The sequence below is a fragment of the Ruegeria sp. BG8 genome (genome assembly GCF_056538325.1).
In genome coordinates this window covers 1-57,671 of record NZ_JBQFSZ010000007.1, presented here as the reverse complement: position 1 = coordinate 57,671, position 57,671 = coordinate 1, and the positions used below count along the sequence as shown (strand labels likewise).

Sequence of the window (57,671 nt, the reverse complement as noted above, 5' to 3'; positions counted from 1 at the left end):
GCGCGTTGAGGGGAGGATACAATGTCGAAAATGCACGTCAAACTCACCGTGAACGGCAAAGAGGTCGAAGGTCTGGCCGAGCCGCGCACCCTGCTGATCCACTTCTTGCGGGAAGATCTGAAAATCACCGGCCCTCATATCGGTTGTGAAACCAGCCATTGTGGTGCCTGCACCGTGGATATTGATGGTAAATCCGTCAAATCCTGCACCACCTTTGTGGCGCAGGTGAACGGGGCGGATATCACCACTGTCGAAGGGCTGACCAACGACGATGGCAGCCTTGGTGTGTTGCAGGAGATGTTCCGCGAACATCACGGCCTGCAATGCGGCTTCTGCACGCCTGGGATGATTACTCGCGCACACCGCTTGTTGCAGGAAAACCCGAACCCGACCGAAGAGGAAATTCGCTTTGGCATGGCCGGGAACCTCTGCCGTTGCACCGGCTATCAAAACATCGTCAAGGCGATCTCGGCCTCGGCTGACATGCTGAACGCTCAGAAGGAGGCCGCGGAATGAACGACCAGACACTGACCCCCGAAGAACGCGCAGCCAATCTCAAAGGGATGGGCAGCTCGCGCAAACGCGTCGAGGATGTGCGATTTACCCAAGGCAAGGGCAACTATGTCGATGACATCAAGCTGGACGGGATGCTGTTCGGCGACTTTGTGCGCTCCCCCTACGCACATGCCCGTGTTGTCAGCGTGAACAAAGAGGCAGCTCTGGCGATGCCCGGTGTGATCGCTGTTCTGACCGCCGAGGATCTGGCCCCGCTGGGCTTGCATTGGATGCCAACGCTGGCCGGTGACAAACAGATGGTGCTGGCCGATGGCAAAGTGCTGTTCCAAGGCCAGGAGGTCGCCTTTGTCGTCGCCGAAGACCGCTATATCGCCGCCGATGCAGTCGAACTGATCGATGTCGAATACGAAGAACTACCCGTTCTGACTGATCCGTTCGAGGCGTTGAAATCCGATGTGGTGCTACGTGAGGACCTTGAAGGTCAGACCGAAGGTGCGCACGGCCCCCGCAAGCATCACAATCACATCTTCACCTGGGAACAGGGTGACAAGGACGCGACCGAGGCCATTTTGGCCGAGGCCGATGTTGTGGCGGAAGAGATGGTTTACTACCACCGCACCCATCCCTGCCCTTTGGAGACCTGTGGCTCGGTGGCCAGCATGGACAAAGTGACGGGCAAGCTGACGCTTTACGGCACGTTTCAAGCCCCGCATGCGATCCGGACGGTTGTGTCGCTGATCTCGGGCATTGCCGAGCACAATATCCGCGTCATCAGCCCCGATATCGGTGGCGGTTTTGGCAATAAGGTTGGTGCCTACGCGGGCTATGTCTGCTCGGTTGTGGCCTCGATTGTCACCGGCAAGCCAGTGAAATGGGTCGAGGACCGGATGGAGAACCTGATGTCCACCGCCTTTGCCCGCGACTACTGGATGCAGGGCAAGATCGCAGCCACCAAGGACGGCAAGATCACCGGGCTGTGGTGCCACACCACGGCAGATCACGGTGGCTTTGACGCCTGTGCGGACCCGACCAAGTTCCCGGCAGGGTTCATGAACATCTGCACCGGGTCCTATGACATCCCTACCGCTTATCTGGCCGTGGATGGGGTCTATACCAACAAGGCTCCGGGCGGGGTGGCCTATCGCTGTTCCTTCCGCGTGACCGAAGCGGCCTATTTCATCGAGCGCATGATCGAGGTTCTGGCCATCAAGCTGAACATGGACGCGGCCGAGCTGCGTCGGATCAACTTCATCAAGGCTGACCAGTTCCCGTATCAGTCGGCGCTTGGGTGGGAGTATGACTCGGGTGATTATCACACCGCTTGGGACAAAGCGCTGAAGGCGGTCGACTACGAGGGTCTGCGGGCGGAGCAGGCGCAGCGTGTCGAAGACTTCAAGGCGGGCAAAACTCGCAAACTGCTGGGCATTGGTCTGACGCATTTCACAGAAATCGTGGGGGCGGGTCCGGTGAAGAATTGCGATATTCTCGGGCTTGGCATGTTCGACAGTTGCGAAATCCGCATCCACCCAACGGGCTCTGCCATCGCACGGCTGGGGACGATCTCTCAGGGTCAGGGTCACGCAACGACCTTTGCACAGATCATCGCCAGTGAGATTGGGTTGCCTGCCGATGACATCACGCTGGAGGAAGGCGACACCGACACCGCACCTTACGGTCTTGGGACTTACGGGTCTCGATCCACGCCTGTGGCGGGTGCGGCGACGGCAATGGCCGCGCGCAAAATCCGTGCCAAGGCGCAGATGATTGCGGCCTATCTGCTTGAGGTCCATGACGACGACGTCGAGTGGGACGTGGATCGGTTTGCGGTCAAAGGTGCGCCCGAGCGGTTCAAGACCATGAAGGAAATCGCCTTTGCTGCCTATAATCAGGCGATCCCTGGCTTGGAGCCAGGTCTTGAGGCTGTGAGCTACTATGACCCGCCGAATATGACCTACCCGTTCGGGGCCTATATCTGCGTCATGGAGATCGACGTCGACACCGGCGAGTGGGACGTTCGCAAGTTCTATGCGCTGGACGATTGCGGCACGCGGATCAACCCGATGATCATCGACGGGCAGGTTCATGGCGGCGTGACCGAGGCGTTGGCCATCGCGATGGGGCAGGAGATTGCCTACGACGAGATGGGCAATGTGAAGACCGGCACGCTGATGGACTTCTTCCTGCCGACCGCGTGGGAGACGCCGAACTATATCACCGACTATACGGTGACGCCGTCCCCGCATCATCCGATTGGTGCGAAGGGTGTGGGTGAGAGCCCAAATGTCGGCGGCGTGCCCTGTTTCTCGAATGCGGTGCATGATGCGTTTCGGCCCTTTGGGTTGGTTCAGAGCCATATGCCGCATGACCATTGGCGGATCTGGAAGATCGCCAATGGGTTGGGGATGCATGGGTGATTGGGTTCGGACCGGCTTGGGCCGGTCCGACCTAAGCAAGGGGGCTCTGCCCCCTTGAACCCCCGGGATATTTTTAGCCAGATGAAGAATGGATCCTGGTTTTGACTTTAAGTGACGTGCAAAACGGGTTGGCCGCACAAGGCTATGTCGCTGATGATCGGTTGGCGATGGCGTTGCATCTGGCGCAGGCGCTGGGGCGGCCCTTGTTGCTGGAAGGTCCAGCTGGAGTTGGCAAGACCGAGGTTGCCAAAGCGATGGCGGCGTGGCGTGAGGCGCGTTTGATCCGGTTGCAGTGCTATGAAGGGTTGGACGCGAGCCATGCGATCTATGAGTGGAATTACCAGCGTCAGTTGTTGGCAATCCGGGCGTCCGAAGCGCAAGGCGGCTTAACAGAATCGAAGTTGTTTTCGGATGAATTTCTGCTCAAACGCCCTTTGTTAGAGGCTATAACCGAAGATAGACCTCCGGTTTTGCTAATTGACGAGATTGATCGAGCCGATGAAGAGTTCGAAGCTTATTTGTTGGAGATCCTATCCGACTTTCAGATCACGATCCCAGAACTTGGGACCGTTGAAGCCAAGACCCGCCCTATTGTGATCCTAACCGCAAATGGGACGCGCGACTTATCTGATGCCCTGCGACGGCGGTGCTTGTACAGCTTTCTGGACTATCCGTCGAAAGATACCGAGATGGCCATTTTGCGGGCGCGCATGCCTGCGATTGAGGGGCTATTGGCACGGCAGATTATCGGAGTCGTTCAGGCGCTGCGCAAGGAAGACCTCGAGAAAACTCCGGGTATTGCCGAGATGCTGGATTGGGCGGCTGCCCTGTCCGGTTTGGGGGTCAACGATCTGGCACAGTCGCGAGAAGAAATTCAGGCCACGCTGGTGTGTCTGCTGAAGACTGCCGCAGATTACGACGCTGCGCCGCCTGAAGTCATGGACCGCCTGATCGGGAAGGTTGCGTGATGCAGGTGACGCGGTTCCCATCGCGGGCTGCGGGCCTTGCCGACCGGATGTCTGGCTTTATGGCCCATCTGCGCATGAACGGGTTGCGTGTGGGCCCGAAGGAAACCGGAGAAGCGCTTGCCGCCTTGTCAGAGGTTGAGGCAACGGATGTTGATCAGGCCAGACAGGCGCTGTGCGCGCTACTGGCCGGAGACGCCGAGGAGTGGCGTCGGTTTGACGAGTTGTTCGATGCCTATTGGTTAAATACGGGCAAACAACGGTCAGGTCAGGCCCAAAGCGCACATGTGCGGGTGCAATCCGCAAAGCCAATGATCTGGCAGAGCCAGAGCAAAGCAGAGGAAGAACAATCAACCGATTCAGATCAGGCAGCCGCCACTCCTGATCCGGGCGACGGGGAGGCCGAGGGGATGGACGGGAAGCTGATCGCGACCCGCACGGCCAACCTGTCGCGCCGGGACCTTCGGGAGGTGATGGATGAACAGGCTCTAAAACAGGCGGAAAAAGCGGCGTTGACGCTTGCCCGTGCGATCCGCGACCGTCGATCACGCCGTCGGAAACGCGCATCGCGAGGCCCCGCCCTGGATATGCGGCGGATTCAACGTGCCAGCCTTGCACGAGGCGGAGAGCCGATTGACCTGTTCCGACGCGCGCGGCCACCGCGCCCCATGCGGATTGTTGCCTTGTGCGATGTCAGCGGGTCGATGACCGTGTACTCTCGTGTCTTTCTGGCATTTCTGAAAGGTCTTATCGGCAGCGGTACCCAAGCGGATGCCTACCTGTTCCACACGCGCCTGATGCGTGTCACCGACGCGCTGCGTGATCATGACTCGATCCGGGCTGCAGGCCGCTTATCCTTGATGGCCGAAGGGTTTGGCGGCGGTACTGATATCTCAGGCAGTCTTGAGAGCTTTCTGAACGGCTATGGCGCGCGTGCCCTGAATGGCCGTACTATCGTACTAATCCTATCGGACGGCTATTGCAGTTCGGACCCGCAGGCGCTGGGCGCGGTTCTGGCACGTATTCGCCGAAAAGCGCGGCGGATTGTCTGGCTGAACCCTTTGAAAGGGTGGCAAAACTACGAGCCTATCGCAGCCGCAATGCAAGCGGCCGAGCCTCATCTGGACGCGCATCTGCCAGCGAACACCCTTGACGCTTTGGCTGCGCTTGAGCCGCAGTTCCGCAAGTTGTGAAAGGAGCCGAGAATGGCAAATTTCGATATCTTTGACACGATTGAGACCCTGCGTCAGACCGGTGATCCCTTTTGCGTCGCCACGGTACTGCGAACGGCGGATGCCACCTCGGCCAAGGCCGGGGGCAAGGCGGCGATCACGCGGGACGGGCGGATACTGGGTCATCTGGGTGGCGCGTGCGTTCAGCGTGCGGTGCGCAGTTCGGCGCAAGAGGCCCTGACCAGCGGCGAGCCACAGATGATCCGCGTCAAACCCTCGGACAAGGTGGTTAGCATGACGGACCCGGACGGTGTTCAAACGTTCAAAAGCGGTTGCCCCTCGGGCGGTACGGTGGATCTGTTGGTCGAGCCCTATCAACACGCGCCTCGACTGGTCATCTTTGGGGATTCCCTGATCGCCAAAGCCTTGTCCGAGCATGCCAATCTGGCTGGCTTTCGCGTTCACGCAGGCGATCCGGCAACAGTGCACGAGCTGGGTATCGAGCCACGCGATTTCGTTGTCGTTGCATCGCAGGGCCAAGGCGATGGAATTGCGCTGGAGGCCGCGCTGAGAACACCCGCCGCGCGGGTTTCTATGGTGGCCAGCCGTCGCAAAGCCGACACTTTGACGGAAAAGCTGATCGCCAAGGGGCTCGACGCCGCCAGCGCGGCACGCCTCAAATCGCCAGCGGGCCTGAATATCCACGCAATAGACCCACATGAGATCGCGCTGTCCATACTGGCCGAGATCGTGATGTGGCGGAACACGGACAAATCAAAAGAGGTGCCTCAGGATGAAAAACTTGCTTAAACGGCTCAAATCCCTTTGGCCCAAACGCCCCGAACAAACACCCCAAGAGGCGGCTGAGACCGCACTGCGGGTCTTTCCCAAGTGTTGTTGAACAAAGGAAACACCAATGGAACTGAGTGACGAAATCCGCATCGCAGCACCGCGCGACGTGGTATACAAAGCACTGAACAACCCCGAGATTTTGCAGGAGTGCATTCCCGGCTGCGAAGAGTTGATACAAAACTCGCCCGAAGACCTGGAGGCGAAAGTTGTTCTCAAGATCGGCCCGGTCAAAGCCAAGTTTGCAGGGCAGGTCACATTGGACAACACAAATGCGCCAAATGGCTTCTCGCTGACGGGCGAGGGCAAAGGCGGTGCTGCCGGGTTCGCCAAGGGCGGCGCTGATGTCACCCTGACCGCAGATGGGGGGGAAACGGTTCTTACCTATACGGCAAAGGTGGATGTGGGCGGCAAGATCGCCCAGCTTGGCAGTCGTTTGATTGCGGGGACAGCCAAAAAACTGTCTGGTAAGTTCTTCACACGGTTCGGAGAGATCGTGGCGGAACAGGCTGTGTCCTGATCTTTAGGCTCGGGCCGGTTCTTGCGCTGGCCCGAGCGGTTGTTTTGTCGACCGATGTTTCATTTAGTGCATTAATTGTTGCGGGCCGAATGCGGGTCGTTACATCATCATCATGTTTCTGTGCATAGTTCTTTGTTTTGGTGGTGAAGATGATTGATGAAAATAACCCTTCGGGACGGGATTCTCATGTCTGGATTTCGACGACATGGAACGACGCGGTTGGCGTAACTCCGATGACGCGGAGGGAATATGAGCGGCATTGGCGCGCGGGTCAACCAAAAGAAATCGGTGAAAAATACAGCGAATTGCTCCAGCGGACTTATAAGAAAGTTCCTATGGGTGAGGTACTGACGGCAGAAGAAATCGGCGACGTCTGGTACTACGGCTCACAGGACGGCAATCCTGCACCGAGTTTCATGAACGGGGGCGGTCTGCCGGTGCTGTCAGACTCGGCCAAAACGGTTCTGGAACAGTTCGATCTGGGTGAGATCTATTTCCATTCGATCAGATTGCAGACCCCGGCGGGTCATGCGAGCACGGACGAGCCCTATTACATCCTGAACGTGTGCAACAAACGGTCGATGGGGAATTACGAAGCCTTGGGGCCCGAGGGCGATTTTGCAGCGCCATTGAACAATCTTGCCGGCAAGATTTTCAGTCCAAGGTCGGGGTGGGAGCACAAACTGGTCGTTGTCCCCGAAGCACTAGGCGGCCCTGACCTCTGGATTGATCAAAAAACGCCCCGAATCCTGTTCCTCTCAGAACATCTCGTTTCAGCTTTAAAGGCAGCCGGAGTCGATGACGGTTGGGGTTTAGTCCGCTGCCCCGTTGGGGTTCTTTGATCCGCAACCACACCTGCCTCCGCCACTGATCAAAGCCTGTCCGCAAGGACAAGACACAGTCAAAACGCGACAGAAAACAGACGCACGATCGGCGGCTTAAGATATTCTGATGTGGTCGGGGATATGGTGCCCAGGAGAGGCACCATAGACCTTTTCCGGGTTGTTCCGACACATTCCCAGTCTTGAAAAACAATCAAAGAAATCAAAGCTATGGTTTCTTAATAACATTCCGGGTTGTTCCAAATTGATCCTTGGTATACCAGATATAGTAATGGGGCTGTAAGTGGGGCCAGAGAATGAGGGAATTGAACAAGCTGAGCGCCGCGCAGGTCAAAACCGCCCCTGCTGGGAAGTATGGCGACGGTGGCGGGTTGTACCTCCACAAGCGCGATGAGTCGCGCGGCAAATGGCTTTTCTTCTTCACCATTGGCGGGCGACGCCGGGAAATGGGCTTGGGTACCTACCCTAATATTACCCTAAGGTCTGCGCGAGACGAGGCGCAGAAGTGGCGGGCCGTGGCCATGCAGGGCCGTGACCCGATCAAGCAGCGCGAAAGGGAAAAGCGCGAGGCCCAACGCAATCTGCACATTCTACGCGACATTGCTGAGGACACGTTCGAAACCCGAAAGGCTGAACTCAAGGGCGATGGCAAAGCGGGCCGGTGGTTCTCACCTCTGGAACTTCATGTCTTGCCGAGACTCGGGCACCTGCCGGTTGCTGAAATCGACCAGATCGACATTCGGGACACGCTCAAGCCCATCTGGCACTCTAAGGCTGCTACCGCCAAGAAGGCGTTGAACCGGCTGGGCATCTGCCTGAAACACGCGGCCGCGCTGGGTCTGGACGTGGATCTGCAAGCCACAGACAAGGCGCGCGCCCTGTTGGGCCAGCAACGCCACAAGGAACAGCATATTCCCGCCTTGCCGTGGAAAGAGGTCCCAGCCTTCTACGCCAGCCTGACAGAGCAATCATCTACGCATATGGCGTTGCGCCTGCTAATCCTGACAGCCGTTCGGTCTCATCCGGTTCGCTTTGCGCATGTCGACCAGATTGACGGCGATATCTGGACGGTCCCGGCAGAGGGTATGAAGGGCCGCAAGGGGGCCACAGAAGAATTTAGGGTGCCGCTATCCACCCAGGCACAAGAGATCATCGAGCAAGTCAGCAAACAAGCGCGCGACGGGTATCTGTTTCCCAGCCCCAAGCGTGGGGTGATCTCGGACGCGACCATGGCCCGCCTGATGGAACGCAGGGATATGGAAGCCCGCCCGCATGGGTTCAGGTCCAGCTTTCGAGATTGGGTAGAGGAAGCCACAAACACGCCCTACGAAGTGGCAGAGACGTCTCTGGGCCATGTGGTGGGCGGTAGTGTAGAGCGCGCCTATCGCCGGACAGATCACCTAGAACAACGCCTTGCGCTCATGCAGCGGTGGGCGGATTTCGTGACTCAGAAACAGGCTGAAATTGTGAGGATTGGGTAATGTTTGCACCCTTGGGTTTTGTCTCGGTTTTTGAAGTAATCGAATTAATAAAATCATCTATTCATCCGCTAGACGCCGATAGTCTTGAAGGTGACTTGGACATTGGTGAGCAGAGGCAAGTTGCCTTAAGTCTGGTACTTGCCCGAATTGATTCGGGCTTTTTCGTTTGCTCTCAAGAGGAACGCTTGTTTCGTGTCCCTTCCAAGATTGTTGCTTTCTCGACCAATAGCGATCCATTGGGCGGGTTTGTGCTGGGCTTTTGGTACATCAACCGAAATACTGGCTTTATAGATTTCCCGCGCGCCCAAAAAATCTCTTCTAACCTCCTAGAGAAAAGGTCAAATATCCGCGCGCTCTACAAGGTGCTGAGGAAGCCAGAAAACCAAAAAAGCGGGAGATCTGCACAAAGGGAACGCCAAAGACTTCTAAAAATCACCGAGCAATCGTTAGCTTTCAATACTTTCCTCGAACAATTAGCCCCGTTCGATGGATTTTCCGTTTGCGTTAAGGAACAGGGATTAGAAAGCTTGATAGAAAGTGTCGCCTCCGACGTTCTTTCTTCAACGTATGCCGTACAAGAAATCGAAGTGACACAAGGCGGCAGACCGCCAAAGGTTGAGATAGTAAAGCAAGCTTGTGAAAAGCTTTTTCCACAGGGCAAAGGCAATGCCCCCTGGAAACAGATTCAGCAAGAAATAGAGGCCGAGTGCGGTATTACCGCATCCATTGATACCATCAAGCGAGCAATTGGAATTAGGACTGACTAGCGTCGCCCTACGCAATTCGCGCAAAAGCATACGCAAAACCCAGTTTTTATTTTGCTGGTTTTGCGTGTGTTTCTACAGCCCAAAAATAAACCCACCCTTCCTGCATGTTCCACCCCATGCAGGAGATACCCGATATGCTGGAGAAACACTATCGCCGGACAGAGATTGAAGAAATCACCGGCCTGAGCCGCAGCGCGATTTACGACATGATGGACAAGGGCGACTTCCCCCGCCCGATCCGAATGGGCAACAAGTCCGTGCGCTGGCCCGAAAGCAAAATTTCGGAATGGTTGGCGCAGCGCCCCGCTGCCTAACGAGAAACCCGCACCTGACAGGACAGGCGCGGGCGGAAGACTTGGGGATAATCGACACCCTGAATTCTAGCCGCTTTCGGCCTGCCCTGCAAATGCAAGGTAGAGACAATGAGCAGTAGAAAAGCACGACGCGCATGGATCGCTGCCCTTCGCAAACACACACGCAAGGGCAAGATCGTAAAACTAGAAGTACGGCACGATAATCGTTGCCTGATTTACTCCGCAGAACGGATTTGCACCTGCGATCCGCACCGCGTCATTCTGGATAAGAACGGCAAGGTTGTGGAGGCGATCCACGGCGCAGGCCACTACGATCCGATGGAGCTGGTGGGGGTTATGCCATGAACTCTCAAACCAGCGCCGAAACCCTTACTTTCAACCTCGGCGGTGTCTGGCGCGCTGGGCGCGGTTCTGCGCCATGCCCGGTTTGCCAGCCTGAGCGCCGCCGAGACCAGAACGCGCTTTCTATCACGGCATCTGACGGCAAGCTGCTGCTGTATTGCTTCAAGGGTCGGTGCAGCTTTGCAGACATTGCCAGCGCCGCAAATATTCCGCCCGGCCAAACGCAGATTGATCCTGAAGCACAAAGGCAGGCTGACGAAAAGCGGGCCGAATACGAGGCCAACAAACTCAGGCAGGCGCGCGGCCTGTGGGAAGCGTCCCGCCCGATCGAGGGCACCAAGGCTGAGACTTATCTGAGGGGCCGGGGTATTGCCTGCCCCCTGCCGCCGTCCCTGCGCTTTGCGCCGGATCTGTTCCACGGCCCGTCTACGACTTGGTGCATGGCAATGGTCGCCAACGTTTCGACCGGCGGGGTTCACCGGACGTTTTTTGACAAGAAAGGCAATCGCCTTGAGAAGAACGCCAAGATGATGTTGGGGCCGTGTTCTGGCGGTGCTGTGGCCTTATCAGGGACCGAGGGGCAGCTTGTGGTGTGCGAGGGCATCGAGACGGGACTATCGCTTCTGTCCGGCCTGCTGAGCGGTCCTGCTACCGTCTGGGCCGCGCTCTCCAGCCCCGGCATGAAAGCCCTTAACCTGCCTCTGACGCCCGGCAAGCTGACCATAGCAACGGATGGCGACACAGCGGGCGCAGAAGCAGGCAATGCTTTGGCGTCTCGGGCCTCTGCCCTTGGCTGGGACGTGTCCCTTCTGCCAGCCCCCAGTGGCCGCGATTGGAACGACGTTCTGCGCGGCAAGAAAGGCGGTGCGGTATGAATACGATCACCCCTATTCCATACACTCCTGAAGGTCCGCAACCGCTCATACGGGAGACACCCCAAGGTCAGCCCTACCCGGTGGACGCTCTGGGACCGCTCAAGGCCGCAGTTGAGGCTGTGCAGGCCAATACTGGGGCACCCGTTGCTATTCCCGCGCAAAGCGCCTTGTCCGTCGCCTCTCTGGCGGTTCAGGGCTTTGCCGATGTGGAAACGCTGGCTGGGTTTGCCCCCACCTCTCTTTATGCCCTGACCATAGCCAGGAGCGGGGAACGTAAATCAAGCTGTGACAGGCAGTTCATGCGTTCTCTGCGTGACCACGAACGCGACCGCGAGGCAGAGCGCAGGGACGCCATGACAAAGTGGCAGAACGACGTTGCTCTGTGGCGACAGTCTCGTGACTCGATTGTTGGCCAGATGAAAAAGAAAGGTGGTGACAAGGAAGCCGCCAAGGCCGATCTGGCCGCGCTGGGTGGTGAACCAGCGGCCCCGCCGTCACAATCGCGTACCGCGAGCGAACCGACATTCGAAGGACTGACCAAGTTGTTCATCGAGGGGCAACCGTCTCTGGGTCTTTTCTCAGATGAGGGCGGGCAATTCCTTGGCGGTCACGGCATGAACAGCGACAACAAGCAGAAAACTCTGGCTGGGCTGAATGGCCTTTGGGACGGTTCACCGATCCGCCGCACCCGCGCCGGGGATGGGGCGACAACGCTCTACGGCAAACGCATGGCGTTGCATCTCATGGTTCAGCCAGAGGTGGCCCACGGGGTAATGTCCGATACACTGGCGGGCGGCATAGGGTTTCTACCCCGTTGCCTGATTTGCGAGCCGCTCAGCACCATTGGAAAGCGGGTTTCGTCGTCACTGCGTTACGATACAGCGCCAGTTGAAGCGTTCGCGTCCAGACTCCATGCGATCCTGAGCCGGGTCATGCCCATGCGTGACCCAGATACACGCGAACTGGACCCGCGCACCCTGCACTTGTCACCCGCGGCCCGACATCTGCTGACTGAGTTTTCAGACCACGTCGAGACAGCACAAGCACCTGGTGGTGAATTTGAAGGTGTCACCGGCTATGCTTCCAAGGCGCAGGAACAGGCAGCTCGAATTGCTGGCGTCCTGACCCTCTGGGCGGATCTGGACGCGGTCGAGGTGCCGGTGGAGGCGATGGCCGACGCAATAACGCTGGCTGAGTTCTATTTGAGCGAGGCCGCAAGGCTGGCCGATGGTGCGACCATTCCGCCAGACATTGCCCAGGCTGAAAAGCTACGTTTGTGGATCATAGGGAATTGGCACGAACCAGAAATCTTACCCGGTGACATTCTCCGGCTTGGCCCAAACAGCCTACGGAACCGGCGGGCAGCCAGTCAGGCCATTAACACTCTTTCGCAAACAGGTTGGCTAGTCCCGCTTGATGCAGGGGCGATTGTTCGCGGCAAGTCACGCAAGGAAGCCTATCGCGTCCAAAAAGGTGAAACCCATGCCATTTGATGTGAAGGCAGCTCTAGCCCGCGCGCTCGAAGCTGAAAAACAGAATTCCATAGGTTGCGACACTGCGAATCCCGCGAAACTTGCGAAACAAGGCGGAGATGACGGGGGTGGTTTCGCAGGATTCGCAAGTTTCGCAATTCGCAGCAGTCCAAATTCCGAAACTGGAACCCGTACCAGAGCAGACCAAGAAATTTCAGTTTCCTTACCCGACACCCCGACAAAAGGGGACAAAAGCCTTGATCGCAGATCCGCCATTACCTTTTGTCGGGTTCTGTCAGGGTGTCGGGTAGAGGAATTAGAAAAAAATCACGGGGACAAGTTTAGCGATCCGCCTCAGCAATCGGCCGGCGGACGCCCTGTCACATGGACCGGCAAGGTGGTCAGCCTGGATGAATGGCGGCGGCTATCGGAGTGGAATCGGCATGGCCCGAACGGTAGGGTGTGGGATGGCGCCACTCAGCAGTGGGAGGCCTCATCATGACTCGCCCCAGAGGATTCGCGCCGTGGAAGCCACAGGGCCGCACGCATGAACTGCTAGACCAGATATCCGAGGTACTGGACGAATACGCCGACTATTTGCCTCTGACGATCCGGCAGGTGTTTTACCGCCTTGTCGGACAATACGGCTTCGACAAGACCGAACAAAGCTATGCCCGGCTATGCGAGACGTTCAATCGCGGCCGCCGTGCTGGCCTCATTCCATTCTCTGCAATCCGCGACGATGGCGTGACCAGAATCAGCCCGACCGCATGGAGCGGTGTGGAAGGCTTCAAGGCCGCAGTGGCGAACACGGCAGACAGTTACCGGCTTGACCGCCAGAAGGGGCAGGAACGCCGACTATGGATCATGTGCGAGGCTGGCGGTATGGCACCCATGCTGGCAAGTGTAGCGCGGCCCTATGGAGTGCCCGTCTTGTCATCGGGTGGCTTCGATAGCCTGACCGCAAAGCACGACTTGGCGTATGAAATGACCACCCACACCGCGATTCCCGAGGTACTGCACCTGGGCGACTATGATCCAAGCGGCGTCCATCTGTTCTCAGCGCTTGCCGAAGACGTGACAGCGATGGTTAAGCAGATCGGCCCGTTCGAACCTGTGTTTACCCGTCTTGCCGTAACACCGTCCCAGATCGAGGCCATGGGCATGCCAAGCGCGCCACCCAAGAAGACAGACCGCCGGTCATTCGATGGTACGCGCACGGTGCAGTGTGAGGCGATCCCGCCCGACCAGCTGGCCCAGATCCTGAAAGAGGGCATCGAGGCGCGGCGCAGTGCAGAGGTAGAGGCCGAGGTCGTCGACCAAGAAACGCAGGATAAGGCACAGATCGGCGAGTGGTTGGCTATGTAAAGGAGGGGGGTGGTTCCAGACTTTCGGACGCCCAAGGGGACCGGCGCTGGGGCACTTCCGCACGATTTGCACGAATCTGGGTTTTTAAACTGGGGTAAAGTGACCAGTTCTGAACGGTCTAAGGCGCAGAATTGCCCAACCACCAAAATAATTGAACTGGGGATATGCAAAGAGGCTTGGGGTGTCGGTAAGCGGGCCAAAGCCGCTCGTTTGACCCCCACCCCTTCTGGTTGTTGATCTCTGTGAAAATGAAGATGGGCGGCGGATATGCGGGGAATGCGGCCCGATAACGCGACCCACCCCCCCGGTAGATGGAAGTCTGTGGAAGTTCGCCAATCAGCGTTTGGAAGTCGCCAGTCACATCGATCGGGACGAAACGCATCAGCAGCGGGCGCAAAATTGCGCTGGCCTGTTATCCGAAATTATTTCGGATTTGATATCGGACACAGTGGCCGTTTTGATATCCGCACCACGGTGCGGTTTTGCCCTGCCGTTGGGACCCCGGGTCCCACGGTCCAGTTTTTGGGACCATTTGGTCCCAAGTGTCATCCGATATATCTGATGTCGTAACGCGACCAATCTAAGGCCCTGCTGACGTCGTCGGACCAATACGCGCGCGCGAGGCCGCCAAACCCCAATGGAACCCATGGATCCCTAGTCTCCAAAGCATCAGGAAGATTTATCTGAGGTCACAACGCGCGTGCGGCAAGGGTGGCAGGGATACGTCATTGGCCTTCAACCGCATCAGTCAACATCCGCAGCGAGAAGGAAGAACCCCGCCCCGCGACCAGTCCCCTTCCCAAAAGCGGGGCATTGGGACCATCTCAGGACCCATCGCCTAAAGTGGCTGGCTTCGAAGATGAAGATAGAGAGGAAATACCCGCCCTGCGTCCCTTTCCCCCATAAAGCGGGGGTTTTGGGACCATTACTGCGGCCCGATATCAATGGGTTGAACCACTCACAGGCTGGGACTAGGCGGACTGACCCTTCGACATTGTCATCACGGCTGCACTTAGTAGTAGCGGGACAGTATCCCGGCCCATGCCTGCACATGCGCCTCTATATCCTCAAGACTCCACGCCCCAGTCAGTGAGTCTGCGCGGAATGGCCCCGCGCCTTTGGTAGGCACGCCCACGTGCGAATAGCTGATATGATATGCGCCTTAGATGCTGTCTTGTATCACGATGGCTTTCAGCCTGATCATGCTGCCGGTTCTCCGGTGCTGTACGTCTAGGTGATAGCGCGCTGCGTTGGGGTCTACTCTCAACATAGTCCCGGTCCTTTGTTGTTGCGGTGGCCTGAGTGGACCAGGGTTGGAGAATATCGACAATGCACGGCGTATTTGGCATCTGACTCGCCCATTGTGGGCGATGTAGCCGCAGGGCGTTTTGTCAATGCACGCCACAATTTCATAGGCACAAAGCGACGTTGGACGGGGTTATGTTGCTGCGCGGCGGACTGGCTGGCAGGGGCTGTTATCGGCAATAATTGCCGTTTTGAAAGTGTCCCAAATTGGGATGGTTTCGATATTCAACATTATTTTGGATTTGATATCCGCACCGCGGTGCGGATTTGCCCAATTCCTCAAAGTTTCTTGAAGACTTATCTCATGTCGTAGAGCGACCTAAAGTCAGACCCGGCTGACGTCATCGGATCTTATACGCGCGAGCTCGATCGACGGAGGCAAAAAGACTAACTTCTGCCTATAAACCTTGATCCTAGATAGCGAGTAGTATCTGATTTCGATTTACTAGGCACACAGTTCAGCAGCTATATGTGGTTCACGCGGCTGAGTATGTTTATTATTGTACAGATCTCTCTGTTTGACAGGGTGTTCTGATACATCTTGGAACGGCGACACTAGTAGAGTTGAAGCACCCTTCATACCGTTAGCGAAGCAAGCTGCTAAATCGGAAGGCACTTTAGTTTGAAACGATCCTTCCGGATCATCTAAGTCACCTTGATTGTAACGAGGAAGAACTCGGCTTGGACGAATTAATTGAACCCTAATATGACCCTTTGCTGTTGTTTGCAAAGCGAAGCTGCAGCCAATTGAAGGCGCTGACGTACTTCGCCCCAACATCTCAGTGAAATTTGCACAAGAACCAAGAACACAATTGCTATGGAACGCAGTTGTGCCGCTAATTCAGTCAATTTTCGTCCACGCGAAAGGTGCTTAACATTAAATTTCTGAAATACGGGGAAACCTGTATTGACGCATATCTAAAAACCACGCAGCCTGCCCCAAGGACAATATTTTAGTTCTTTTGAGGTTATTTTAGTGTTTCAGGTAAGACAATTTCTTATCCTTTCTGTCATTTCAGTTTTTTTGGGCGTCTGGTTGTTTGGTGGTCGGCTCAACGCCGACTCCCAGAACGACAATACAGCACAGGTGCGTTCTCCCTATTCGCATGTAATGAGAATTACTGCCGTGTTAGAATTCGATGGAGAACGCATCGAAGTTGATGATCTGATTGATTGTCAAACCAATTATGATGGGCCTGCTGAAGGAGCGGTAAGAGCAGGCTTTAGAATTTCGCGTGGGCATCTTGCCTATGAGACGCGAAATAGAGGCTTCCTCAAAATTGATTTCCAAGGAAACCTGTGCGCTGCTTATCCTTCAATTTGGGCCGACGCAGATGATGATATCATCGTGCCCCCGGCCTGGACACCGGTGATGAGCTGGTACGATCACAAGGATCCGGTTTATACCCGAAAAGGCGAGCGGTATTGGAGCGAAACGGCGCTCAAGAATCCCAATAGCCGTTTGAAAATCATAGAACAATTTTCGGTTTCGATACCGGAGCAAACTGAAAAAGCTATCGAAGAAGCGGCGCGACAAGATGCTGAAAGAAACATTTGGCGCCACACGGAATATCGCGTGCAAAACCGGAGTTTGGGTGTTCCAAAGCTTCCTTGGTATATCAAGGTTCCTAGTGAAGTCTGGTTAGAGCCCCCTGCTTATTTGCAGGCACCTGAGTTACGACCTGCAGATCATGAAGGATTAGTTGAGTTATTAACTTCTTTGCCCCGTGGCGATGGATTATTGTTGATCGGTGATCCTGACGAGTATGATCTTACGACTGCAATGCGGTTTACGATCGCAGATATGATTACTGGGCGGTCGGGAAGAATAAACACTATTTCGTATCACGGAATTCCTCAGAGAAACGAACCACGATGGGGTATGTTCTTGAGTGAAAAATCCTGGCAGCGCGCTCAGATCGAAAAGGAAAGAATACCTTTCTACGACGATTGGCTGCCACTGCAGTACAAAGACGGTCAGGTCATACTCCGCACTGACACGCCAGGAGTAAGGCACCACAGCCGTGATTACAATGATTGGTTGAAATCAGAAGATCGGCCGATGAACTTTCTCAACAAACCTTTCCTAAACGGCCCGTGGGGAAGAATCCGCGGAATCTACATTTTTGATTTGCAGACCAGGGACCTCTGGGTCCGTGGGTAACGTAATACTTTTTATTTAATTTGGTGTAAAATGACAAACTTAGAAATTTACGCAATGATGTCTTTGGCTGCTTATGACGAGCGCAGAAGCCCAGTAGATGACACAGTTGGGCCCATTGTAGGAGTACTCAATAGCCTCGAGTGGCAAAAGATAGCAGAAGACAACGTCGAGGGTGCCACTTGGTCTAACATTCCCGAAGATGGGTCCGAATACTCCCAAAGCGGAATGCAAGCGGACATTTGGGAACAGTCCACCTCAGGTGAGATCGTTATCGCCTTTCGCGGAACAGAGTCCTCACGCGCGGACTCTGAAAACGATGATTTTCGCGGAACTGACGGAGCTAAAGACAAAAGTACGCTGTCCAATTGGTCGTATATAAATAAATTTATCGCCCAGTTGGCAATTGCTAACGATGATCTGCGGGCAGACGTAGCGGATCAGTTTCTGGATGCCGTCACAATCGTGCAGGAGACAATTGATACCTATGGCGCAGAGAATGTCACGCTAACTGGTCATTCCCTTGGGGGTGCTCTCGCCGCGCTGGTTTCAATATACTTCGCTCTCGAAAAGAAAATAATTTTGCAGGCAACGATCATTGACCCTGCTCCTTTTGAGCATGAGGGTTTATTGGCCAATGCTGCTATTGGCTTCAACAACGACACCATTCCTGGCCCTTCCGAGCAGCCTGAGGAAGTGTTTTTGGTTGATAAAGCAGCCGATGCCTTAGAATACCTTACTAGTTACGACTATATTAAATATCACTACATAGACAACAGTATCACTGACACGGTGTATACGACACTTGATCCGCCGGAAGGTATTAGCGAAAACAAAATCGTCTTTTTGAATGAAGGGGAGGCGAAACCCGAGTTCCTTCATTCACCAGCGTTGCATCTTCTAGTAGCCGATCTTGACCGCCAGGAAAGACTTATGGCGCTTGAGGAGAAGATTCCTAACCTCTTGCGGTTATTGGAAGATGGCGATTTGTTGGGTTTGCTTGGCAGCGTTGACGCAGGCGAGCAAGGACTTAAGTCGGACTATAGCTACGATGTTACTCTATCGCTTTTAGCTATAAACCCAGTTCTGTTTGATTTGTTTGAAGCATCACTTAACTACGTGGCGGCTTCGGATGGGCTGCTATCAGAATTAGACGGTGTGTATTTTCTTTTGCAGAATTCCACTACAGTCTACGAAGATGCCCAAACACTCTTAGGTCCCAATGGAGAGCCACTTTCTATTAAAGAGTTCTTTGTTAGTTTAGGCCTTCAGGGCATTCGAGAATACGCTCGTAGCATCTCAAATGAGCATGAAGGCGGTATTTTATTCGATGCTGAAACACGTTTTTGGGGAAACGATGAACAATCAGAAGTAATTGCAACTCGCCTCGACGTTTATTCGCCACCATCACACAGTGAAGAAAACAGACTTGCTTTTGGATCTATACAATCAAAAGAGCTCTTCGCTCACCTAGCGTTTCCAGGGCACTCCACTGGATTCGCAAACCTAGTGCATGAAAACTTGGATGACGGCGTCGTTGTCACGGGTGTCATGGCAGAAGCAAACGGTGGCAATAACGCAACTTTCGAAGAAGCTGCGCTTACGAACCAAGTGACCGAGGGAGAGCACAATTTCGTTTTCTTGGGTGGCGCAGGGTCAGACAGGTTTAACTTAACCCTTTCAGGACACAGCTACGTCTGGGGAAACAGCGAAACCACGGCAACAGACGGCGATCACGCAAGCTTTGAATCTGTCGCGGTTCCTGATGATAAAGCTGGCATTTTTCTGGAGCAACAACCGACACAATCCATCAGAACATTGGACTTGGACGGTTGGAAAGCATATCGCGGAGACGCAGCGAACCCGTCGCATTCCGCCTTACTTTTTGACGTCGAACAAATAACTTTATCCGATGGAAACGACACGGCTTTTATCCGCGATCTTGGCGATAGCCGGATCTTCGGAGGTCTCGGCTATGACAGTGCTGTTGCCGTAGGTGAAGTATTGCCGGACCTGAGTGATGGAATTCAAGTTGACGACGCAACATCTACTGTTCCTCTCATTTTTGATTACCACGATCACTCCATCGAACATTTGGTTGGAGGTGCCGGAAATGATGTACTCTATGCAGCGACGTCGGAAGAAACCGCACCTCAAACGGTAACACTGACACTGCGACAGGATCCCAACGTAGATCCGTTAATCTATCCCGCACCATACCGCGACAATATAAACGATCACCTGGCGTTTGACTCGGGTAGCACAAGGGTCATCGACTATACCGGTTACAATATTGTCGAAGGCGGAGCGGGAGACGACGTCCTAAAAGCGAGCCCGACAGCAGGTGCAGATGGTAGTTTCGAAAGCTTAGATGCGTCAGAAACGGGTTACCAGAACAAGTCTTTGCTTTTGGGAGGAATTGGGAACGATACCTACGAAATCACAGCAGGGACCGGAAAAAAGATATTCTATTCCCAACACTCAATAGACTATAGCCATGTTTCTGCCGACTACACCGACTATGGATGGGAAGTCGAAATCTATGATGTCGACGGCGCGGGGAAGATCATTGTTGGTGGTATAGACATATCGCAGTTCGACCTTTTGCAACATGCGAGTGGACCATTACCAGCGAACCAAGCTTACTATTCGATTCGTGGGCCAAATGGGGAAGTTCTTGCGGACGCTGAGGAAGGAGGCCAGGTTGGCATTTTGGCTGGATATTTCGGAGCTGACCTGCACCTAACAGTTTCGACAAGCCCTGACGCGCCCGGCAACACCTCGGGAAAGGCACTGGCAAGCAATATTGTTATTCGGGACTTTACACCGGGCGACTTCGGAATTGACATGCTGAGATATTGGGAGGAGGCCTTAAGTTCTCCAAACCATATCACCTACTTCGGCGATCCCGGTGGCTATGCCAGTCATACAGTAGCCAGTTTGCAATACGGAGGCACTGACGTAGATGACGTCCTGACGGGTTCCTCGCAGGACAACACCTTATTGGCCGGTGCGGGCAATGACACAATTAGTGGCCAAGAAGGTCAGGATTTCCTGATAGGTGGGACCGGAAATGATACCCTAAGTGGCGGCCTCGGTGCGGACACCTACTTTTTTTCTTCCGGCGATGGAATTGACGTCATTAATGATTTCGATTTTCTGGAAGATGAATTGGTTCTTAATGAAAACGTGTTGAGACCGATCTCAATCCCCGATCAAATGACATTTTCCCAAATTGGTAGTGATGTTGTTGTGGATTATGGGGCTGGCGACACAGTGACATTGATCAACGTCGATCTGCAAGGATGGAAAGACCACGTTGGCGCCCCAACAGAGTTCTTCGGAACGGACCTGGCCGATATCATTGTTGGATCAGATGGTGAGGACTTTCTTTATGGTTTGGGCGGAGATGACCAACTGGATGGCGGTGAAGACAACGACTATCTTTATGGCCAGGACGGATCAGATACGCTGATTGGCGGTAACGGAAACAACTACCTATTTGGCGGCACTGGTGACGATTACTTCATTGCCGGTGCAGGTCTGGACTCCTTCGATGGAGGCGAGGGAACCGATACCGTCAGCTATTTGAACTCTTTAACCGGCATTGGTCTAAATCTGTATTCCCCGGCATCCTCGTTCGGATTTGCTCAAGACGATACATTCGAGGATATCGAAATCCTCCGGCTTACTAACTTTCAGGATAACGCCTTTTTAGACAGATCGATGACTGTCTTCGGTGAAGCTGGTGATGATGCAATTTTTGGCAGTGATCAAGCCGATGTTTTGTATGGCAATGCTGGTGTAGATCGCCTTGAAGGTGGCGCTGGTGATGATCTGATAATCGGAGGGATTGGAAACGATCGCTTGGAAGGTGGAGCTGGAAGCGACCTTTTCAAGCTGACTACTGGTGACGGTATAGATTCCATTTATGATTTCAACATCGATGAAGATAGCATCGAAATTGATGGTGACCTGCTGAACCCCAACATATTGCCAAATGGCATATCGCTTACGCAGTCTACTTTTTACGTAGAGCTTGCATACGGAAGCGGAGACATTGTTTTCCTACACAGTGTTGATTTGTCTGCGTGGCAACTAGCCAATCCCCCACCGAGTGACGGCATGGTAACCGGCACATCTGGAAATGACGTGATAGACGCTTCTTACGTTGATTCTGATGGAGACCGTATTAATGATAGCGGTCAAATCATAGGCGCTGGAACCGGAGACGACACAGTTTATAGCGGCGCTGGGAATGATCGGATTGATGCCGATTCTGGGAATGACCTAATTGTTTCTGGTGCAGGTAACGATAGAATTTTTGCGGGCTCTGGTGACGATACAATTATCTATCATTCCGGTGATGACTTAATTGCCGGTCATCATTCAAACAAGGGCACTGATACACTTGATCTAAGCCAATATAGTTCGGACCAAGTGAGTTTTTTAAATGACGGAAACAATACCTTAATTGAAACGCCCGACGGGACAATCACGCTGAGCTATCAGCATTACCATGATATTGGTGCGGATAGAACCAATATTGAATCCATCCTTTTTTCTGATGGGGCGTTGGATCAATTGGGTATCCGCGATCGCGGGGTCTCGGACCAATCGACGGAAGGTAACGACACTATTGAAGGAACTAAGTTTGGTGAAGTGTTTGTAGATAAGACAGGTAACGATAGAATTTTTGCGGGCTCTGGTGACGATACAATTATCTATCATTCCGGTGATGACTTAATTGCCGGTCATCATTCAAACAAGGGCACTGATACTCTTGATCTAAGCCAATATAGTTCGGACCAAGTGAGTTTTTTAAATGACGGAAACAATACCTTAATTGAAACGCCCGACGGGACAATCACGCTGAGCTATCAGCATTACCATGATATTGGTGCGGATAGAACCAATATTGAATCCATCCTTTTTTCTGATGGGGCGTTGGATCAATTGGGTATCCGCGATCGCGGGGTCTCGGACCAATCGACGGAAGGTAACGACACTATTGAAGGAACTAGATGGAGAGATCGAATTGATGGAGGCGAGGGGGATGATGTTCTAATCGGTCATAGTGGCGCGGATATTTTCGTCTTTAGAACAGACGAGGGCAATGACATAATAACCGATTTCGAAGATGATATAGATGTTATAAGCTTGGAAGGAACCGGCCTAAGTTATGCGGATTTAATAATCACAGATATGCCTAACGGAGCTTTGGTGGATGTAGCAGGAACGGGCACAATAACACTGGGAGACATAGTCGCTAGCTCTGTGAACGAGGATGACTTTGTTTTTGTGTAGCACAACAGTTTGCAGACTGAGAATTGTCGGAGATTTGGATCGTTTCCGGCTTGCAGTGTTTCAATCTGTTCATACAGCTTTCTTTCGAAACTTCGCGGGTATCGAAAACAACGCAGTGTACTCGCGCGCACGTGTGGGTGCACGCTGCACTAGGTAGCACCCTTTTCAAAACGCCCCATTTAACAGTCGGAAGTTCTTAAAAAACCTGATGTTCTGTAAGCTTTGCATGTAGCCCCGCATTCAGCACCTGATATGGTCAACCCGATTAGATTATGATGCTCCCAAAAGTATTGACCCAGCCCCTTGTCAAAAGGCCGGCCAAAAAACCTAAGCGTCCGGTACCCGGATAGTCCGCGATTGGATCGCGTTCATCGGACTTGAGGCAAGCGCTTATGGTACGCATTCGGCCCATTCCGGCCGTTCGCCCGTGTCTCAGTCCGTTGTCCGTTGTGACGCAGCCCGTCAAACCGGCCATTCGCTGCGCCGCAGAATCAGATGATGGAAGAAATCACAACGCGGACATTGATGCGTTCATTCTGTTCTCGGCTCCGGTAAATGGCTAAAGCTGATTGCCAAACGTTTCCATGCGTTTATCTGGGCGATGATAAGCGTCAGATCGACAATTTGTTGTTCGGAAAAATAGGTTGATAGCGCATCGTAGAGAGCTTCTGGCGCTCCATTCTCCGCCACCTTTGTAAACGCCTCCGCCCAAGCGAGCGCCGCTTTCTCAGCGTCGTCAAAGACGTCACTTCTCGCCAAACCGTAAGGCAATCAAGCCGTTGCTGTACTTCACCGGCTCGCCGTACCTTGTTGGTATGCAAGTCGACACAGTACGCGCAGCCATTGATCTGTGATATTCGAAGCTCGATGATCGCCCGTAGCTTGCTATCTATGGACGGCATATCTTTCTTTGCCGTTGCCATACTTCACGAGACCCACGATTGTCTGACGCTGGCGCTGGATGCCATGGACGGCGACCAGTCGAAACTCTGGCAGATGAGAGAGGCGCGCAGCTATATGCGCTCTGCCTTGCGCGATACTTGCCGCCTTCTGGGGGAGGAGCCTTCATGACTTGTGTAAAGCTGACTGACGGCAGTGTTATGCATTTGCCTGGAATGCCTTTCATCACTGACAGTACCAGCACCATTGAAGCCCCGACAGACGAGGAATTGGCGTCTGTGGTCCCCTTGATCCCACATGACGAGTTGCTGCTGTTCACGGTTCGCATAGTGCGTGGAGCGCGGAAGCGCAGACGTCAGGCCCGCTGGGCCAAGGTAAACGCCGCACGGTTGCACATGGCCCGCATGTGTATCGACCGCGCTTTGTCCGAGTGGCAGGCAATACAGGAAGTCGATCATGGCCCCTGAGAGACAGTATTTGTGCCTCTGGCCTCTTTGCGCGCGAATCTCCGCTAAAACGCGCTTCTCAAGCCATTCAGGACAGCCCCGGAACAACAGGGTATCGCAGTTCATAAGTGGGTCTATTAGTGGGGCTGGAAAATATTAGTTTTCCGTAAGGTTCTAATATTTATCAATTTTTAGGAAAATTATGGTGCCCAGGAGAGGACTCGAACCTCCACGTCCATACGGACACTAGCACCTGAAGCTAGCGCGTCTACCAATTCCGCCACCTGGGCAGGTGTCGTGGAGGGGCGTTTAAGCCCACCGACGAGGAGCGTCAACCGGATTCGGAACGTTTTTTGAAAGTTTTTTGACCCGACTCGGATTACGCCTCGAAATGTCCGGCGTTTTCATAAACACGCGGCGTTATTGCGCCTTGTTTGCTGCGGCTTTGGGCGCTAGATCGGATCAGGACCCAAAAGCAGGAGCCCTCTGATGTCCAAAATGGTCACGATTTATGGCGGATCGGGATTTGTCGGTCGATATATCGCGCGACGCATGGCGAATGAGGGGTGGCGCGTTCGGGTGGCCGTCAGGCGTCCGAATGAAGCGATGTTCGTAAAGCCATACGGCGTCGTGGGTCAGGTTGAGCCTATCTTGTGCAATATTCGGGACGACGCGTCGGTTGCACAGGCCATGCAAGGTGCGGATGCGGTGGTCAATTGCGTGGGTGTCCTGAACGAAATTGGCAAGAATGAGTTTGACGCCGTTCAGGCTGATGGCGCTGAGCGGGTCGCTCGTATTGCTGCCGAACAGGGCATAGCCCGAATGGTGCATATCTCGGCCATTGGTGCAGATGCGGACTCTGACAGCGCGTATTCTCGTAGCAAGGCCGAAGGTGAGGCCGGAGTGCGGGCTCATATGCCGGATGCAGTCATCCTGCGCCCGTCTGTCATTTTCGGGACCGAAGACCAGTTCTTTAACCGCTTTGCCGGTATGACAAGAATGGGCCCATTCCTGCCGCTTGTCGGGGCTGACACTCAGTTCCAGCCGGTCTATGTCGATGATGTGGCCAAGGCAGCGGTTCAGGGTGTCTTGGGGAACGCGGACGCAGGCACTTATGAGCTGGGCGGCCCCGAGGTTAAGACGTTCCGCGCCTTGATGCAGCAGATGCTGGGCGTCATAAACCGTCGCCGCGTTATCATAGGGATGCCCTTTTGGGTGGCCCGGATCATGGCAGGCGTGTTGGACATTGTGAAATTTGTAAGCTTTCAGCTGTTTCCAAACAGCATCCTGACCCGGGATCAGTTGAAAAACCTGCGCCGGGATAATGTTGTGTCCGAAGGGGCCAATGGCTTTGCTGATCTGGGTATCGAACCCGCGACGCTGGAATCCGTTCTGCCAGATTATCTGTGGAAGTTCCGCCCGTCTGGTCAGTATGACGACATTCAGAATTCGGCTAGCAACCTACGGACCTGATTATTTAACTGTAGGCGATAATCAGCAGGATTGCGCCGAGGATAACGCGGTAAATCACGTAGGGCGTAAAGCTGACACTGCGCAACAGGCGCATCATTAAAGTCAGGGCCAACAGGGCCGCGAAAAAGGCGAACAGAGCCGCGATCGCGCCCTCATAGGCAAGCTGGGCATCTGCTTCGCGGATTACATCGACAGATAGCAGCGCACCCGATGCAAGTATCGTGGGGATCGACATCAGCATGGCGATCCTGGCACCGTCTTCTCGGGTGTAGCCCAATCGCCGCGCGCCCGTAATTGTGATACCTGACCGTGACGTGCCGGGTATCAGAGCGAGCATTTGCCAAAATCCCAGAATAACTGCATCTTTCAGGTTCCAGTCTCTGGCCTTTTTGGTCTGCGGGCTGTGCTGATCCACCCAGTATAAAAGCAATCCAAATACCAGCATTGTCCAACCGATCACCGCCATGGACCGCAATGATTGCGTCAGGCCTGTCTCATAAAGGATTGTGCCCATGATGACGGTCGGTATTGTTGCCAGAATTAGTCCCAGCGCCAGCCGCGCCTCGCGCGTGTCCGAACGGCCTTTGAGCGCCTGCGGCAGGCCAGCGACTGCGAGTTTTACGTCGGACCAGAAATAAACAACCACCGCACCCAGAGTTCCAACATGAACTGCAACGTCGATTGCAAGCCCTTGGTCATCCAGCCCCGTCAGGTTCGGAAGAAGAATCAGGTGCCCGGACGAAGATATGGGCAGAAATTCAGTGATACCCTGAATAAATGCTACAAGAATCAACTGAAAAAGGTTCATTAAATTGCCCGTGCTGCCGCCACGTGTTGTTTTCGGTCAATGGGTATAAGTGTGCTGGCTAAAAGGAAAGAGAGCAATTAGGTCCGAATCGGGCCTAAAAGTTGTGTTAATTTGCTTTCTTCCTGTCTGAATTCCCGAATTTTTTGAAAGTAGGTCAGTATAATTGACTTTTCATCTCTACTATCATCTTTTAAAGAGGCCCGACCAAGCCAATTCATGGAGTCCGACCCGTGGCCAAGCAACCGATGCTGAAATTTGTGCAGATCGACCGTGTCATGCCCGAAAAGCGTGCCGCCGATGACCGTAGGGATGACTTCGATGAAATCTACGCCGAGTATGCGTCGGCCAAGGCGGAAGAGCAGGCAAGCCGGTGCAGTCAGTGCGGTGTGCCATATTGTCAGTCCCATTGCCCGTTGCACAATAATATCCCTGATTGGCTGCGTCTGACGGCAACGGGTCGGCTTGAAGAAGCCTATCAAACCAGCCAGGCCACGAATACATTTCCCGAAATCTGTGGACGCATCTGTCCGCAAGACCGCCTGTGCGAGGGAAATTGCGTGATCGAGCAGTCGGGCCATGGAACCGTTACCATTGGGACAATCGAGAAATACATCACGGACACTGCTTGGGACAAAGGCTGGGTAAAACCTGTTGTGCCCGGCGCTGAAAGCGGTGAAAGCGTCGGTATCATTGGTGCCGGGCCTGGTGGTCTGGCTGCAGCGGACATGCTACGCCGCGCTGGTATTCAGGTTACCGTCTATGATCGGTATGATCGCGCGGGTGGTTTGCTGATGTACGGTATCCCCGGTTTCAAACTGGAAAAAGACATCGTGCAGCGTCGCAACGACCTGTTGGCCGATGGCGGTGTCGAGTTCGTTCTGAACTGCGATGTAGATGATGCGAAATTCGCGGAAATCCGCGAAAAACACGATGCGGTTATTATCGCGACCGGTGTTTACAAGTCACGTGACCTGTCCATGCCCGGTAGTGGTCTGAACGGTATTGAAAAGGCCATCGATTTCCTGACAGCTTCAAATCGCAAAAGTTTTGGTGACGCGGTCGAGGATTTTGACAATGGTCGTCTGAATGCCCATGGCAAAAAAGTCGTTGTCATTGGTGGCGGCGACACGGCCATGGATTGTGTGCGTACCTCGATCCGGCAGGGCGCGACTTCGGTCAAGTGCCTCTATCGCCGCGACCGGGCGAACATGCCGGGCTCGCAACGCGAAACCCAGAATGCCGAAGAAGAAGGTGTTGTGTTCGAGTGGCTCAGCGCGCCCAAAGGGTTTACCGGCGAGGATGCTGTAAAAGGCGTCATGGTTCAGAAGATGCGATTGGGTCAGCCCGACGCAACAGGCCGCCAGGCGCCAGAAGTTATCGAGGGCGCGGATTATGTGGAAGAAGCCGATCTGGTAATCAAGGCGCTTGGTTTTGAGCCCGAAGACCTGCCCACGTTGTTTGGCCAACCCGACCTTCCGGTCACCCGCTGGGGCACCATCAAAGCGGCGTTCCAGACCGGCGCGACCGAGATGGACGGTGTGTATGCCATCGGTGATATCGTACGCGGCGCCTCACTGGTCGTTTGGGCAATTCGGGATGGACGGGACTGTGCCGACGCCATCATCGAGCGGTTCAGCGCGAAATCTGCCGTCGCCGCGGAATAACCCAAGCCCAGCTTCAGGAGGCACCAGATGCCCGAATTGCAAGGCCAATGCATGTGCGGGGCTGTCACGGTAACAGCTACTCCGGCGCGGGATGCGCTGGGTGCTTGCCATTGCGACCAGTGCCGCCGCTGGACCAGTTCGATGCTGGTAACCTTTCCGGCCGAGCCGGGATATGCGGCGCTGGGACCGGTGAAGACATTTACGTCCTCTGATTGGGCAGAGCGTGCATTCTGCGCCGATTGCGGCTCGGCCCTGTGGTATCGGATTACACTGGCCGGCGAGATGCACGGCCAAACGCAGATGGCGGCAGGTCTGTTTGAAAACGGTGCCGACAGCGCCCTCAAGTTAGAACTTTATATCGACAAAAAGCCCGACGGGTACGCGTTCGCAGGAGAACGTCGGCAGATGACCAAATCAGAGGTCGAAGCCATGTACGCCCAACCGGAACAAGGAGACAGCCAATGACCAAATATGATGCCGATTGGGTGCGCGCCGAAGAAGCCAAACGCAAATGGATGGCTGAAAACGCTCTTTACTCCGAGGAGGAAGAGCATTCTTCCTGCGGTGTCGGTCTTGTGGTTTCCATAGACGGCAAGCCTTCGCGCAAGGTCGTTGACGCAGGTATTGATGCGCTCAAGGCGATCTGGCACCGCGGTGCTGTCGATGCCGATGGCAAAACCGGTGACGGGGCAGGCATTCATGTCCAGATCCCGGTTCCCTTTTTCTACGATCAAATCCGTCGTACAGGGCATGAGCCCAAGCTGGATGAGCTGATCGCGGTTGGTCAGGTCTTTTTGCCGCGCACAGACTTCGGTGCGCAAGAACAATGCCGGACCATCGTAGAAACCGAAGTTCTGCGTATGGGGTACTATATCTACGGTTGGCGTCACGTGCCGGTCGATGTGACGTGTCTGGGTGAAAAGGCAAATGCGACTCGCCCCGAGATTGAGCAGATCCTGATCTCAAACTCCAAGGGTGTGGACGAAGAAACCTTTGAGCGTGAGCTTTACGTTATCCGTCGCCGAATTGAAAAGGCTGCGATGGCATCGGGTATCTCAGATTTGTATCTGGCGTCGTTGTCTTGCCGGTCGATTATCTACAAGGGCATGATGCTGGCTGAGCAGGTCGCTGTCTTCTACCCCGATCTGATGGATGAGCGGTTCGAATCTGCCTTTGCCATCTACCACCAGCGCTATTCGACCAACACCTTCCCGCAATGGTGGCTGGCGCAACCGTTCCGCATGTTGGCCCATAATGGCGAAATCAACACGTTGAAGGGCAACATCAATTGGATGAAAAGCCACGAAATCCGGATGGCGTCGGCTACTTTTGGGGATCATGCCGAGGATATCAAACCGATTATCGCCGGTGGTTCATCGGATTCAGCTGCATTAGACTCGGTTTTTGAGGTCTTGGTACGCGCGGGCCGTTCGGCTCCGATGGCCAAAACAATGCTAGTCCCGGAAAGCTGGTCTAAGCAAGCAATCGAACTGCCGCAGGCGTGGCGCGACATGTATTCCTATTGCAACTCGGTGATGGAGCCTTGGGATGGTCCGGCCGCCTTGGCGATGACCGATGGTCGCTGGGTGTGTGCAGGACTGGACCGCAACGGTCTGCGCCCCATGCGTTATGTGGTAACCGGCGATGGCTTGGTTATTGCAGGGTCCGAGGCCGGGATGGTGCCGATTGACGAAGCCAGCGTAACAGAGAAGGGCGCGCTGGGTCCGGGTCAGATGCTGGCCGTGGACATGAAGAAAGGTAAGCTCTACCGAGACAAGCAGATCAAAGACAAACTGGCCCGCGCATTGCCATTTGGGGAATGGGTTAAAAAAATCAACGATCTGGATGATGCGCTTGCCGGTGTGACGGAAACGCCGAAATTCACGGGCGAGGAATTGCGCAAACGCCAGATCGCTGCCGGGTATTCTGTCGAGGAACTGGAGCAGATTCTGGCCCCGATGGCTGAAGATGGCAAAGAGTCGATCGCCTCGATGGGCGACGACACTCCGTCTGCTGTTTTGTCCAAACAGTACCGCCCGCTTAGCCATTTCTTCCGGCAGAGCTTTAGTCAGGTTACCAATCCACCGATCGACAGCCTGCGTGAATACCGGGTGATGTCGCTGAAAACGCGCTTTGGTAACCTTAAGAACGTGTTGGACGAAGACAGCAGCCAGACTGAGATTGTTGTGCTTGGCAGCCCGTTTGTGGGTAACGCGCAGTGGGACAAGCTGGTTGAGACTTTTGGCTCACCACTTGCGGAAATCGATTGTAGCTTTGAGCCGGGGCGCGGTGCTTTGAATGCTGCTTTGGCCCGTATTAGAGCCGAAGCGGAAGAGGCCGTGCGCTCGGGCGCGGGGCATCTGGTGCTGTCCGACATGAATTCCGGTGAGGGTCGGGTGGCAATGCCGATGATCCTGGCGACCAGCGCTGTACACTCGCATCTGACGCGTCAGGGGCTGCGGACGTTCTGTTCGCTGAATGTGCGGTCAGCTGAATGCGTCGACCCGCATTACTTTGCCGTACTGATCGGCTGTGGCGCGACCGTTGTGAACGCCTATCTGGCCGAGGATTCGCTGGCCGACCGTATCGATCGCGGCTTGCTGGACGGCACGCTGACCGAAAACGTCGCGCGCTATCGCGAGGCGATTGACCAGGGTCTGCTGAAGATCATGGCCAAGATGGGGATTTCGGTGATTTCCTCCTACCGCGGTGGTCTGAACTTTGAGGCCGTGGGCCTCAGCCGTGCCATGGTGGCCGAGTATTTCCCCGGCATGACCAGCCGGATTTCCGGCATCGGTGTCACGGGTATTCAGGCCAAGGCCGAGGAAATCCACGCCAAAGGTTGGGACAGTGGTCTGGACGTGCTGCCCATCGGCGGTTTCTACAAAGCACGTCAGTCGGGTGAGACCCATGCGTGGGAAGCGACCTCGATGCATATGATGCAAATGGCCTGTAACCGCGCATCCTATGAGCTGTGGAAGCAGTATTCTGCCAAGATGCAGTCGAACCCGCCGATCCACCTGCGCGACCTGATGGATTTCAAACCGCTGGGTAAACCGGTGCCGATTGAAGAGGTCGAATCGATCACCTCGATCCGCAAACGCTTTGTCACCCCGGGTATGTCGTTGGGCGCGCTGTCGCCCGAGGCGCATAAGACGCTGAACGTGGCGATGAACCGGATCGGTGCGAAATCCGACTCGGGTGAAGGTGGTGAAGATCCTGCGCATTTCGTGCCGGAGCCGAATGGTGACAACCCTTCGGCCAAGATCAAACAGGTGGCCTCGGGCCGGTTTGGTGTGACTGCTGAGTACTTGAATCAGTGCGAAGAGCTTGAGATCAAGGTCGCCCAAGGCGCAAAACCCGGTGAGGGTGGTCAGTTGCCGGGTATGAAAGTGACCGATCTGATCGCGCGCCTGCGTCACTCGACCAAAGGCGTGACGCTGATTTCGCCGCCGCCGCACCACGACATCTACTCGATCGAGGATCTGGCGCAGCTGATCTACGACCTCAAGCAGATCAACCCGCGTTGTAAGGTCACGGTCAAGCTTGTGGCATCTTCGGGCGTGGGCACGATTGCCGCCGGTGTGGCCAAGGCAAAAGCCGATATTATCCTTATTTCGGGTCACAATGGCGGTACAGGCGCGTCGCCCGCGACGTCGATTAAATACGCCGGTCTTCCGTGGGAGATGGGCCTGACCGAGGCGCACCAGGTTCTGGCGATGAACAACCTGCGCGACCGCGTGACCCTGCGGACCGATGGTGGCCTGCGGACCGGTCGCGACATCTTAATGGCCGCAATGATGGGGGCCGAGGAATACGGCATCGGCACCGCCGCCCTGATCGCGATGGGCTGTATCATGGTGCGTCAGTGCCAGTCGAACACCTGTCCGGTCGGTGTGTGTACGCAGGACGAATCCCTGCGCGCCAAGTTCACCGGCAATGCGGACAAGGTCGTCAACCTGATCACCTTCTATGCGCAGGAAGTGCGCGAGTTGCTGGCCAGTCTCGGCGCTCGCTCCATTGACGAGATCATCGGGCGCGCGGACTTGTTGGCGCAGGTCAGCCGTGGTTCGGCACATCTGGACGATCTGGACCTGAACCCGCTGCTGATCACCGTCGATGGTGCGCATGACATCGTGTATAACCGCGACAAGGATCGCAATGCGGTGCCCGATACACTGGACGCCGAGATTGTGCGCGATGCCGCGCGGTTCCTGAAAGACGGCGAAAAGATGCAGTTGTCTTACGCCATCCAGAACACGCACCGGACCGTGGGTACGCGCGTCTCCAGCCATATCGTGCAGAACTTTGGAATGCGGAACACGTTCCAGGACGACCACCTGCATGTGAAACTGCAGGGCTCAGCAGGTCAGTCGCTGGGGGCCTTTGCGGCACCGGGTCTGAAGCTGGAAGTGTCGGGTGACGCCAACGACTATGTCGGCAAAGGTCTGTCGGGTGGTATGATCGTTGTCCGCCCACCGCAGGTCAGCCCGCTGAAAGCCGATGACAATACCATCATTGGCAACACGGTCCTCTATGGCGCAACCGATGGCCACTTGTTCGCAGCAGGTCGCGCTGGTGAACGGTTCGCAGTGCGCAACTCGGGTGCCAAGGTCGTGGTCGAGGGCTGTGGGTCAAACGGGTGTGAATACATGACGGGCGGCGTTGCGGTCATCCTTGGAAGTATCGGCGCCAACTTCGGTGCAGGTATGACAGGCGGAATGGCTTATCTCTATGATCCCGAAGGCAAAGCCAAGGCGTTGATGAACATGGAGACACTCGTCACCTGCCCGGTGACCGTGGATCATTGGGAAGATCAGCTTAAATCGCTTATCGAAACGCATCAGGCCGAAACCTACAGCCGTAAGGCGGCAGATATCCTACAGCATTGGGACGTTGAAAAAGGCAACTTCCTGCAGGTCTGCCCCAAAGAGATGCTGAACAACCTCACCCATCCTTTGACGTCCGAACCAACAGCCGTTCCGGCGGAATAACGGGTCAGCAAATTACAATCCAAAACCCGCGTGTCACTTGAAACACGCGGGTTTTTTCTATTTTGGCATGCATTTCATGGAATTCTTGAATTATTTCCCGCTTCGCGCCTAGCTAAAGCAACAGTTTCATTGGGAAGTGCCTTTGGCATCCACCCCAAAAGCGCGAACCGTAGGGAGCAGGCGCATGCCGACAACCTTCACAGACCAGTTCTTTGTGCTCGACCCGGCCAATCCCGGCGCGAATGGGACAGCACCGGGATCAACTCTGACCGTTCAGAAATTCGATATCGTCGATGAGAATGATGACAACCTGATCAACCGCTTGGATGACGACTCTGTCGATGGATCAGATATCACCGCGTCTTTTTTCGACGATATGGTGACCATCGAATTGTCCGATGGAACGCAGGTTACCTATACGGGCGTCACATTTTATCTGGCCGATGGGCGCGAGGTGTTTACGCCAACCGATGGGCAGGTGCTGCAGGACGGCACCTTCGTAAGCTCCTCGGTGACGGATTTCAGCGACGTTGGCGGGTCCTTTGGTTCGGTGGACATTGCCAATGGTGATCTGGGGCCGCCGTGCTTTACGCCGGGCACTTTGATCGAAACACCCGAGGGCCCACGCCGCGTGGAAGACCTTAGGCCGGGCGATATGGTGACCACATCCGATAATGGCCCTCAGCCTTTGCTTTGGGTCGGAAGCACGGTTGTCGAAGCGAAGGGTAAATTGGCACCGATCCGTTTTGAGGCGGGTGTTCTGGGGCTTACGCATGCACTGACAGTTTCCCCGCAGCACAGAATGTTGATCGAAGACTGGCGCGCGCAATACTTGTTTGGCGATTCTGAGGTGTTGATTGCTGCGCATTGCCTTGTGAACGGAACCACGGTCAAGCGGGTCGAAGGTGGTGAGGTCGCGTATTTCCATCTGTTGTTCGCGCAACATGAGATCGTGATTGCCAATGGCGCGAAAAGCGAAAGCTACTACCCAGGTCACGCGGTTTCGATGGCTGACCGTGAAACGCAGGCCGAAGTGCTGACTCTGTTTCCTGAGTTAAGTCAGGAAAACCCGGTTATGCCGGAAACCGTGCGCCCCGTGGTGCGTCCGCGCGAGGCTCGGGCGCTCGCGATTTAACCCGTTCCAAACCTGTTCCACGCGTCGTATAGCAACAGCATGGCAAAAAAAGCAGCGCGCAAATCGAGCGGAAAAAAAAGAAAAACGTCTAAGGCAAAAAGACCAATTTTCCAACGAATCCGTCGGTGGACGGGACGTCTGGTATTGGGGGCAATTGTCGTCGTGGTGGCGCTGATCGCGCTATATTCCGTCGTAAATCCACCCGTGACCCATACGATCTGGTCCGAATGGCGCAGGTTGGGCAAGGTTGAGCGGGACTGGGTGCCGATCGAGCAAATCTCCCCGGTAATGGCGCGTTCGGTCGTTGCAGCAGAGGACGCTAATTTCTGTCTGCACTGGGGGTTTGACGTTGAAGCAATCCGCGATGCGCTAGAAGACGGTGGAACACGGGGGGCGTCGACCATCACGCAGCAAGTGGTGAAGAACGTATTCCTGTGGCAAGGACGCAGTTGGGTACGAAAGGCGCTTGAGACATCGATGACCCCGGTTGTCGAGATATTCTGGAGCAAACAACGCATTCTCGAGGTCTATCTGAACGTGGCCGAAACGGGTGAAGGTATTTTCGGGGTCGAAGCTGCCGCACAGCGAAACTTCAATGTTCCGGCTGCGAAATTATCCGCGGTGCAGTCAGCACGGATCGCTGCGATTTTACCCTCGCCGCGCAACAGGTCGGTGACGGACCCCTCTGTCCGAACCCGCCGTCGCGCGGCTTCGGTACTGGACGGAGCGGCCACCATCCGCGCAGATGGACGTGCGGATTGTTTCGAGGATTGAAAACAAAGCCCTCTCAAGGCTAAAGCTGGTTGGTAGTCACTGGTTCGATTGGAAGCTCATGGCGCGTCTGTTTCACGTTCCCCTCTCACCTTATTGTCGCAAGGTCCGTCTGTCGCTGGCGGAAAAAAAGATCGAAGTCGAACTGGTCGAAGAGAAATACTGGGAAAAAGATCCGGATTTCATGCGGCGTAACCCGGCCGGGAAGGTCCCGGTGCTGCGATTGGACGGCAAGGTGATGTCTGAAAGCGCGGCTATTTGCGAGTATATCGAGGAGACGCGCCCCGAACCCGCGTTGATGCCCAAAACGCCGGAAGCCAGGTTTGAAGTACGTCGGCTGGTGGCGTGGTTTGATGACAAGTTCCATCACGAGGTCACGTCAAAGCTGTTGTATGAACGTGTAAATAAGAAAGTGACTGGCGAAGGGTATCCTGACAGCAAGAATGTCAAAGAGGGCGCGCGGGCGATCAAGTATCATTTGGATTACATGAGCTGGCTGCTGGATCACCGACGGTGGTTGGCAGGGGATCAGATGACCCTGGCGGATTTTGCGGCTGCCGCACATTTGTCGGCGTTGGATTACATCTCGGACGTGGACTGGAACCGATCGCAGGCGGTCAAGGATTGGTATGCCAAGATCAAGTCCCGCCCGGCGTTCCGGTCCATACTGGCAGATCAGGTCCCCGGGTTTAGGCCACCGCCCCATTACGCAGATTTGGATTTCTGATAGGCTGAGGAGGGGGGCTGTCTGCCCCCCATCGCGCCGGGGCGCGATTCCCCCCGAGGATATTTTTGGCCAGATGAAGAGCGGATCGGGTTTAAAAGACAGACTGGTTGCACAGGCGCTGAGCGAAGGCTTTGTGTCCTGCCGGATATGCCGCCCTTGGGACGTTCCTGACGTGCCGACGCAACTGGCGGCATTTTTGAAGGCCGGATATCATGGGCAGATGGGGTGGATGGCGGAACGAACCCATTGGCGTGGAAATCCTTCGGAACTTTGGCCTGAGGCGCGATCTGTGATCATGTTGGCAGAGAGTTATACTCCGGACCATGATCCGACCGCCATTCTGGACCATCCGGAAAAAGGTGCCATTTCGGTTTATGCGCAGAACAAGGACTACCATGACCTTGTCAAAAAGCGGCTTAAACGATTGGCGCGCTGGTTGATCGCCGAAGGTGGTGGGGAAGTTAAGGTTTTTGTTGATACGGCACCGGTGCCAGAAAAGGCGCTGGGTCAGGCTGCGGGACTGGGATGGCAGGGCAAGCACACGAATCTTGTCAGCCGGGAATGGGGCAATTGGGCTTTTTTAGGCTCTGTTTTTACGACAATCGATCTTCCATCCGATATTGCGGAAGTGGATCACTGTGGGTCGTGTCGGGCATGTCTGGATGCGTGTCCGACCGATGCTTTTCCAGCGCCTTACCAACTGGATGCGCGACGGTGCATTTCTTATCTGACCATTGAACACAAGGGCCCAGTGGACGAAGAGTTGCGCGGTCAGTTGGGCAATCGGATCTATGGCTGCGATGACTGTCTGGCGGCTTGCCCCTGGAACAAGTTTGCGGTGACGGCCAGCGATTTGCGCTATGCGGCGCGGGAAGATCTGGTCGCGCCGCCCTTGGCCGAACTTGCTGAGTTGGATGATCCGTCCTTTCGCGCCAAGTTTTCCGGCTCACCCATCAAAAGGATCGGGCGTGACCGGTTCGTGCGTAATGTTCTGTATGCAATTGGGAATTCCGGATCTGCAGAGTTGCGGTCCGTTGCGCAGAAGTTGACGCAGGATTCCGATCCAACGGTTGCAGATGCAGCGCGCTGGGCGGTTAATCGGCTTGCATAATTGACGCAAACAGGCTGGACGTGTCGGTCCAAACCGCTACACCCAATCGCAGCGAACAGGAAGGAGACCCAGATGGCGCTGGCTTTGGGTGTGGATACAGGCGGAACCTACACGGACGCGGTTCTGGTGCGGGATGAAACCGAGGTGATCGCCTCGGCAAAGTCTTTGACCACGCGGGCGGATCTTGCGATTGGGGTAGGCAAGGCGATATCGGCCGTATTGCAGCAGGCGCAGGTATCGCCTGAGCAGATCGCTATGGCCTCGTTGTCGACCACATTGGCCACAAATGCGCTTGTCGAGGGGCAAGGCGGTCGCGTCGCGCTGGTGTATATCGGCTTTCAGAACAGCGATTTGGACAAACACGGATTGAAAGACGCGTTGAAAGGCGATCCGGCGTTGGTCATGGCCGGAGGACATACTCATGCCGGTAGCGAAGCCGCCCCGTTGGATGTTCACGCGTTGGACATCTTTTTAGAGTCTCACAAAGGGGTTTCGGGTTTTGCAGTGGCGTCTAAATTTGCCACGCGAAACCCAGCGCATGAATTGGAAGCAGCCCGGATTATTACCGAGAAAACCGGCGCGCCGGTGACGTGTTCACATCATTTGTCTGCCAAGCTGAACGGGCCTAAGCGTGCTGTGACGGCTGTCTTGAACGCGCGGTTGATCGGAATGATTGACCGTCTGATCGGCAGGGCACAAGACCAGTTGATCGAGCTGGGCATCACTGCACCGATGATGGTTGTGCGTGGGGATGGCGCGTTGATGAGTGCGGAACAAGCGCGGGAACGTCCGATTGAGACCATCCTAAGTGGTCCGGCTGCATCCATTGTTGGTGCAAGTTGGATGACTGGCGCAAAAAATGCTCTGGTGTCGGATATCGGCGGCACGACAACCGATATTGCGCTGATCCGGGATGGAAAGCCGGCGATCGACCCCGACGGCGCGCGGGTCGGGGGATTTCGGACCATGGTCGAGGCCGTGGCGATGCGCACGCATGGTCTGGGGGGTGACAGTCAAGTCCATGTTGTGTCTGAGGGCTTGGGGGGCGGGGTGTTTCTTGGCCCACGGCGTGTTCTGCCTGTTTCGCTGATTGCGACAGAAGACCCGGAGGTCGTGCATAAGGTTCTGGATGCCCAATTGCGCGCGACAACGGTGGGCGAACACGACACTCGCTTCGCCCGTCGTGTACTAGGCATTCATGCCGAAGGTCTGGGTCCTCGGGAGGAGGGGCTGTTAGAGCGGCTTGGCGACAAGGTGACGCCGGTCAGCGACTTGCTGCGGACACGCATGGAAAGTGGGTCTTTGTCCCGGCTGGTGGATCGAGGGATTGTTCAAGTTTCTGGCGTAACCCCGTCGGACGCAAGCCATGTATTAGGCCGTTTGGACGCGTGGGACCGGGAAGCTGCCCGCAAAGCATTGGAGCTTGTTTCACGCAAGCGCGTCGGGTCAGGGGATGTTCTGGCACCCAGTGCGGAAAAACTGGCTGAGATCATCGTTGATCAGCTGACAGAGCAGACAGCATTGACTTTGTTAGAGACTGCTTTTGCCGAAGAAGAGGACAGTTTTGGTGTACCTGCCGCTGATCTTGCGCGGCATGTCCTGACACAAAGGGGGTTGCGCAGGCATCGGGGATTGTTGGCTTTGGACGCCGCGTTGAACGTGGACGTCATTGGTCTGGGCGCATCCGCGCCAAGTTATTACCCGGCAGTTGGTAAGCGGCTGCATTGCCGCATGGTGCTGCCTGAACACACAGGTGTTGCGAATGCCATAGGGGCAGTTGTGGGGCGTGTGACGCTGCGCCGGTCAGGAACGGTGACATCGCCGTCAGAAGGAAGATACCGGGTTCACCTTGAGAATGGACCAGAGGACTTTAGCGAAGCAGACAAAGCGCTGGCCGTTCTTGAGGCCGCATTGCGGGACGAAGTCGAAACTGCGGTTCGGGATGCCGGCGCTGCGGATATTCGTGTGATCGTTGACCGCGACGTTCGCACAGCCCGGATTGAAGCCCAGGAGGTTTTTGTCGAGGGCCTGATCACTGTCGAAGCCAGCGGTCGTCCTCGGGTTGCGGTGGGATAGCCCCTTTGCAGGGGCTTCCCCGTTATTCGGCCGCGTCGCGCTTGGGTAGGATCCAGTCTCCACGTGGGAAATGGCAGGTATACCCGTTCGGGATACGCTCAAGATAGTCTTGATGCTCGGGCTCGGCGGTCCAGAAATCGCCGACAGGCTCTACCTCTGTCACGACCTTACCGGGCCAAAGACCGCTGGCGTTCACATCCGCGATCGTGTCCAGCGCAACTTGTTTCTGCGTCTCGTCCGCATAGTAGATCGCCGAACGATAGCTCATCCCGCGATCATTGCCTTGGCGGTTGATCGTTGTGGGGTCGTGAATCTGAAAGAAGAACTCCAGCAGTTCGCGATACGTGATCTGAGTGGGATCGAAATAGATCTCGATACCTTCGGCGTGGGTGCCATGGTTGCGATAGGTCGCGTTGGGCACGTCGCCGCCTGTGTACCCGACGCTTGTACGGGAAACACCGGGCAGTTTACGGATCAGGTCCTGCATGCCCCAAAAGCAGCCCCCGGCCAATACAGCACGTTGTTCGGTCATTGGATGTCCTCCACATGTATCAGGTAATCACCATAGCCTTCGGCGTCCATGTCATCGCGATGGATAAACCGCAGCGCGGCGGAATTAATGCAATATCGTAGCCCACCATGTTCGCGCGGACCATCGGGAAACACATGACCCAAATGACTATCGCCGTGTTTTGACCGGACCTCGGTCCGGATCATACCCAGTGTTCGGTCGGTGAATTCCTCGACGTGCTCATGTACGATGGGCTTTGTAAAACTGGGCCAGCCGCAACCGGACTCGTATTTGTGGGTCGAGGCAAATAGCGGCTCGCCTGACACGATGTCCACGTAAATCCCCGGTTCCTTGTTGTTCAATAGCTTACCAGTGCCAGGGCGCTCGGTCCCGCTGTTTTGCGTAACGTGGTATTCCTCGGGCGATAGGGCGGCGATGGCTTCGGGGGATTTGGTGTATTGGGTCATGGCTCCTCCGGTCGGTTATTTGACGCTGTCCCATTATTTGGGCGCTGACACCGGGAAATCAAAGCATGTTTTGCTGTTCTCGCGGCCTCGTGCTTTGATCCAGTGATGCAATTCGGGCGTATACTAGGGCAAAGGAGGCCCGGTTATGCTTCGTGCGGTGATATTGGCAGTTTTAATTCTGGTTGGTCGGATTGCTCTGGCTGCCCCATTAACAGGACAGTTTGCGTCGATCGATGGCGGTACGATTTCGATCGAGGATTGGCGCGGCCAACCGGTTCTGGTGGTTAACACGGCCTCGCATTGCGGGTTCACCGATCAATATTCAGCCCTTCAGCAAGTCCATGACGCCTATTCCGCACGCGGTTTGGTCGTGCTGGCCGTGCCGTCAGATTCGTTCAACCAAGAGCTTGGCTCGGCAGAAGAGGTAAAAGAATTCTGTGAATTCAACTATGGCCTGACGCTGCCGATGACGGATATCACCCCTGTCAAAGGGGGCGATGCGCATCCTTTCTATCGCGACGTTGCAGAGCAGACCGGTTTCGTGCCCAGCTGGAACTTCAACAAAATCCTGCTGGATCCGCAGGGAACGGTGGTCGCGACTTTCGGCGCTGGCACCGAACCGGATTCGCGTAAAATTCTGTCTCAGGTCGAGGCCTTGCTGCCCTGAACAGGCTGGCGTGAGAGCTGGACGGCGAGGATCCCGGCGGTTGTAATCAGAACCCCGACAGCGTCCAGCGGCCCAAGTTTTTCACCTAGCAACAGCGCGGCGATCGTCACACCGAAGACCGGGTTGAGAAAATGGAAGGTCGCGGCCCGGGTTGGTCCGATCCGGTCCAGCAGGTGGAACCAGATCAGGGTGGCCAGAAGGCCGGGGAATAGTGTGGTGTAGGTGAACGCCAGTGCCAGCGGTACGGTCAGATGGATGTGGATCGTTTCAAACAGCGGTGCGGCACAAAACAAAACAAATGATCCCACCAACATCTGCAGCCCGACTACCATCATGAAGTTTCCACCGGACGTGGCGCCGCGAACCGCCAGGGTCGCGAATGTCAGTGCCAAAGCTCCGATACCACAAAGCATAACACCGAAGAGATCAATGCCCGCACCGATCCTGCTGCTCATGATCAAAGCGACCCCGGCAAATCCGGCAAAGAGCCCCAGTATCCCCAAGGGTCGCAGCTTATCCCCCAGAAACAGCCAGCTGGCCAAGGCCACCAACAGCGGCATGGTCGAGGCGATGATGGCGGCGACGGATGCCTCAATCGTCTGCATTGCATAGAAATTCAGACCCAAATAAAGGGCGTTTTGGCAAATTCCGAACAAGATGGTCGCGTATAATTGTGACCGCGACAACCGCCAGCTTTGACCCATCACGCGGGCAATAGCCACGCCAATAAGCCCGGAGATGAGAAATCGCAGCGCCAATGAGAATAGAGGGGATGCGTCCGCGACGATGATCCGCGCCGAAGTGAAGGCCGACGACCAGATCAGTGCAAATGTCAGCCCCATGGCCATGGCGCGCAGATCCATCGCCACTCCCCCTCCCGCAATTGCGGGCACTGTTTCTCAATTCCGGCAAAGTCGCAAGAACCCGCCGCTCATACGTGCACAAGAAACGGCGATCCATACGGCAAACATTGAATTGGCGGAAGTCGTTCGCGCCCTAGTTAGTATGAAAAGCGATCAGGGCCCGCAGAGATATGTTGGAAGAAAAACGCAAAGATCTGGATTCGGAGAAACAGAAGAAGCTTTTGTTGCGTCTTGTCGGCGAACTGAGCCAATCCTCGCCGGATCTTTATTATCAGTCCACGACTGAGATCGCCGCTTGTCTGGAAAATTACATACGCCGTCAGGCCAAGTTGACGGCTGATGACCGATCTCTGCTGGCCCGGTTAAGTCGGCGGGACATCGAAGTTATGTTGAGCCTGCACTAAGGCAAAGAAAAAGGGCCCCCAAACGGCGGCCCTTGATCGTATCGCAGTGACGGCTTGGGGTTAGCCGTTCACGCTGTCCTTGAGGGCTTTCGCGATGGTCATTTTGACCACCTTGTCGGCCTCTTTCTTGAACTGCTCACCGGTGGCGGGGTTGCGCACCATGCGCTCGGGGCGCTCACGGCAGTAGATTTTGCCAACGCCGGGCAGGGTAACGGCACCGCCGGCGGACACTTCGCGGGTGATCAGGCCAGTCATGGCCTCCAGCGCAGCATTCGCGGCTTTCTTGTCGGTCCCCATTTCCTCAGCGAGAGCAGCAACCAGCTGAGTTTTAGTCATAGGCTTTGCCATTTCTTGGTCTCCTTAACGTGCCCGATAGTTTGGGCCTCACCGCGTAACTGTAACGGGATATTGTGGTCGAACACAACGAATAGTAGCGCGGAAAACCCTAAAAATATGGGCGAATCGTTGCTTTTTTGCTTCAGAGAAAGGCCGTTTCGTCGAAAGAACGCAATTTCCGGCTGTGTAAACGCTCTAGCGGCATCCCACGCAAGTGTTCCATCGCGCGTATCCCAATCGCCAGATGTCGGCTGACCTGGGTGGTGTAAAACGCCGAAGCCATGCCAGGCAGCTTTAATTCACCATGCAGCGGCTTGTCCGAGACGCACAGAAGTGTCCCGTAGGGAACACGAAACCGATAGCCATTTGCAGCGATCGTTGCGCTTTCCATATCCAGCGCAATGGCGCGTGACTGGCTGAGACGTTGTACCGGGCCTGATTGATCGCGCAGCTCCCAGTTTCGGTTGTCGACCGAGGCGACGGTGCCGGTGCGCATGATCCGCTTCAGCTCATACCCTTCCAATTCGGTGACTTCGGCGACGGCCCGCTCCAACGCGACCTGTATCTCGGCCAGCGGCGGGATCGGTACCCAAACAGGCAGGTCGTCGTCCAGCACCTTGTCTTCGCGCAGATAGGCGTGGGCCAGCACGAAATCTCCCAGCGCCTGTGTGTTGCGCAGGCCGGCGCAGTGGCCGACCATCAACCAGGCATGTGGGCGCAGAACCGCGATATGGTCGGTGGCGGTTTTGGCGTTGGACGGTCCGACCCCGATATTGACCAGCGTTATACCAGACCCGTCGGCGCGCTTGAGGTGATAGGTCGGCATCTGCGGCAGCTTTAGCGGTTGTTCCAAAACGCCGTCCGCCGTCGTAATCTCGATATTCCCGGTCGAAACGAAGCTGGTGTAGCCACTATTTGCGTCCGCCAATTGTTCGCGCGCGTAGTTTTCGAATTCTGACACGTAGAACTGGTAGTTGGTGAACAGAACGTGGTTCTGAAAATGGCCCGGATCGGTTGCGGTGTAATGAGACAACCGCGCCAGTGAATAATCCACACGCTGCGCGGTGAACAATGACAGAGGGCCGTCTTCGGCTTCGTGATCGTGCACACCGTTGACGATGTCGTCGTTTGTCGTTGTCAGGTCCGGTACGTCGAATACATCGCGCAATGTAAAGCCAGCGGCACCCTGATGCGGAACAACCAGATCCGGGTTGTTGGCAACTGCAAAATGAACCGGGATTGGCGTGTCAGACGCACCAATTGTCACCGGCTGGTCGTGGTTCTTGATCAACAACGCAATCTGCTGCTGCAGATACGCGCGAAACAGGTCGGGGCGCGTCACGGTTGTCGCATGCGTGCCCGGTTCCGACACATGACCAAAACTCAGACGGCTGTCTACTTGGGCGTAAGAGGTCGTTTTGATGCGAATCTCTGGGTAATAGGCTCTGAATCGCTCAGTCGGTGTGCCGACTTCCATCGCTTTGCCAAAATTGTCACAGAGGAAGGCTGTTGCCTTTTCGTACAGCTCTTCAAGCCGGGCGACTGCAGCCACAGGATCAGTGAATTTTTCGGGGTTCGGGACGTCAGGTGTTCTTATTATTGTCATGCCAAAGGTTCCAGCAGGTCGATTTTTTCAAAAGTTCGCACATCGACCAGCCCCAGATCGGAAATGCGTAATTCCGGTATCACCACAAGGGCCAGCAGCGAGTGCTGCATATAGGCGTTGTTCAAGTTGCAGCCACATGCCTGCATGGCCTCGACCATCCTGTCAGCCTTGGCGGCCACGTCCGCGGCCGGGCTGTCCGACATCAGCCCTGCGATGGGCAGCTCTACCAGTGCCAACTCTTCTCCATCGCGGAAAATAGTGATGCCGCCACCCACTTCGGCCAGACGGTTTGCGGCCAGTGCCATCTGCGCGCGGTCTGTGCCGACTACGATCATGTGGTGGCTGTCATGTGCAACGGTTGAGGCCATCGCCATACGGCCCTGATACCCAAACCCTGAGACAAAGGCGTTTGTGACACCTCCGGTTGCGCGATGCCGTTCGACCAGCGCGATCTGACAAACGTCGCCGTCACCTTCAACCAGTCCGCCGATGATCGGCAGTTCTGACTTCAACGCTTTGGTCGGCGCCTGGTTTTCAACAACGCCAATGACATTGGCCTGCACGCGATTTGCGCCGGGCGGTGCCTTGATCTGAAAATCGGTGTCTGTCAGCGCATGCCCCAAATGCACCGTATTGCGCGCCGTCGACGGCCAGTCGAGATGGGGGCAATCTACCTTGATGTGGCCATCCTCTGCCACAACCTGACCTCGGGCGATGACCAATTCGATGGGCAGCTCTATCAGGTCAGAACTGAGGATGATATCCGCCCGCCGCCCCGGTGTGATCGAGCCGATCTCGCGTTCCAGCCCAAAATGGGTCGCCGTATTGATCGTAGCCATTTGCAAAGCAATCAATGGGTCACAACCGTAGGCTATCGCATGGCGTACAACGCGGTTCATGTGGCCGTCATTGACCAGTGTGCCGGAATGGCAATCGTCCGTACACAAGATGAAGTTGCGTGGATCCAACCCTTTTTCTGTCACTGCGGTGATCTGGCTTTCCACATCAAACCACGCAGATCCCAACCGCATCATCGAGCGCATCCCCTGACGCACACGCGCGATTGCGTCGGCCTCGCATGTGCCTTCATGGTCGTCAGCGGGGCCGCCCGCCACATAGGCCGCGAAATTGGGCCCCAAATCCGGCGAGGCGTAATGACCGCCAACCGTTTTGCCAGCCCGCTGCGTGGCTGCGATCTCGGCCAGCATCTTGGGGTCGCCATTGATGACACCGGGGAAGTTCATCATTTCACCCAAGCCAATAATGCCCGGCCATGACATCGCCTCGGCCACGTCATCTGGCGTAATTTCATACCCTGTCGTCTCGAGACCCGGTGCCGAAGGTGCGCAGGACGGCATTTGGGTAAAGATGTTGACCGGCTGCATCATGGCCTCGTCATGCATCATGCGCACCCCGTCGAGGCCCAGCACATTGGCGATTTCATGCGGGTCTGTGAACATGCTGGTGGTGCCATGTGGAATTACGGCGCGCGCAAACTCTGCCGGGGTCAGCATCCCGGATTCGACATGCATATGTGCATCGCACAACCCGGGCAGCATGTAGCGCCCTTTGGCTTCGATCAGTTGCGTGTCCGGTCCGATGCAGTGTGACGCATCCGGTCCGACGAAAGCGATGCGCCCTGCCGCAATGGCCACGTCGTGATCGGGCAAAACCTCGCGGCTGTGCACGTTCACCCAAACACCGCCGCGGATAACGGTGTCCGCAGCCTCTCTGCCAGCGGCGACTGCAATCAAACGAGGGGCGGTTTCGGGCCAGCTAGGGAAGGGCGTAAACTCCATGGCTCAACTTTTCTGAATGTTTGAAAAGGTTCAACCCCTGCCGAACATCTATCATGAAACCGTCACGCAGCGCGTCAGCGCTGCCGGGCCCAACCAAAGGCATTGCCTTTGGGCGGGAGTATCTTGGTCACGCGCCGATGTCTTTTCCAATCTCGCGCCGCACCCAGTCAGCGAACAACAACGCGCCCGGCGTTTCCTCGGCCTGAGGGGATAGCAATAGATAGTATGCCTCTGGCATCTGGGCGCGGTGCTGGAAGGGGGCAATCAAACGTCCTTGTTTGATCAGTCCCTGCGCGATCGTATCATGTGCCAGGCAAAGCCCACCGCCCGCCATCGCTACCGATAGGCTGACCAGATAGGTAGTGGAATACGTGATGGGCGGTTTTTCCCATATTAGAGACTGTTCTTCGACCCAGTTTTGCCAATTTGACAGTAGGTTCGAACAATCGAACAAGGGGTACTGTTGCAGGTCATCCATTGTCACCTGATACTCCGGCGCACAGACCGGGTAGTATTGATCGGTACGCAAAAGCTCGGTTCGGACGGTGTCCGACGGCCTTAGCGAGTACCGTATTTCAACGGCCGCACCTTCGGCCATTTCGCGCGGCTCCCACAACTCGGTGAAAAGGTTGAGCTGAATGTCAGGATGCTCGAGGCGAAAGGCCGGTAGTCGTGGTGCCAGCCAGTTGACCGCAAAGGTGATGTTACACTGTACTTGCACCGCATTTTGCTGCGCACCCGTCACGGCCTGGGTTCCACGCACCAGCGTGCGGAACGCCTCGCGCACCACTGGCAAATAGGTGATGCCCGCCTCGGTCAGTTCCAACGCGCGTGGGCGGCGCAGGAACAGCGGCTGGCCCAGATAACCTTCCAGCGACTTGATCTGTTGGCTGACCGCACTTTGGGTCATGTTCAGATCCCGGGCCGCGCCGGTAAAGGACAGGTGGCGTGCGGCGGCTTCGAATGTGCGCAGCCACCCCAGCGGCGGAAGCTGTTTCTGCATGTGCATAACCCTGCCATTAGTTCAACTTATGAATTACTCACGTTTTTTTCGTTGGTCAAACGATCGCGACGCGGGCACGATTTTTGCAAGTATCCATCCACTCAGACAGGAGCTTGGAATGAGCGTCGCCAATCTGCGCCCCAACATCGATCACTGGAATGAACGTGTTGACCTAGCTGCCACCTTCCGTTGGACCGAGCGGCTGAACATGCACGAAGGTGTCGCCAACCACTTTAGCCTTGCTGTGAATGAAAGTGGCACGCAGTTCCTGATGAACGCAAACCAGATGCATTTCGCGCGGATCAAGGCGTCGAACCTGCTTTTGCTGGATGCCAACGACCCCGACGTGATGAACCAGCCGGGTGCGCCCGATCCAACGGCTTGGGGGCTACACGGATCAATTCACCGTCACTGCCCGCATGCACGCTGTGTGATGCACGTCCATTCGATCTTTGCCACGGTGCTGGCGTCATTGGCGGATAGCACACTGCCCCCGATCGACCAGAACACCGCCACATTCTTCAACCGCTACGTGGTTGATCAAGAGTTTGGCGGGTTGGCTTTCGAGTCTGAAGGAGAGCGCTGTGCTGCGATGCTGTCGGACCCAAAGAAAAAGGTCATGATCATGGGCAATCACGGTGTGCTGGTCATTGGTCGTGACCCTGCCGATGCCTTTAATAGACTCTACTATTTCGAGCGGGCGGCAGAAACGTATATTCGCGCTTTGCAGACCGGTCAGCCGTTGCGTGTATTGTCCGACGAGATTGCAGAAAAGACCGCGCAAGAGTTGGATGATTACCCCGATCAGGCCGACGCGCATCTGCGTGAAATCAAAGCTTTGCTGGATGCCGACGGCGCAGATTACGCGACCTGACCTCTGCCAAAAAACAGGAGTGAAGACTGTGACGGACAAATCTCCGATGCAGGACATGAGCCGCGAGTGGAACTATCATCCGGATCTTCCGCTTTATAACCCTTCGATCTTCCGATGGCCGCCCAATCCCGCCTTTCTGCTGGGTTGGCTTGCCCGAAATTGGCTGACGCTGAGCGAACGTGTGCTTATGGTCGGCCTTGCGATTGCGCTATGGGCGCTGTTCTACCCGTCACTTGAGACCGCCAAGACCTTTGCCTTTGGGTGGGTTTTTCAGGTTTGGCTTGTGAATTTTGTCATGATCTTCGTCGTGGCAGGTGGGTTGCACTGGTATTTCTACATGCGCAAGGCGCAAGGTAAGCGGTTGAAATTCGAACGGCGCGATCAGGGCAAGAACAACAAGCTGTGGGATTTCAGTGACCAGGTTCTGGACAACATGTTCTGGTCATTGGGCTCAGGTGTCCTGCAATTGACCGGGTTTCAGGTGGTAACCATGTGGCTGATGGCCAACGGCTATGCGCCTGTCATCACTTTCGCCGAAAATCCGGTGTGGTTTGTTCTGTGGCTCATCCTGCTTCCGATGTGGTCAGCCTTTCACTTTTACTGGGTACACCGTCTGCTGCATCAGCCGTTTCTATACAAAAAAGTGCATAGTCTGCACCATAGAAACGTCAATATCGGCCCATGGTCGGGGTTCTCGATGCACCCGGTTGAACATTTCTTGTATCTGACCACACTGTGCATCCACTGGATTGTGCCATCCCATCCCATTCACCTGTATTTCCATATCGTGTTTCAGGGTCCGGGTGCGGCGATGACACATACCGGCTACGAAGAGCTGCTGATCCGTGACAAACGGCGACTGGCACTTGGAACCTTTTATCACCAACTGCACCACCGGTATTACGAGTGCAATTACGGCAATCAGGAAATGCCGTGGGACCGCTGGTTTGGCACCTTTCACGATGGATCGGACACCGCCACTGCGGAAACGCGAGCCCGGAAAAAACGCATGTTTGGCTAGTTTAGGGTCGATCTTAGAGCGCGCGGTGTTGTACCAAACTCGGCGCGAAATGCTCGGGTCAGTGCGCTTGGGTTTTCATAACCGGTGCGCAGGGCAATTTCGCTAACGGTCAAATCTGTCTCGGCCACCAGCTTGCGGGCCAGGTTCAGACGCAATCGGCGGTACACCTGTGCAGGTCCGGCGCCAAGTTCGGCCTGCATTCGCAATGCCAACGCCTTTTGTGACCGACCCACACGGCGCGCGATCTGAGAAATCGGTAAAGGGGCCTCCAACGTCTCCTGCATTATGGCCAGCGCTTTGTTGACGTACCCGCTGGTCGCACCCGCGCCACCGGAATGCGAGCGGGCGGAATCGCGGGTCATGAACAGCTGCGCGACTTCTAGCGCCAGCGCCTGACCATGATCTCGTCCGATCAGGTACAACACGAGGTCAAAGGCGGCCATTGCCCCGGAACAGGTGATGCGGTCGCGATCAATCACATACCGCTCGCGTTCTGCTTTGATTTCAGGGAAACGCTCGGTAAAACCGGTCAGTTCTTCCCAGTGAATGGTTGCGCGGTAGCCGTCCAGCAATCCGGCCAGCCCCAACAGCCAACTGCCGGTGTCCAGCCCGGCAAGAATGGGAAACCGGGCCGTGGCTGACCTTAGACCTGCCAGTGTTTGCCAACCGCCATGGGACCGGAATCCGTATGAGGGCATGACCATCAAAGTGTTCCCGCTTGCAGCTTGCAGCTTGCCATGTGGCGCGACCTGCAATCCCGAAGACGACGTGACTGGGCCGTACTCTAGCGACAAAAACTCCCATCTATATAAGGGCTTACCTGCAAGGGTATTTGCGGCCCGCAATGGCTCAACCGTGTTCGCCAGGCAGTGATTAGAAAACCCGTCAAACAGCAGTATCCCAAATTGTTGTGTGGCAGAGGGTGATTTAGTCCATTCAGGCATGATGAACGTCTATTTTGGCATGATAAATTAATCAAGCCGCGTCAGAATTGAACCAATTCAAGATGCGGAGACCCAAGATGCAATATGGCTTGTCCGACGAACAGGAAATGATCGCTGCCACGGTCCGCAGCTTTGTCGAAAACGAAATCTACCCTCATGAAGAGTTGGTCGAGCGCACCGGCGAGGTTCCACATGAGATCGCGGAAAACATCAAGCGCAAGACGATTGAGCTGGGGTTTTACGCCTGCAACTTTCCCGAAAGCGTCGGTTGCGCTGGTTTGAACCACCTAGAATTCGCTTTGGTCGAGCGGGAGTTGGGGCGTGGGTCGATGGCGTTGAACCACTTTTTTGGTCGGCCGCAGAACATTCTGATGGCGTGCCAAGGCGACCAGGTTGAACGCTACCTTATGCCTGCGGTGCGGGGCGAAAAGATGGATGCGTTGGCCATGACGGAACCGGGTGCGGGCTCGGACGTAAGGGGGATGAAATGCGCGGCTGTGCGCGATGGTGGTGATTGGGTGGTCAATGGCACCAAACATTTCATCTCAGGTGCAGAACATGCCGATTTCATCATAGTGTTTATCGCAACGGGCGTGGATCAAACTCCGAAAGGCCCTAAGAAACGGATAACCGCGTTTCTGGTGGATCGCGGCACGCCTGGTTTCACCATTCGGGATGGGTATAAATCGGTCAGCCATCGTGGTTACAAGAACATGGTTCTGGATTTCGACGATTGCCGTTTGCCCGACGCGCAGGTTTTGGGCGAGGTCGATGGCGGGTTCGAGGTGATGAACACTTGGCTCTACGCCACGCGCATAACAGTTGCCGCCATGTCGGTTGGACGGGCGCGCCGGGCGTTTGATTATGCGTTGGATTATGCGGCCACCCGGGAACAGTTCGGTCAGAAAATCGGTAAATTCCAGGGTGTCTCGTTCCAGATCGCCGACATGATCACTGAGATTGATGCCGCTGATCTGCTGACGCTGGCAGCGGCGGATCGGTTGGACAAGGGCTTGCCTGCGAACCGAGAAATCGCGTCGGCGAAACTATACGCCTCTGAGATGCTGGCGCGGGTGACGGACGCGGCAATTCAGGTGCATGGCGGCATGGGTCTGATGGACGACTACCCACTGGAGCGGTTTTGGCGCGACGCGCGTGTCGAGCGTATTTGGGACGGTACAAGCGAAATTCAGCGCCATATTATCAGCCGCGATCTGCTCAGGGCGCTGGGCGCATGACAACGGGGCTGGCCCGTGCGCTGAACCCAAAGTCTATCGCCGTCATTGGTGGCGGTGCTTGGTGTGCGGCCGTCATCCAGCAAGCGCGAAAACTTGGCTTCGAAGGCGAGATTTGGCCTGTTCACCCAAAAGCCGCTGAGGTTGCTGGCGCGCGCGCATTTCCAACTTTGGAGGCGTTGCCTGCTGCGCCGGATGTGGCGTTCGTGGGGATTAACCGCCAAGCCACGATTCAAGCCGTTTCAGTTCTGTCGGCGATGGGGGCCGGTGGGGCCGTGTGTTTCGCATCCGGTTTTACCGAGGCAAAGGCCGAAGACGATCTGGGTGCCGACCTGCAAGAGCAATTGATTGCCGCGGCGGGTCGCATGCCGATTCTTGGGCCAAACTGCTATGGTTTTATCAACGGCCTGGAACGCGTGGCTGTCTGGCCGGATCAGCATGGGATGTCACGGGTAGACCAGGGCGTTGCGATCCTGACGCAAAGCTCGAACATTGCGATCAACATGACGATGCAGCAGCGCGCCCTGCCGTTGGCGTTTATGCTGACATGCGGAAATCAGGCACAGACCCATCAGGCCGAGATCGCCTCAGCTCTATTGGATGACGACAGAATTACCGCAATTGGTGTGCACATCGAAGGGTTTGGCGACCTTCGAAAATGGGAGGCACTGGCCGAAAAAGCCCGGCAGCGCAATATTCCGATCGTGGCGCTGAAGATAGGGCGATCCACCCATGCCCAAGCAGCGGCGATCTCGCATACGGCCTCGTTGGCGGGCGGAGATGCAGGTGCGCAGGCTTTTCTGGACCGTCTTGGCATTGCACGTCTGGATGATGTGCCAAGTTTTCTGGAATGCCTGAAGCTGTTGCATGTAACGGGGCGTCTGGATGGCAACGGAATTGGAACAATCAGCTGCTCTGGCGGTGAAGCCAGCCTTGCCGCTGATATGGCCGAAGGGATGTCCCTGCATTTTCCACCATTGAATGAGGCGCAGCAGGCTGAATTACGTGCGGCGTTGGGCCCGATGGTCGCATTGGCAAATCCGCTGGATTACCACACCTATATCTGGCGCGACACTCAGGCGATGACTCGCGCGTGGGCGGCAATGACCTGTGCGGAACAGACCCTAACACTGGCGATTGTAGACTATCCGCATACGGATGCGACCGATTGGGATTGCGCCACGCAAGCGGCCTTGAATTGCGTGGCGCAAACAGGACGTCCGTTTGCCGTTGCAGCCACTTTACCGGAGCTTATGCCGCAGGATGTTGCGCAGCGACTGATGGACGGAGGCGTGGTTCCTTTTGCAGGCCTGCGAGAGGCCCTAGTCGCCGTCGAGGCCGCCGCGCGCCCAAATCCACGTGCATCTGAACCCGTTCTGCTGCCCTCGACAGCAGAAGCGGACACAACCTTGACCGAGGCTGAGGCTAAACAAGACTTGGCCACCTTTGGCGTGAAGGTTCCGCGCAGTCTTGAAACTCTGGCATCTGTTCTGCCCAAGGATCTGGCAGGTCTGAAGAGCCCGTTCGCAGTCAAGGGCGTTGGGCTGGCGCATAAATCTGAACAAGGGGCGGTGCGACTGGGCGTAAAGAAAGAGGATGTCCGGCAAGTTGCAGCAGATATCGGCACACAGAGCGTTCTGATTGAGGAAATGGCTCCATCAGGTGTGGCCGAGTTGTTGATCGGCGTGACGCGCGATCCTGCGCACGGTTATGTTCTGACAATCGGGGCGGGCGGTGTTCTGACGGAGATTCTGCGCGACACGACATCATTGCTGATCCCGTCGACCAGAACAACCATCCGCGACGCTTTGGGCAAGCTTGCCTGTGCACCGTTGCTGACAGGCTATCGTGGGAAACCAGCCGCGAACCTTGATGCTGTGCTGGATACGATCGAGGCCGTGCAGGCCTATGTCATTGCCAACGCAGCCCATGTCAGCGAAGTTGAAATCAATCCGCTTATCTGCGCGCCGGATGGTGCGGTGGCAGTGGATGCCCTGATCCGAAAGGCACGTTCATGAATCCGGTCAAAACCAAGCGCGAGGGCGCAATACTCGAGGTCACTCTGGACCGTCCTAAGGCCAACGCCATTAATCTCGCCACCAGTCGTGTCATGGGGGACGTGTTTCGTGCGTTTCGCGATGACCCCGATCTGCGTGTGGCCATCGTCACGGGCGGTGGCGATAAGTTCTTTTGCCCCGGCTGGGATTTGAAAGCTGCTGCCGACGGTGACGCAGTTGACGGTGACTACGGCGTCGGCGGGTTCGGCGGCTTGCAGGAACTGCGGGATATGAACAAGCCTGTCATTGCCGCTGTAAACGGAATTGCCTGTGGCGGTGGGCTGGAACTGGCCCTGAGCGCTGATATGATTATCGCTGCAGATCATGCCAGCTTTGCCCTGCCGGAAATCAGATCCGGAACTGTCGCCGATGCGGCAAGCGTCAAGCTGCCCAAGCGCATCCCATATCATATCGCGATGGAACTGCTGCTCACCGGGCGCTGGTTTGATCCGGAAGAGGCTAAGAGCTGGGGTCTGATCAACGAGATTGTTCCCGGTGACCAGTTGATGGATCGTGCGTGGGAGCTGGCTCGTCTGTTGGCCAGCGGGCCGCCATTGGTCTACGCGGCCATTAAAGAAATCGTGCGCGAAGCCGAAGATTCCAAGTTTCAGGACGTCATGAACCGGATCACGCGTCGGCAATTGCCGACCGTAGATACCCTCTACGGGTCCGAAGACAATCTGGAGGGCGCGCGCGCCTTTGCCGAGAAACGCGATCCCGTCTGGAAAGGCCGCTAAACCCGTTCGAACAAGGCAATAAGCGCCGTGTCGTCCTTGTTGGGTCCGATGGCGAGGTCTCCGTATATCCGGACCTCGGGCAGGGCGAGGTTCTGTATCTGACCCTGAGCCAGCTTGTGCAGGGCCTCGGCAAAGCCCAGTTTTTCATAGTGCTGCGCGTTGATGGAAAGGGCGAATTGCGCACCCGGACGCGCGACACGCAATAGTGGCATCAACGCCTCGGGCCCCAAGTGGCCATGTGTGAATGTGCCTGATGACACAATACCCGAATAGCTTTCGCGAGGCACCGGGATTCCATCGTTCAGGTCTGCCTCGATCGCGTCGCGGTAGATATCCTTTCGCATGGCCTGTTCCAGCATCTCGGCGCTGATGTCGGTGGCGTCGATGGGCCCGACACCCAGACCGGCCAGAACGGCACCGCATAGTCCGGTGCCAGCGCCAACATCCAACACAGGTCCTTGCCCCCCAGCGCCAACAAAGGCGCGGGCTGCATGAATGTGAAGTTGGTAGTCTTCTCGCGCGGCAAAGCCTTCGTCGTAATCTCCGGCCCATTCGGCATAAAGCCGTTTATGGTCATCTGGGGTGTTCAGCGCGTAGGCTGCATGCAGATCGGGTGTTTTGTCACTCATGCCCAAAAGAAAGGCGCAACCAGGGATTCGAATCAAGTATCACGGACCAGGCGCTTGCATCTGCGCTGATTGCCGATCATCAATGGCGGCATGACAGGTACTCTTTTCTCGTTCGGCCATGGCTATTCGGCACAGGAATTGTCGCGGTCGCTGGCACCCAAGGATTGGCGGATCATCGGAACGACGCGCGACCCGGCGCAATCAGCAAGCTTGCGTGCTTCGGGGGCCGAGCCGGTAATCTGGCCGGGGCAGAAAATCGATCTGGACGGGGTAACGCATCTGCTGATCTCAACCGCACCGAAAGCAGATGGTGATCCGGTTCTGGCCGCGCTGAAAGACGAGATTTCAGAACGCGCCACGCAGTTCAAATGGGTGGGCTACCTTTCGACGACGGCTGTGTATGGAGACCATCAAGGCGATTGGGTTGATGAGAACACACCGCCAACCCCGACAGCGCAACGAGGCAAGTGGCGCGTACAGGCTGAACAGCAATGGTTGGGCGTTCCCGGATTGCCGACACACATATTCCGCCTCGCCGGTATTTATGGCCCCGGACGCGGCCCTTTTTCGAAACTCAAACGCGTTGGAATGCGTCGGATTATCAAACCGGGCCAGGTCTTTTCCCGCATTCACGTGACGGACATTGCGCAGGTGCTGGCAGCGTCCATGTCAAATCCCAATCCGGGTGCCGTATACAACGTCTGTGACGATGAACCGGTGCCTCCTCAGGATGTGATATCCTATGCTGCGGAATTGCAGGGCTTGCCGTTGCCCCCTGCCGTGCCGTTTGACGAAGCTGATCTGACACCGATGGCACGTAGTTTTTACAATGAAAACAAACGTGTCAGAAATCACAGGATCAAGGATGAGCTGGGTGTAACCCTGCAATACCCCAACTATCGCGTCGGGCTCAGATCCCTGATGCAGGGCAGCTAATTTCAAATCCATAGCTTTTAGTTATCAAAACCATCCATAAACAAAACTTTTTCGCATGGTTTGGCTCTGCTAGAAACAGTCGTGACAAGGCCCATGAGTCGCTGTTGCCCGTTCGGACTGCGCGAAATTTCGCCATGCGTTTAGAATGGATAAAAGTGTCATCTATATGTGTTCTTGATCGACCGAGTTTTTTTAGCGGTGCGTTTGCACCGGAATATTGCCAGGAATGGAGATCGTCATGGACGGAAGTGATAACCCCAACGCAGGTGGATGCCCTGTGATGCACGGCGCAGGAACCCGGTCTAACCGGGATTGGTGGCCGAACCAGCTGAACCTTTCGATCTTGCATCAGCACGGACCGGCTTCAAACCCGATGGGTGCCGATTTCAACTATGCCGAAGAGTTCAAGAAACTGGACATGAAGGCGCTGAAGGATGACCTGTATGCGCTGATGACGGACTCTCAGGACTGGTGGCCTGCGGATTACGGTCATTATGGCGGTTTGTTCATCCGTATGGCATGGCACAGCGCGGGTACGTACCGGACGGCGGATGGACGTGGTGGTGCCTCGACCGGGAACCAGCGGTTTGCACCGCTGAACAGCTGGCCAGACAATGGCAACCTCGACAAAGCGCGTCGTCTGCTGTGGCCGATCAAGCAGAAATACGGCAACCAGATTTCCTGGGCCGACCTGATGATCCTGGCCGGTAACTGCGCCATCGAGTCGATGGGTGGCAAAACCTTTGGCTTCGCCGGTGGCCGCGAAGACATCTGGGCCCCTGAGGAAGATATCTATTGGGGTACCGAAACCGAATGGCTTGCGCCGACCGACAACCCGCACAGCCGTTATTCCGGTGAACGTGATCTGGAAAATCCGCTGGCCGCTGTTCAGATGGGTCTGATCTATGTGAACCCCGAAGGCCCGGATGGTGAGCCGAACGTTCTGGCATCAGGCCACGATATCCGCGATACTTTTGGTCGGATGGCGATGAACGACGAAGAAACCGTCGCTCTGGTCGCAGGTGGTCACACGTTTGGTAAGGCGCACGGTGCAGGCGATCCGGATCTGGTCGGTCCCGAACCCGAGGCTGCCCCGATCGAAGAGATGGGCTTTGGCTGGATTAACAAGTTCGGTTCCGGCAAGGGCGACGATACCACTACTTCGGGCATCGAAGGTGCGTGGACCGCAAACCCGATCAAATGGGACAACGGCTATTTCGACCTGTTGTTCGGATACGAATGGAACCTGACCAAAAGCCCCTCGGGCGCCTACATCTGGGAGCCGATCGGCGTCAAAGACGAAGACATGGCCCCGGCGGCGCATGATCCGTCGAAAAAGGTCAAGACCATGATGACCACCGCCGACATGGCGATGCGCATGGACCCGATCTATGGCCCGATCTCGAAACGCTTCCACGAGAACCCGGAAGAGTTCGCAGATGCCTTCGCACGCGCCTGGTTCAAGCTGACCCACCGCGATATGGGCCCGCGTTCCAACTACATCGGTGAAGAAGCACCAACCGAAGAGTTGATCTGGCAGGATAACGTCCCCGCCGTGGATCATGACCTGATTGACGACGCGGATGTGACCGACCTGAAAGCCAAGATCGCGGCAACCGGTCTGTCGGTGTCTGATCTGGTCTCGACCGCATGGGCTTCGGCCTCGACCTTCCGCGGGTCGGACAAGCGCGGTGGTGCCAACGGTGCGCGTATCCGCCTTGCGCCGCAGAAAGACTGGGATGTGAACGAGCCGATGAAACTGTCCAAAACGCTGGATGCGTTGGAAGGCGTTCAGAAGGCGTTCAATGACGCGCAGTCCGGCGGTAAGAAAGTATCTCTGGCCGATGTGATCGTGCTGGCAGGTGCCGCAGGCGTCGAACAAGCGGCCAAGGCCGCGGGTCATGACGTTGAAGTTCCGTTCACCCCTGGTCGAACAGATGCCTCGCAAGAGCAGACCGATGTGGACAGCTTTGCCGTGATGGAGCCCATTGCAGATGGTTTCCGCAACTACCAGAAGGGCGACTATACCGTATCGCCAGAAGAGCTGTTGGTCGACAAAGCGCAGTTGCTGGCTTTGTCTGCGCCCGAGATGACAGCGCTGGTCGGTGGTCTGCGTGTCCTTGGTGCCAATTTCGGTGATACCAAGCATGGTGTCTTCACTGACCGTGTCGGTACGCTCAGCACCGATTTCTTCACCAACCTTCTGGATATGGGTACCGAATGGAAACCTTCCGGCAAAGGTGTCTATGAAGGTCGCGACCGCGCGAGCGGAGCGGTCAAGTGGACCGGTACACGCGTCGATCTCGTCTTCGGCTCGAACTCACAATTGAGGGCGCTGGCAGAAGTCTACGGTCAGGCCGATGCAGACGGGAAATTCATCAGCGACTTTGTGTCCGCCTGGAACAAAGTGATGAACGCAGATCGTTTCGATCTGAAATAAAAAGACCACCACTCACAAAACTGCGCCGCCTGGGGAGACCTCGGCGGCGTTTTTCTTAGCCACTCGCGAAGATACTGGAAGAGCGTTGGGCGCGATTCCGTCAGAATGCACCTTTGCTTTGTGCTGTCACGACCGAATAGGCGGAAATTCCACGCTATTCTTAAATCTAACATGTTGTTTTCATTAAGGTATGCGAGATTTTGCCGAGAAATGTGAAGTTTTTTCAAAATGGGGGTTGCAGGTCCCAGACCTAATCCGTAAATACCCCTTCACCGGCGCTGTTGAGGTGCTGGGACGCGGCGGAAGCGGCGGAGACGCATCGGAGAGACGGTGGGCATCTAGGGTTATTGATTAGGGCGGTGGCGCT

At 55.8% G+C, this 57,671-nt stretch carries 48 protein-coding genes, 1 tRNA gene and 1 pseudogene (1 of these 50 running past the window's edge); 37 read left to right on the top strand and 13 right to left on the bottom strand.

The genetic code is table 11. The annotated features are described in order from the left end of the window. The 17 genes from ACR0DG_RS14440 to ACR0DG_RS14360 form a co-directional block, all read left to right on the top strand. On the top strand, positions 1-9 hold the end of the coding sequence (locus ACR0DG_RS14440) for an FAD binding domain-containing protein (protein ID WP_480699477.1). It extends 825 nt beyond the left edge of the window; only the last 9 of its 834 coding nucleotides appear in the window; its start codon lies off the left edge, out of view; the stop codon is at positions 7-9. Positions 10-21: 12 nt separating this feature from the next. Next, positions 22-516: a (2Fe-2S)-binding protein gene (locus ACR0DG_RS14435; protein WP_170355562.1), complete on the top strand. Its 495-nt coding sequence runs from the start codon at positions 22-24 to the stop codon at positions 514-516. Further along, the gene (locus ACR0DG_RS14430; protein ID WP_170463379.1) at positions 513-2,930 is read left to right on the top strand and encodes an aerobic carbon-monoxide dehydrogenase large subunit; all 2,418 of its coding nucleotides are present in this window, start codon (positions 513-515) and stop codon (positions 2,928-2,930) included. The genes ACR0DG_RS14435 and ACR0DG_RS14430 overlap by 4 nt, the downstream gene beginning before the upstream one ends. A gap of 101 nt (positions 2,931-3,031) precedes the next feature. Further along, positions 3,032-3,898, top strand: coding sequence for an AAA family ATPase (locus tag ACR0DG_RS14425; RefSeq protein ID WP_480699479.1), 867 nt, complete (start codon positions 3,032-3,034; stop codon positions 3,896-3,898). Beyond that, a complete protein-coding gene (locus tag ACR0DG_RS14420) occupies positions 3,898-5,088 on the top strand; it encodes a vWA domain-containing protein (RefSeq protein WP_480699521.1) in 1,191 nt (396 codons plus the stop codon). The genes ACR0DG_RS14425 and ACR0DG_RS14420 overlap by 1 nt, the downstream gene beginning before the upstream one ends. 12 nt (positions 5,089-5,100) lie before the next feature. Then, positions 5,101-5,877 carry an XdhC family protein gene (locus tag ACR0DG_RS14415; protein ID WP_480699481.1) on the top strand — a complete coding sequence of 259 codons (777 nt, stop codon included), beginning with the start codon at positions 5,101-5,103 and terminating at the stop codon, positions 5,875-5,877. 106 nt (positions 5,878-5,983) lie between these two features. Further along, a complete protein-coding gene (locus ACR0DG_RS14410) occupies positions 5,984-6,436 on the top strand; it encodes an SRPBCC family protein (RefSeq protein WP_480699483.1) in 453 nt (150 codons plus the stop codon). Positions 6,437-6,585: 149 nt separating this feature from the next. Then, positions 6,586-7,278: an imm11 family protein gene (locus tag ACR0DG_RS14405; RefSeq protein WP_480699485.1), complete on the top strand. Its 693-nt coding sequence runs from the start codon at positions 6,586-6,588 to the stop codon at positions 7,276-7,278. A gap of 296 nt (positions 7,279-7,574) precedes the next feature. Next, on the top strand, positions 7,575-8,759 hold the full coding sequence (locus tag ACR0DG_RS14400) for a tyrosine-type recombinase/integrase (RefSeq protein ID WP_480699487.1): 1,185 nt from the start codon (positions 7,575-7,577) through the stop codon (positions 8,757-8,759). Further along, a complete protein-coding gene (locus tag ACR0DG_RS14395; RefSeq protein ID WP_480699489.1) occupies positions 8,759-9,526 on the top strand; it encodes a hypothetical protein in 768 nt (255 codons plus the stop codon). The genes ACR0DG_RS14400 and ACR0DG_RS14395 overlap by 1 nt, the downstream gene beginning before the upstream one ends. Positions 9,527-9,660: 134 nt before the next feature. Beyond that, complete coding sequence (locus tag ACR0DG_RS14390; RefSeq protein WP_480699491.1) at positions 9,661-9,840, top strand: helix-turn-helix transcriptional regulator; 180 nt, start codon at positions 9,661-9,663, stop codon at positions 9,838-9,840. Positions 9,841-9,948: 108 nt separating this feature from the next. Further along, a complete protein-coding gene (locus tag ACR0DG_RS14385) occupies positions 9,949-10,185 on the top strand; it encodes a hypothetical protein (RefSeq protein ID WP_480699493.1) in 237 nt (78 codons plus the stop codon). Next, the gene (locus tag ACR0DG_RS14380) at positions 10,182-11,057 is read left to right on the top strand and encodes a DUF7146 domain-containing protein (RefSeq protein WP_480699495.1); all 876 of its coding nucleotides are present in this window, start codon (positions 10,182-10,184) and stop codon (positions 11,055-11,057) included. The genes ACR0DG_RS14385 and ACR0DG_RS14380 overlap by 4 nt, the downstream gene beginning before the upstream one ends. Further along, positions 11,054-12,550, top strand: coding sequence for a YfjI family protein (locus tag ACR0DG_RS14375; protein ID WP_480699497.1), 1,497 nt, complete (start codon positions 11,054-11,056; stop codon positions 12,548-12,550). Before ACR0DG_RS14380 ends, ACR0DG_RS14375 begins: the two co-directional genes overlap by 4 nt. A gap of 477 nt (positions 12,551-13,027) precedes the next feature. Next, on the top strand, positions 13,028-13,897 hold the full coding sequence (locus tag ACR0DG_RS14370) for a hypothetical protein (protein ID WP_480699499.1): 870 nt from the start codon (positions 13,028-13,030) through the stop codon (positions 13,895-13,897). A gap of 2,281 nt (positions 13,898-16,178) precedes the next feature. After that, complete coding sequence (locus ACR0DG_RS14365) at positions 16,179-17,366, top strand: hypothetical protein (protein WP_480699501.1); 1,188 nt, start codon at positions 16,179-16,181, stop codon at positions 17,364-17,366. Between the two features lie 30 nt (positions 17,367-17,396). Then, positions 17,397-22,670 carry a lipase family protein gene (locus ACR0DG_RS14360; RefSeq protein WP_480707195.1) on the top strand — a complete coding sequence of 1,758 codons (5,274 nt, stop codon included), beginning with the start codon at positions 17,397-17,399 and terminating at the stop codon, positions 22,668-22,670. Between the two features lie 531 nt (positions 22,671-23,201). Here the strand turns inward: ACR0DG_RS14360 and ACR0DG_RS14355 are convergent. After that, positions 23,202-23,429 (bottom strand): carboxymuconolactone decarboxylase family protein, encoded by a 228-nt coding sequence (locus ACR0DG_RS14355; RefSeq protein WP_480707213.1) that lies wholly within the window; start codon positions 23,427-23,429, stop codon positions 23,202-23,204. Positions 23,430-23,467: 38 nt separating this feature from the next. After that, positions 23,468-23,572 (bottom strand): annotated as a pseudogene (locus ACR0DG_RS14350) (carboxymuconolactone decarboxylase family protein); the annotation flags it as partial. Between ACR0DG_RS14350 and ACR0DG_RS14345 the strand changes: the two are divergent. Both ACR0DG_RS14345 and ACR0DG_RS14340 read left to right on the top strand, forming a co-directional pair. Then, complete coding sequence (locus ACR0DG_RS14345) at positions 23,562-23,741, top strand: hypothetical protein (RefSeq protein ID WP_480707193.1); 180 nt, start codon at positions 23,562-23,564, stop codon at positions 23,739-23,741. The pseudogene ACR0DG_RS14350 and the gene ACR0DG_RS14345 sit on opposite strands and share 11 nt — an antisense overlap. Further along, positions 23,738-24,037, top strand: coding sequence for a hypothetical protein (locus ACR0DG_RS14340; protein ID WP_480700346.1), 300 nt, complete (start codon positions 23,738-23,740; stop codon positions 24,035-24,037). Before ACR0DG_RS14345 ends, ACR0DG_RS14340 begins: the two co-directional genes overlap by 4 nt. A 182-nt stretch (positions 24,038-24,219) precedes the next feature. Here ACR0DG_RS14340 and ACR0DG_RS14335 read toward each other — a convergent pair. Next, positions 24,220-24,306, bottom strand: a tRNA-Leu gene (locus ACR0DG_RS14335). A gap of 199 nt (positions 24,307-24,505) precedes the next feature. On the opposite strand from ACR0DG_RS14335, the gene ACR0DG_RS14330 reads away from it, so the two are divergent. Further along, complete coding sequence (locus ACR0DG_RS14330) at positions 24,506-25,489, top strand: complex I NDUFA9 subunit family protein (protein ID WP_480700347.1); 984 nt, start codon at positions 24,506-24,508, stop codon at positions 25,487-25,489. 4 nt (positions 25,490-25,493) lie between these two features. Here the strand turns inward: ACR0DG_RS14330 and ACR0DG_RS14325 are convergent, their stop codons facing one another. Beyond that, positions 25,494-26,297, bottom strand: coding sequence for an undecaprenyl-diphosphate phosphatase (locus ACR0DG_RS14325; RefSeq protein WP_480700348.1), 804 nt, complete (start codon positions 26,295-26,297; stop codon positions 25,494-25,496). Between the two features lie 230 nt (positions 26,298-26,527). On the opposite strand from ACR0DG_RS14325, the gene ACR0DG_RS14320 reads away from it, so the two are divergent. The 8 genes from ACR0DG_RS14320 (at position 26,528) to ACR0DG_RS14285 (ending at position 38,775) form a co-directional block, all read left to right on the top strand. Beyond that, positions 26,528-27,961 (top strand): NAD(P)-dependent oxidoreductase, encoded by a 1,434-nt coding sequence (locus tag ACR0DG_RS14320; RefSeq protein WP_480700349.1) that lies wholly within the window; start codon positions 26,528-26,530, stop codon positions 27,959-27,961. Positions 27,962-27,988: 27 nt separating this feature from the next. Further along, the gene (locus tag ACR0DG_RS14315; protein WP_480700350.1) at positions 27,989-28,426 is read left to right on the top strand and encodes a GFA family protein; all 438 of its coding nucleotides are present in this window, start codon (positions 27,989-27,991) and stop codon (positions 28,424-28,426) included. After that, positions 28,423-32,955, top strand: coding sequence for a glutamate synthase large subunit (gene gltB / locus ACR0DG_RS14310; protein ID WP_480700351.1), 4,533 nt, complete (start codon positions 28,423-28,425; stop codon positions 32,953-32,955). Before ACR0DG_RS14315 ends, gltB begins: the two co-directional genes overlap by 4 nt. 184 nt (positions 32,956-33,139) lie before the next feature. Then, on the top strand, positions 33,140-34,090 hold the full coding sequence (locus ACR0DG_RS14305; protein ID WP_480700352.1) for a Hint domain-containing protein: 951 nt from the start codon (positions 33,140-33,142) through the stop codon (positions 34,088-34,090). 39 nt (positions 34,091-34,129) lie between these two features. After that, positions 34,130-34,864, top strand: a complete 735-nt coding sequence (mtgA, locus tag ACR0DG_RS14300; RefSeq protein WP_480700353.1) for a monofunctional biosynthetic peptidoglycan transglycosylase — start codon at positions 34,130-34,132, stop codon at positions 34,862-34,864. Between the two features lie 58 nt (positions 34,865-34,922). Beyond that, positions 34,923-35,588, top strand: coding sequence for an FtsZ-binding protein FzlA (gene fzlA, locus ACR0DG_RS14295; protein ID WP_480700354.1), 666 nt, complete (start codon positions 34,923-34,925; stop codon positions 35,586-35,588). Positions 35,589-35,661: 73 nt separating this feature from the next. After that, entirely contained in the window at positions 35,662-36,699 is a 1,038-nt protein-coding gene (gene queG, locus ACR0DG_RS14290; RefSeq protein WP_480700355.1) for a tRNA epoxyqueuosine(34) reductase QueG, read from the top strand. Positions 36,700-36,771: 72 nt separating this feature from the next. Next, entirely contained in the window at positions 36,772-38,775 is a 2,004-nt protein-coding gene (locus ACR0DG_RS14285; RefSeq protein ID WP_480700356.1) for a hydantoinase/oxoprolinase family protein, read from the top strand. Between the two features lie 22 nt (positions 38,776-38,797). On the opposite strand, the gene msrA is transcribed toward ACR0DG_RS14285, so the two are convergent. Beyond that, the gene (msrA, locus tag ACR0DG_RS14280) at positions 38,798-39,307 is read right to left on the bottom strand and encodes a peptide-methionine (S)-S-oxide reductase MsrA (RefSeq protein ID WP_480700357.1); all 510 of its coding nucleotides are present in this window, start codon (positions 39,305-39,307) and stop codon (positions 38,798-38,800) included. Next, a complete protein-coding gene (gene msrB / locus ACR0DG_RS14275; protein ID WP_480700358.1) occupies positions 39,304-39,753 on the bottom strand; it encodes a peptide-methionine (R)-S-oxide reductase MsrB in 450 nt (149 codons plus the stop codon). The genes msrA and msrB overlap by 4 nt, the downstream gene beginning before the upstream one ends. 145 nt (positions 39,754-39,898) lie before the next feature. Here msrB and ACR0DG_RS14270 point away from each other — a divergent pair, with 145 nt between their 5' ends. Further along, positions 39,899-40,420 carry a glutathione peroxidase gene (locus ACR0DG_RS14270; protein ID WP_480700359.1) on the top strand — a complete coding sequence of 174 codons (522 nt, stop codon included), beginning with the start codon at positions 39,899-39,901 and terminating at the stop codon, positions 40,418-40,420. Here the strand turns inward: ACR0DG_RS14270 and ACR0DG_RS14265 are convergent. Beyond that, positions 40,396-41,283 (bottom strand): DMT family transporter, encoded by an 888-nt coding sequence (locus tag ACR0DG_RS14265; RefSeq protein WP_480700372.1) that lies wholly within the window; start codon positions 41,281-41,283, stop codon positions 40,396-40,398. The genes ACR0DG_RS14270 and ACR0DG_RS14265 overlap by 25 nt on opposite strands. 170 nt (positions 41,284-41,453) lie before the next feature. Between ACR0DG_RS14265 and ACR0DG_RS14260 the strand changes: the two genes are divergently transcribed. Beyond that, positions 41,454-41,687, top strand: coding sequence for a hypothetical protein (locus tag ACR0DG_RS14260; RefSeq protein ID WP_480700360.1), 234 nt, complete (start codon positions 41,454-41,456; stop codon positions 41,685-41,687). Positions 41,688-41,747: 60 nt separating this feature from the next. Here ACR0DG_RS14260 and ACR0DG_RS14255 read toward each other — a convergent pair whose 3' ends face one another. The 4 genes from ACR0DG_RS14255 to ACR0DG_RS14240 all read right to left on the bottom strand — a co-directional run bounded on the left by ACR0DG_RS14255 (position 41,748) and on the right by ACR0DG_RS14240 (position 46,431). Next, on the bottom strand, positions 41,748-42,035 hold the full coding sequence (locus ACR0DG_RS14255) for an HU family DNA-binding protein (protein ID WP_039533371.1): 288 nt from the start codon (positions 42,033-42,035) through the stop codon (positions 41,748-41,750). Positions 42,036-42,165: 130 nt separating this feature from the next. After that, positions 42,166-43,629: an AMP nucleosidase gene (locus ACR0DG_RS14250; protein WP_480700361.1), complete on the bottom strand. Its 1,464-nt coding sequence runs from the start codon at positions 43,627-43,629 to the stop codon at positions 42,166-42,168. Continuing rightward, a complete protein-coding gene (ade, locus tag ACR0DG_RS14245) occupies positions 43,626-45,428 on the bottom strand; it encodes an adenine deaminase (protein ID WP_480700362.1) in 1,803 nt (600 codons plus the stop codon). Before ade ends, ACR0DG_RS14250 begins: the two co-directional genes overlap by 4 nt. 127 nt (positions 45,429-45,555) lie before the next feature. Next, entirely contained in the window at positions 45,556-46,431 is an 876-nt protein-coding gene (locus tag ACR0DG_RS14240; RefSeq protein WP_480700363.1) for a LysR family transcriptional regulator, read from the bottom strand. A 118-nt stretch (positions 46,432-46,549) separates the two neighbouring features. Here ACR0DG_RS14240 and ACR0DG_RS14235 point away from each other — a divergent pair, with 118 nt between their 5' ends. Both ACR0DG_RS14235 and ACR0DG_RS14230 read left to right on the top strand, forming a co-directional pair. Beyond that, positions 46,550-47,305, top strand: a complete 756-nt coding sequence (locus ACR0DG_RS14235; RefSeq protein WP_480700364.1) for a class II aldolase and adducin N-terminal domain-containing protein — start codon at positions 46,550-46,552, stop codon at positions 47,303-47,305. A 46-nt stretch (positions 47,306-47,351) separates the two neighbouring features. Continuing rightward, entirely contained in the window at positions 47,352-48,326 is a 975-nt protein-coding gene (locus tag ACR0DG_RS14230; protein WP_480700373.1) for a sterol desaturase family protein, read from the top strand. Here ACR0DG_RS14230 and ACR0DG_RS14225 read toward each other — a convergent pair. Continuing rightward, positions 48,323-49,270 carry a GlxA family transcriptional regulator gene (locus ACR0DG_RS14225; protein ID WP_480700365.1) on the bottom strand — a complete coding sequence of 316 codons (948 nt, stop codon included), beginning with the start codon at positions 49,268-49,270 and terminating at the stop codon, positions 48,323-48,325. The genes ACR0DG_RS14230 and ACR0DG_RS14225 overlap by 4 nt on opposite strands. 77 nt (positions 49,271-49,347) lie before the next feature. Between ACR0DG_RS14225 and ACR0DG_RS14220 the strand changes: the two genes are divergently transcribed. Genes ACR0DG_RS14220 through ACR0DG_RS14210 form a run of 3 tightly spaced genes read left to right on the top strand, consistent with a single transcriptional unit; the run spans position 49,348 to position 53,299 of the window. Further along, positions 49,348-50,508: an acyl-CoA dehydrogenase family protein gene (locus ACR0DG_RS14220; RefSeq protein ID WP_480700366.1), complete on the top strand. Its 1,161-nt coding sequence runs from the start codon at positions 49,348-49,350 to the stop codon at positions 50,506-50,508. Continuing rightward, a complete protein-coding gene (locus ACR0DG_RS14215; RefSeq protein WP_480700367.1) occupies positions 50,505-52,523 on the top strand; it encodes an acetate--CoA ligase family protein in 2,019 nt (672 codons plus the stop codon). Before ACR0DG_RS14220 ends, ACR0DG_RS14215 begins: the two co-directional genes overlap by 4 nt. Beyond that, positions 52,520-53,299, top strand: coding sequence for a carnitinyl-CoA dehydratase (locus tag ACR0DG_RS14210; RefSeq protein WP_480700368.1), 780 nt, complete (start codon positions 52,520-52,522; stop codon positions 53,297-53,299). Before ACR0DG_RS14215 ends, ACR0DG_RS14210 begins: the two co-directional genes overlap by 4 nt. Here the strand turns inward: ACR0DG_RS14210 and ACR0DG_RS14205 are convergent. Further along, the gene (locus tag ACR0DG_RS14205) at positions 53,296-53,928 is read right to left on the bottom strand and encodes a class I SAM-dependent DNA methyltransferase (RefSeq protein WP_480700369.1); all 633 of its coding nucleotides are present in this window, start codon (positions 53,926-53,928) and stop codon (positions 53,296-53,298) included. The two genes, ACR0DG_RS14210 and ACR0DG_RS14205, sit on opposite strands and share 4 nt — an antisense overlap. A 90-nt stretch (positions 53,929-54,018) precedes the next feature. Here ACR0DG_RS14205 and ACR0DG_RS14200 point away from each other — a divergent pair, with 90 nt between their 5' ends. After that, positions 54,019-54,864, top strand: a complete 846-nt coding sequence (locus ACR0DG_RS14200; protein ID WP_480700370.1) for an SDR family oxidoreductase — start codon at positions 54,019-54,021, stop codon at positions 54,862-54,864. Positions 54,865-55,102: 238 nt separating this feature from the next. After that, entirely contained in the window at positions 55,103-57,304 is a 2,202-nt protein-coding gene (katG, locus tag ACR0DG_RS14195) for a catalase/peroxidase HPI (RefSeq protein ID WP_480700371.1), read from the top strand. Positions 57,305-57,671 lie beyond the last annotated feature (367 nt).

Coding starts and splice junctions, on each gene's coding strand:
- ACR0DG_RS14435 (WP_170355562.1), top strand. CDS start 22: ATGTCGAAAATGCACGTCAAACTCACCGTGAACGGCAAAGAGGTCGAA.
- ACR0DG_RS14430 (WP_170463379.1), top strand. CDS start 513: ATGAACGACCAGACACTGACCCCCGAAGAACGCGCAGCCAATCTCAAA.
- ACR0DG_RS14420 (WP_480699521.1), top strand. CDS start 3,898: ATGCAGGTGACGCGGTTCCCATCGCGGGCTGCGGGCCTTGCCGACCGG.
- ACR0DG_RS14415 (WP_480699481.1), top strand. CDS start 5,101: ATGGCAAATTTCGATATCTTTGACACGATTGAGACCCTGCGTCAGACC.
- ACR0DG_RS14410 (WP_480699483.1), top strand. CDS start 5,984: ATGGAACTGAGTGACGAAATCCGCATCGCAGCACCGCGCGACGTGGTA.
- ACR0DG_RS14405 (WP_480699485.1), top strand. CDS start 6,586: ATGATTGATGAAAATAACCCTTCGGGACGGGATTCTCATGTCTGGATT.
- ACR0DG_RS14400 (WP_480699487.1), top strand. CDS start 7,575: ATGAGGGAATTGAACAAGCTGAGCGCCGCGCAGGTCAAAACCGCCCCT.
- ACR0DG_RS14395 (WP_480699489.1), top strand. CDS start 8,759: ATGTTTGCACCCTTGGGTTTTGTCTCGGTTTTTGAAGTAATCGAATTA.
- ACR0DG_RS14390 (WP_480699491.1), top strand. CDS start 9,661: ATGCTGGAGAAACACTATCGCCGGACAGAGATTGAAGAAATCACCGGC.
- ACR0DG_RS14385 (WP_480699493.1), top strand. CDS start 9,949: ATGAGCAGTAGAAAAGCACGACGCGCATGGATCGCTGCCCTTCGCAAA.
- ACR0DG_RS14380 (WP_480699495.1), top strand. CDS start 10,182: ATGAACTCTCAAACCAGCGCCGAAACCCTTACTTTCAACCTCGGCGGT.
- ACR0DG_RS14375 (WP_480699497.1), top strand. CDS start 11,054: ATGAATACGATCACCCCTATTCCATACACTCCTGAAGGTCCGCAACCG.
- ACR0DG_RS14370 (WP_480699499.1), top strand. CDS start 13,028: ATGACTCGCCCCAGAGGATTCGCGCCGTGGAAGCCACAGGGCCGCACG.
- ACR0DG_RS14360 (WP_480707195.1), top strand. CDS start 17,397: ATGACAAACTTAGAAATTTACGCAATGATGTCTTTGGCTGCTTATGAC.
- ACR0DG_RS14345 (WP_480707193.1), top strand. CDS start 23,562: ATGGACGGCATATCTTTCTTTGCCGTTGCCATACTTCACGAGACCCAC.
- ACR0DG_RS14340 (WP_480700346.1), top strand. CDS start 23,738: ATGACTTGTGTAAAGCTGACTGACGGCAGTGTTATGCATTTGCCTGGA.
- ACR0DG_RS14330 (WP_480700347.1), top strand. CDS start 24,506: ATGTCCAAAATGGTCACGATTTATGGCGGATCGGGATTTGTCGGTCGA.
- ACR0DG_RS14325 (WP_480700348.1), bottom strand. CDS start 26,297: ATGAACCTTTTTCAGTTGATTCTTGTAGCATTTATTCAGGGTATCACT.
- ACR0DG_RS14315 (WP_480700350.1), top strand. CDS start 27,989: ATGCCCGAATTGCAAGGCCAATGCATGTGCGGGGCTGTCACGGTAACA.
- gltB (WP_480700351.1), top strand. CDS start 28,423: ATGACCAAATATGATGCCGATTGGGTGCGCGCCGAAGAAGCCAAACGC.
- ACR0DG_RS14305 (WP_480700352.1), top strand. CDS start 33,140: ATGCCGACAACCTTCACAGACCAGTTCTTTGTGCTCGACCCGGCCAAT.
- mtgA (WP_480700353.1), top strand. CDS start 34,130: ATGGCAAAAAAAGCAGCGCGCAAATCGAGCGGAAAAAAAAGAAAAACG.
- fzlA (WP_480700354.1), top strand. CDS start 34,923: ATGGCGCGTCTGTTTCACGTTCCCCTCTCACCTTATTGTCGCAAGGTC.
- queG (WP_480700355.1), top strand. CDS start 35,662: ATGAAGAGCGGATCGGGTTTAAAAGACAGACTGGTTGCACAGGCGCTG.
- ACR0DG_RS14285 (WP_480700356.1), top strand. CDS start 36,772: ATGGCGCTGGCTTTGGGTGTGGATACAGGCGGAACCTACACGGACGCG.
- msrA (WP_480700357.1), bottom strand. CDS start 39,307: ATGACCGAACAACGTGCTGTATTGGCCGGGGGCTGCTTTTGGGGCATG.
- msrB (WP_480700358.1), bottom strand. CDS start 39,753: ATGACCCAATACACCAAATCCCCCGAAGCCATCGCCGCCCTATCGCCC.
- ACR0DG_RS14270 (WP_480700359.1), top strand. CDS start 39,899: ATGCTTCGTGCGGTGATATTGGCAGTTTTAATTCTGGTTGGTCGGATT.
- ACR0DG_RS14265 (WP_480700372.1), bottom strand. CDS start 41,283: ATGGATCTGCGCGCCATGGCCATGGGGCTGACATTTGCACTGATCTGG.
- ACR0DG_RS14260 (WP_480700360.1), top strand. CDS start 41,454: ATGTTGGAAGAAAAACGCAAAGATCTGGATTCGGAGAAACAGAAGAAG.
- ACR0DG_RS14255 (WP_039533371.1), bottom strand. CDS start 42,035: ATGGCAAAGCCTATGACTAAAACTCAGCTGGTTGCTGCTCTCGCTGAG.
- ACR0DG_RS14250 (WP_480700361.1), bottom strand. CDS start 43,629: ATGACAATAATAAGAACACCTGACGTCCCGAACCCCGAAAAATTCACT.
- ade (WP_480700362.1), bottom strand. CDS start 45,428: ATGGAGTTTACGCCCTTCCCTAGCTGGCCCGAAACCGCCCCTCGTTTG.
- ACR0DG_RS14240 (WP_480700363.1), bottom strand. CDS start 46,431: ATGCAGAAACAGCTTCCGCCGCTGGGGTGGCTGCGCACATTCGAAGCC.
- ACR0DG_RS14235 (WP_480700364.1), top strand. CDS start 46,550: ATGAGCGTCGCCAATCTGCGCCCCAACATCGATCACTGGAATGAACGT.
- ACR0DG_RS14230 (WP_480700373.1), top strand. CDS start 47,352: ATGCAGGACATGAGCCGCGAGTGGAACTATCATCCGGATCTTCCGCTT.
- ACR0DG_RS14225 (WP_480700365.1), bottom strand. CDS start 49,270: ATGCCTGAATGGACTAAATCACCCTCTGCCACACAACAATTTGGGATA.
- ACR0DG_RS14220 (WP_480700366.1), top strand. CDS start 49,348: ATGCAATATGGCTTGTCCGACGAACAGGAAATGATCGCTGCCACGGTC.
- ACR0DG_RS14215 (WP_480700367.1), top strand. CDS start 50,505: ATGACAACGGGGCTGGCCCGTGCGCTGAACCCAAAGTCTATCGCCGTC.
- ACR0DG_RS14210 (WP_480700368.1), top strand. CDS start 52,520: ATGAATCCGGTCAAAACCAAGCGCGAGGGCGCAATACTCGAGGTCACT.
- ACR0DG_RS14205 (WP_480700369.1), bottom strand. CDS start 53,928: ATGAGTGACAAAACACCCGATCTGCATGCAGCCTACGCGCTGAACACC.
- ACR0DG_RS14200 (WP_480700370.1), top strand. CDS start 54,019: ATGACAGGTACTCTTTTCTCGTTCGGCCATGGCTATTCGGCACAGGAA.
- katG (WP_480700371.1), top strand. CDS start 55,103: ATGGACGGAAGTGATAACCCCAACGCAGGTGGATGCCCTGTGATGCAC.